The 44795-nt window shown below is 67.8% G+C and carries 37 protein-coding genes; 22 read left to right on the top strand and 15 right to left on the bottom strand.

Going from position 1 to position 44795, the window contains the following annotated elements; all coding sequences use genetic code 11:
- From ACE3TU_RS01630 to ACE3TU_RS01620, 3 genes are all read right to left on the bottom strand, one after another.
- Positions 1–2029 (bottom strand): EAL domain-containing protein (locus ACE3TU_RS01630; RefSeq protein WP_374619354.1); only part of this gene is annotated, 2029 nt, incomplete at its 3' end.
- 60 nt (positions 2030–2089) lie between these two features.
- A complete protein-coding gene (locus ACE3TU_RS01625) occupies positions 2090–3349 on the bottom strand; it encodes an Hsp70 family protein (RefSeq protein ID WP_374619351.1) in 1260 nt (419 codons plus the stop codon).
- A 104-nt stretch (positions 3350–3453) separates the two neighbouring features.
- Positions 3454–4470, bottom strand: coding sequence for a hypothetical protein (locus ACE3TU_RS01620; RefSeq protein ID WP_374619349.1), 1017 nt, complete (start codon positions 4468–4470; stop codon positions 3454–3456).
- A gap of 273 nt (positions 4471–4743) precedes the next feature.
- Here ACE3TU_RS01620 and ACE3TU_RS01615 point away from each other — a divergent pair, with 273 nt between their 5' ends.
- The 4 genes from ACE3TU_RS01615 to ACE3TU_RS01600 all read left to right on the top strand — a co-directional run bounded on the left by ACE3TU_RS01615 (position 4744) and on the right by ACE3TU_RS01600 (position 11544).
- Entirely contained in the window at positions 4744–5202 is a 459-nt protein-coding gene (locus ACE3TU_RS01615; protein ID WP_374619346.1) for a molybdenum cofactor biosynthesis protein MoaE, read from the top strand.
- 100 nt (positions 5203–5302) lie between these two features.
- Positions 5303–6940 (top strand): NAD(P)-binding protein, encoded by a 1638-nt coding sequence (locus ACE3TU_RS01610; RefSeq protein ID WP_374619343.1) that lies wholly within the window; start codon positions 5303–5305, stop codon positions 6938–6940.
- On the top strand, positions 6933–10535 hold the full coding sequence (gene nifJ / locus ACE3TU_RS01605; RefSeq protein ID WP_374619341.1) for a pyruvate:ferredoxin (flavodoxin) oxidoreductase: 3603 nt from the start codon (positions 6933–6935) through the stop codon (positions 10533–10535). The genes ACE3TU_RS01610 and nifJ overlap by 8 nt, the downstream gene beginning before the upstream one ends.
- Positions 10536–10548: 13 nt before the next feature.
- Positions 10549–11544 (top strand): dihydroorotate dehydrogenase-like protein, encoded by a 996-nt coding sequence (locus tag ACE3TU_RS01600; RefSeq protein ID WP_374619339.1) that lies wholly within the window; start codon positions 10549–10551, stop codon positions 11542–11544.
- Between the two features lie 28 nt (positions 11545–11572).
- Here the strand turns inward: ACE3TU_RS01600 and ACE3TU_RS01595 are convergent, their stop codons facing one another.
- Positions 11573–12058, bottom strand: a complete 486-nt coding sequence (locus ACE3TU_RS01595; RefSeq protein WP_374619336.1) for a DUF2306 domain-containing protein — start codon at positions 12056–12058, stop codon at positions 11573–11575.
- Between the two features lie 101 nt (positions 12059–12159).
- Here ACE3TU_RS01595 and ACE3TU_RS01590 point away from each other — a divergent pair, with 101 nt between their 5' ends.
- The gene (locus ACE3TU_RS01590; RefSeq protein WP_374619334.1) at positions 12160–12954 is read left to right on the top strand and encodes a LytTR family DNA-binding domain-containing protein; all 795 of its coding nucleotides are present in this window, start codon (positions 12160–12162) and stop codon (positions 12952–12954) included.
- 24 nt (positions 12955–12978) lie between these two features.
- On the opposite strand, the gene ACE3TU_RS01585 is transcribed toward ACE3TU_RS01590, so the two are convergent.
- The 4 genes from ACE3TU_RS01585 to ACE3TU_RS01570 form a co-directional block, all read right to left on the bottom strand.
- Positions 12979–14454 (bottom strand): M81 family metallopeptidase, encoded by a 1476-nt coding sequence (locus ACE3TU_RS01585; RefSeq protein ID WP_374619331.1) that lies wholly within the window; start codon positions 14452–14454, stop codon positions 12979–12981.
- A 23-nt stretch (positions 14455–14477) separates the two neighbouring features.
- The gene (locus tag ACE3TU_RS01580) at positions 14478–15308 is read right to left on the bottom strand and encodes a carbohydrate ABC transporter permease (protein WP_374619329.1); all 831 of its coding nucleotides are present in this window, start codon (positions 15306–15308) and stop codon (positions 14478–14480) included.
- Positions 15308–16180: a carbohydrate ABC transporter permease gene (locus ACE3TU_RS01575; RefSeq protein WP_374619327.1), complete on the bottom strand. Its 873-nt coding sequence runs from the start codon at positions 16178–16180 to the stop codon at positions 15308–15310. The genes ACE3TU_RS01580 and ACE3TU_RS01575 overlap by 1 nt, the downstream gene beginning before the upstream one ends.
- A gap of 76 nt (positions 16181–16256) precedes the next feature.
- Positions 16257–17498, bottom strand: a complete 1242-nt coding sequence (locus tag ACE3TU_RS01570) for a sugar ABC transporter substrate-binding protein (RefSeq protein WP_374619325.1) — start codon at positions 17496–17498, stop codon at positions 16257–16259.
- A 177-nt stretch (positions 17499–17675) separates the two neighbouring features.
- Between ACE3TU_RS01570 and ACE3TU_RS01565 the strand changes: the two genes are divergently transcribed.
- The 12 genes from ACE3TU_RS01565 (at position 17676) to ACE3TU_RS01510 (ending at position 32379) form a co-directional block, all read left to right on the top strand.
- On the top strand, positions 17676–18764 hold the full coding sequence (locus tag ACE3TU_RS01565; protein WP_374619323.1) for an ABC transporter ATP-binding protein: 1089 nt from the start codon (positions 17676–17678) through the stop codon (positions 18762–18764).
- On the top strand, positions 18761–19678 hold the full coding sequence (locus tag ACE3TU_RS01560; protein ID WP_374619320.1) for a MurR/RpiR family transcriptional regulator: 918 nt from the start codon (positions 18761–18763) through the stop codon (positions 19676–19678). Before ACE3TU_RS01565 ends, ACE3TU_RS01560 begins: the two co-directional genes overlap by 4 nt.
- 84 nt (positions 19679–19762) lie before the next feature.
- On the top strand, positions 19763–22117 hold the full coding sequence (locus ACE3TU_RS01555; protein WP_374619317.1) for a LuxR C-terminal-related transcriptional regulator: 2355 nt from the start codon (positions 19763–19765) through the stop codon (positions 22115–22117).
- Between the two features lie 231 nt (positions 22118–22348).
- A complete protein-coding gene (locus ACE3TU_RS01550; protein ID WP_374619314.1) occupies positions 22349–23905 on the top strand; it encodes an ABC transporter substrate-binding protein in 1557 nt (518 codons plus the stop codon).
- 59 nt (positions 23906–23964) lie between these two features.
- Positions 23965–24987: an ABC transporter permease gene (locus ACE3TU_RS01545; RefSeq protein ID WP_374619312.1), complete on the top strand. Its 1023-nt coding sequence runs from the start codon at positions 23965–23967 to the stop codon at positions 24985–24987.
- On the top strand, positions 24987–25865 hold the full coding sequence (locus tag ACE3TU_RS01540; RefSeq protein WP_374619310.1) for an ABC transporter permease: 879 nt from the start codon (positions 24987–24989) through the stop codon (positions 25863–25865). The genes ACE3TU_RS01545 and ACE3TU_RS01540 overlap by 1 nt, the downstream gene beginning before the upstream one ends.
- Entirely contained in the window at positions 25862–26707 is an 846-nt protein-coding gene (locus tag ACE3TU_RS01535) for an ABC transporter ATP-binding protein (RefSeq protein ID WP_374619308.1), read from the top strand. Before ACE3TU_RS01540 ends, ACE3TU_RS01535 begins: the two co-directional genes overlap by 4 nt.
- Entirely contained in the window at positions 26704–27588 is an 885-nt protein-coding gene (locus ACE3TU_RS01530) for an ATP-binding cassette domain-containing protein (RefSeq protein WP_374619305.1), read from the top strand. Before ACE3TU_RS01535 ends, ACE3TU_RS01530 begins: the two co-directional genes overlap by 4 nt.
- A gap of 25 nt (positions 27589–27613) precedes the next feature.
- Positions 27614–29161 carry a hydantoinase/oxoprolinase N-terminal domain-containing protein gene (locus ACE3TU_RS01525; protein ID WP_374619303.1) on the top strand — a complete coding sequence of 516 codons (1548 nt, stop codon included), beginning with the start codon at positions 27614–27616 and terminating at the stop codon, positions 29159–29161.
- Positions 29151–30245, top strand: coding sequence for a DUF917 domain-containing protein (locus ACE3TU_RS01520; RefSeq protein ID WP_374619300.1), 1095 nt, complete (start codon positions 29151–29153; stop codon positions 30243–30245). The genes ACE3TU_RS01525 and ACE3TU_RS01520 overlap by 11 nt, the downstream gene beginning before the upstream one ends.
- A gap of 11 nt (positions 30246–30256) precedes the next feature.
- Positions 30257–31339: a DUF917 domain-containing protein gene (locus tag ACE3TU_RS01515; protein ID WP_374619298.1), complete on the top strand. Its 1083-nt coding sequence runs from the start codon at positions 30257–30259 to the stop codon at positions 31337–31339.
- Positions 31340–31413: 74 nt separating this feature from the next.
- Positions 31414–32379 carry an acetylxylan esterase gene (locus tag ACE3TU_RS01510; protein WP_374619295.1) on the top strand — a complete coding sequence of 322 codons (966 nt, stop codon included), beginning with the start codon at positions 31414–31416 and terminating at the stop codon, positions 32377–32379.
- Between the two features lie 7 nt (positions 32380–32386).
- Here the strand turns inward: ACE3TU_RS01510 and rbsK are convergent, their stop codons facing one another.
- From rbsK to ACE3TU_RS01475, 7 genes are all read right to left on the bottom strand, one after another.
- Positions 32387–33316 (bottom strand): ribokinase, encoded by a 930-nt coding sequence (rbsK, locus tag ACE3TU_RS01505; RefSeq protein WP_374619292.1) that lies wholly within the window; start codon positions 33314–33316, stop codon positions 32387–32389.
- 22 nt (positions 33317–33338) lie between these two features.
- Positions 33339–33920 (bottom strand): AAA family ATPase, encoded by a 582-nt coding sequence (locus tag ACE3TU_RS01500; RefSeq protein WP_374619289.1) that lies wholly within the window; start codon positions 33918–33920, stop codon positions 33339–33341.
- On the bottom strand, positions 33917–34666 hold the full coding sequence (locus tag ACE3TU_RS01495; RefSeq protein WP_374619288.1) for a glutamine amidotransferase: 750 nt from the start codon (positions 34664–34666) through the stop codon (positions 33917–33919). The genes ACE3TU_RS01500 and ACE3TU_RS01495 overlap by 4 nt, the downstream gene beginning before the upstream one ends.
- Entirely contained in the window at positions 34663–35679 is a 1017-nt protein-coding gene (locus tag ACE3TU_RS01490; protein WP_374619286.1) for a LacI family DNA-binding transcriptional regulator, read from the bottom strand. Before ACE3TU_RS01490 ends, ACE3TU_RS01495 begins: the two co-directional genes overlap by 4 nt.
- A 91-nt stretch (positions 35680–35770) precedes the next feature.
- Positions 35771–37636 carry an adenine deaminase gene (locus tag ACE3TU_RS01485; protein WP_374619284.1) on the bottom strand — a complete coding sequence of 622 codons (1866 nt, stop codon included), beginning with the start codon at positions 37634–37636 and terminating at the stop codon, positions 35771–35773.
- 166 nt (positions 37637–37802) lie between these two features.
- Positions 37803–38534 (bottom strand): creatininase family protein, encoded by a 732-nt coding sequence (locus tag ACE3TU_RS01480; RefSeq protein ID WP_374619282.1) that lies wholly within the window; start codon positions 38532–38534, stop codon positions 37803–37805.
- Complete coding sequence (locus ACE3TU_RS01475) at positions 38534–39493, bottom strand: hypothetical protein (protein WP_374619280.1); 960 nt, start codon at positions 39491–39493, stop codon at positions 38534–38536. Before ACE3TU_RS01475 ends, ACE3TU_RS01480 begins: the two co-directional genes overlap by 1 nt.
- A gap of 84 nt (positions 39494–39577) precedes the next feature.
- Here ACE3TU_RS01475 and ACE3TU_RS01470 point away from each other — a divergent pair, with 84 nt between their 5' ends.
- From ACE3TU_RS01470 to ACE3TU_RS01450, 5 genes are all read left to right on the top strand, one after another.
- A complete protein-coding gene (locus tag ACE3TU_RS01470) occupies positions 39578–40936 on the top strand; it encodes an amidohydrolase family protein (RefSeq protein WP_374619278.1) in 1359 nt (452 codons plus the stop codon).
- Positions 40933–41880 carry a nucleoside hydrolase gene (locus ACE3TU_RS01465; protein WP_374619276.1) on the top strand — a complete coding sequence of 316 codons (948 nt, stop codon included), beginning with the start codon at positions 40933–40935 and terminating at the stop codon, positions 41878–41880. Before ACE3TU_RS01470 ends, ACE3TU_RS01465 begins: the two co-directional genes overlap by 4 nt.
- Before the next feature lie 28 nt (positions 41881–41908).
- On the top strand, positions 41909–42964 hold the full coding sequence (locus ACE3TU_RS01460) for a BMP family protein (protein ID WP_374619273.1): 1056 nt from the start codon (positions 41909–41911) through the stop codon (positions 42962–42964).
- 66 nt (positions 42965–43030) lie between these two features.
- Complete coding sequence (locus ACE3TU_RS01455; RefSeq protein WP_374619270.1) at positions 43031–44575, top strand: ABC transporter ATP-binding protein; 1545 nt, start codon at positions 43031–43033, stop codon at positions 44573–44575.
- On the top strand, positions 44572–44795 hold a 224-nt coding region (locus ACE3TU_RS01450; RefSeq protein ID WP_374619268.1), incomplete at its 3' end, for a hypothetical protein. The genes ACE3TU_RS01455 and ACE3TU_RS01450, both read left to right, overlap by 4 nt.

The raw sequence follows: 44795 nt of genomic DNA, 5'->3' as shown, positions 1-44795 counted from the left end.
CGAAATCGTCGATGGCGATGCCGATGCCGTGACGGCGCAGGTCCGAGATGGTCTCCAGCACACGACCGCCGCGATCAACGAGCACGCTTTCGGTGATCTCGATGTCGAGCCGCCCGGGCGGCAGGCCCGAGCTGCCGAGGGCTGCCGCAACGGCCCCCGATACATCCGAGACCTGCAACTGCACGGCCGAGATATTGACGGCCAGCTTGCCGGTCCAGTCCCACCCGGAGACGATGCGGCAGGCCTCCTGCAGGACAAAGACGCCGATCGGGACAATCAGGCCGGTCTCTTCGGCGAGAGGGATGAAATCGGCTGGAGACACGGAGCCGAGTTCCGGATCCTCCCAGCGGACCAGCGCCTCCACTCCGACCAGTTCCCCGTCGCTCAGGCGGACCTGCGGCTGGAACACCACCGACAGGTTGCCGTGGGCCAGCGCCTGCCGCAGACCGGCATCGATCTTGCGCCGGCGGCTGATCGCCTGCTCGAGGACATCGGTGTAGACGAGGACCCCGCGCAGATGGTCGCGCCGCGCCTCGTCGAGCGCCAGTTCGGCCCGCTGCAACAGCCGTTCGGCCGGCCCAACTCCGGTGACGGCGCCGATTGCCACGTCGACATGCACGGAGTGGCCCGCCAGACCCAAGGCCGGGCGCAGCGCATTGCGGATCAACGGTCCGAAGGCGGCGAGCGCCGGGCCATCCGTCGGCCGGGTCAGCGCTACCGCGAAGATGTCGCGCTCGATCAGGGCCAGTTCACCCAGCTGCAACTCGGCAAGCCGGCTGGCGATGATTCGCAGCGCCTCGTCGTGAACATCCTGTCCGAGGGCGCCGCGCACTTGCCCCAGACGCAGGATGCCGAGAGCGAGGAGCGTGGTTTCGCCCGTCTCGCTCTTGTCCAGAAGGGCCTCGAGCAGGCCACGCCGCGACTTGAGCCCGGTGACCTCGTCATGCCGGGCGAGATAGGCGAGACGCGCTTGGGCCCGCTGCCGGGCGGCGAACTCGACGAGGAACGCATCGAGCAGACGCAGCGCGAGCAGGAACAGAACGGCGACATGAAAGCTGGCCGTCGACAGCATCACGCCGGCTTCGGCCTTGAGCAGCAGCGCGGCCCCTTCCATTCCCGCCATCACCAGCGCGGCGGCGGGGACGGAAGGACCCAGCTTCAGCCTGCGGCCGAACGGCGCCAGCCCGATGGCGAGCAGGAGTGCCACCGCGAGCCCCGGCCATGGTCCCCATTGGCTGAGCGGCATGCCGGCCTTCAGCGTCTCGGTGGCCAGCGCCTGGATCAGCGGGCCGGCGAGAAATCCGAAGCGCGGCACGGCGAACTGGTCGCGCAGTTCGATCGCGCTGGCGCCGATGATCGCCTGCCGGCCGGCGATCTGCTGCGGCGGCACCCGACCATCGATCAGGTCGGCGACCGAGATCCTCGCGATGCTGTGCGGATCGATGCCGTAGTCGATCAGCACGTCGGCCGTGCGCAAGGGCTGGGCGGCCAGCGCGGCGGCGAGCGAGGGAAGAATGGCGCCGTCGACGGCAAGCCCGAGCGGCACGCGATCGACTAGGCCCTGGGGATCGGTCTCGACATTGACGAGGACCGGCACCGCCTCGGCGAGGAAGGGCGCAATCGGCTGATTGAGTACGATACGCCCGCTGGCGCCGTCCGGCTGCTCGAAGGCGGCAAGATAGGTGAAGCCGCCGGCCCGGCCGAGCGCGGCGGTGAAGGCGGCGTCCGCCGACTCGGTGGAGCGGGTGCTGAAGTCGATGTCGAAGGCGACATCCCGGGCTCCCAGGTCCATCAGCCGGTCGAGAATCTCGCCATGGAGATCCCGCGGCCATGGCCAGACGCCGATCCGCGCGAGGCTCGAACTGTCGATATCGACGAAGACCAGGTCATCACTGGCCATCCGGTTGGTGAGGCCAAAGCGAATGTCGTCGAGCACCCGGTCGATCGAGGCGAAGATGCCGGTGGCGCCAACAAAGAACACCACCGCGACCAGCGCCGCCGCAACAATTGATCGAAAGAGGGCCGCCACCGGGGATCCGCATGCAGAACCAGAGACGTCCACTCTAGCCCGGGCCGGCCTTCGCGAACGTTAACCGAAGCGGCGCGCCGCCTCGAGTGCCAGCCCTAGCCCGACGCTGCCGAAGGCATCGGTTTCAACCACACGTGACTCTGGCAACTGGCGGCGCAGCAGGTCGCCGACCGCCGGCACTCGGGTCGAGCCGCCGGTCAGGATGAGCGTCTCGATGCGGCTGGCTTGGATGCCGGCGGCGACCAGCGCAGACGCGATGGTCGCCGCGATCGCCGCTGTTGGCCCGGCCAGCGCGGCGTCGAGGTCCTCGATGCCGATCGGGGTGGCGAGCGCAACGTCCCGCGTCGAGAAGCGGAACTCGGTGCTGGGGGCGTCGCTGAGCGCAATCTTGGCTTCCTCCACCCGCCCGGCCAGCCGGTGCCCCAGCCGGCCCTCGACCAGCGCCACCAGCCGCGCCACGAGGTCGGGAAACCGCGCCTCCTTCTGCGTCGAGCGAAGCTCGGCGAGTGACCTCGTATTGTAGAGCCGGTTGATCCGGTGCCAGGTGGCCAGGTCATAGTATGGCGCGGACGGCAGCGGCCGCTTGCCGTCAGCGGTCTCGGTGCCGTAGCCGAGCAGCGGCATCACCCGCCTGAGCGACAGCAGCCGGTCGAAATCGGTACCGCCTACATGCACGCCGGCCGTCGCGAGGAGGTCGGGCCGCCGGTCGGCGGCGCGCGCCCGCTCCGGCGACAGGCGGATGATGGTGAAGTCCGAGGTTCCGCCGCCAATGTCGGCGACCAGTGCCAGTTCTTCCCCGGCCACCTGCTGCTCATAGTCAAGCGCCGCCGCGATCGGTTCGTACTGGAACTCGACGTGCCGATAGCCGAGGGCGCGGACGGCGCCCTCGAGTTGCCGCTGCGCCTCGGCGTCGGCGCGCGGGTCGTCGTCGACGAACTGCACCGGACGCCCGCAGACGATCTGCGTGAGTGGCCCGCCCTGTACGGCCTCGGCCCGCCGCTTCAGTTCGCCCAGGAACGTGCCGAGGATATCGGAAAAGGCAAGAGCCTGCCGCTTGACCCGCGTGGTGTCGCTGAACAGCGCCGTGCCGAGCACCGACTTGATCGAGCGCAGCAGCCGGCCGTCGCCGCCTCCGACATACTCGCCGATGGCCTGCCGGCCGAAATAGGTACGGTCGTCCTCGAACGAATAGAACACCGCCGAGGGGATGGTCGGCCTGCCGTCCTCGAGCGGTAACAGCACCGGGGGCCGGCCGCCGGCAGCGACCGCTATGGTGGAGTTGGAGGTGCCGAAATCCATGCCGCAGTGGGTTTGCGTCATCGTCAACCTCCCGACTCGACGAAAAGACAACGGCCGCCGGTGGGCGGCCGCTGCGCAGGGCCGGCCTCTCTAGGAGGCCGGCCGGGCATCGTCAATAGGCGAGATCAGGCGCCGAAGAAGGTCGAGGGGAGGACGCCGATCAGGGTCGCCAGCGAGCGCACCACCTCGAGCGGCACGTTGGTGCCGGTGAAGCTGCCGGACGCATCCACCTTCATCGGCGTGGTGATCTTCTCGCCGTCGACCTCGACGGTCACCATGGAGGAGTTCTTCATGATGATCTGGCCGGTGATGCCGTCCACCGCCGCGAAGAGGTCGGCGTTGAGGTCTGTCGAGGCGAACAGCGCATCGTCGCCGATCAGCTCGGTCGAGGGCAGCGTCAGGGTCAGGTCGTACTGGGTCTGGCCGGCGACGCCGGGGGTATCGGTGAAGGGCATGTTGCCCTTGAGTTCGTAGGTCTTGCCGTCGCAATCGGCGGTCAGCGCCATGAACCAAGAATAGGTCTGGTAGGCGAACACCATGTTGCCCGACCAGGTGCAGCCCTTGTCGGACGGCAGCCCGGCTCCCGGGATGAACACGCGGTTGAGGTCGACCGTGTCGACTGCGCTGTTGATCGGGCCGGTGGTATCGCCGGTGACCTTCTTGAGCACCGCCTGCGTGAGGCCGGCGGCACCGGTGGAGGTCAGTTCCGGCTTGAGGTTGAGGGAACCGGCGAACTTCTTGGTGTCCGAGGGGACCTTGCCGACGGCCAGGTAGTTGACGCTGAGCGCCGTGGCGTCGGTCAGGCCATCGGCGGCAACGGTATACTGGCCGAGGTACTGGGTGCGCGGCAGCTGCTGCTTGTTGGCCGGGTTGATGATGGCGCCGTTGCCGCCGACGGCGCAGGCCTTATCCTTGCGCACGATGAGCAGTTCGGTGCGTCCGGCAGTGCAGTCGATCTCGAGGGTAGTGGCCACCTGCGCGTCGGACAGCGTCACGACGAAATGGTCCTGCTTCTTGGGGTCACGCAGGGTCGGCATGTCGGCGATGGCGGCGAAGCTGACGACGCTGGGCGGCGGCGTCTGCGCCGTGGAATAGGCGGTGAGGCCGAGCAGCGCGATGCCGGCGAGCGCAAGTCGAATCATGGGATTCCTCCAGGAGGTGGGGCGTTGTCGTGCAGTACGCGTCACTCGCTGCGGCAAGGCAAACCTACTTGCCGGGCCCCGCCGCCAGCCGCGTCAGGAAATACTCTATGCCGGCGCAACTGAATAACCGCTGAACGGCAACGGCGTTCTTTGCCCGACCCGCTCATCATTTCGGTAATACTGGCAGTCGCGACGGCGCGGCACACGGACGGCTGGGGGTTGGTCCGATCGCGCCTGCCGGGTACAGTCCGGGCACGAACGTGGGTGAATGGGATGCATATCCGAGTGAGCGAGGCAGGCTTCGATCCGGGTGCGGAGACGAATGCCTTCATCACCGCGACGCTGGGCGCCGGAGCAGTCGTCACGTTCACCGGACTCGTACGCTCGTCGGCGAGTGACGCGGTGGAGACGCTGACGCTCGAGTGCTACCCCGAACTGGCCGTGGCGCAGATCGAGAAGGCTGTCGGCCAGGCCACGGCCCGCTTCGGCCTGCTGAGGGCAGCGGTCATTCACCGCTACGGCACGCTGCAGCCGGGCGAACCGATCGTCCAGGTAATGACGCTGGCCGCGCATCGCGCCGCCGCCTTCGAGGCGGCCGATTTCCTGATGGACTACCTCAAGACCGATGCCCCGTTCTGGAAAAAGGAGACCGTCGAGGGCGGCGAGCGCTGGGTAGAGGCGCGCGAGGCGGACGAGGCGGCACGGCGGCGATGGACGGGCGACGGCGACTGACGCCACCCGAGACGGCGCGCCCCTCGCGGCGCGCATGACACAGATCAAGTGCAATCGCCGGTGGTCGCCATAGTCTTCCGGAACTGTGGAGGACTGCCTCGTGAGCACGCGACTGAGCGACATGACACCCCGGGTCGACCTGGGCCACGACCTCGGCACCGGCCCGGTGCGGGCGCGTCGGCCGGTCTATGTCGACCTGATGCCCCCCTGCAACAACGCCTGCCCGGCCGGCGAGAACATCCAGGGCTGGCTGGCTCTGGCGCAGGCCGGCAGGTACCGCGAGGCCTGGGACATGCTGGTTGCCGACAATCCGCTGCCCGCGGTTCACGGCCGGGTCTGCTACCACCCGTGCGAAAGTGCCTGCAACCGGGGCGAGGTCGATGCCCCGGTCGGCATCCACGCCGTGGAGCGCTTTCTGGGCGATCTGGCCAACAGCGAGAACTGGGGATTCCGGATCGCGGCGCCGGCAAGCGGCCGCCGGGTGCTGGTCGTCGGAGGCGGGCCGTCGGGACTGTCGGCGGCCTACCACCTGGCGCGCCTCGGGCACACCGTCGAGATCCACGAAGCGGGGCCCGTCGCCGGCGGCATGATGCATTTCGGCATACCGGCGTACCGGCTGCCGCGCACCGACCTCAGTCGCGACGTCGCCCGCATCGAGGCGCTGGGCGTCACCATCCTGACCAACCGCAAGGTCACCGACCTCGCGGCAACAAAGGCCGAGGGCGGCTTTGACGCAGTCTTCCTCGCCATCGGCGCGGGGGTGGGCAAGCATGTCGACATTCCGGCCCGCGACGCCGCGAAGGTGCTCGATGCGGTCAGCCTTCTGCACGACACCAGCGCGGGCGCCCCACCGCTGCTCGGCCGGCGCGTGGTCGTCTATGGCGGCGGCAATACCGCGATGGATGCGGCGCGCACCGCGCGCCGGCTGGGCGCGACCGAGGCACTGATCGTCTACAGGCGCGACCGAGCCCACATGCCTGCGCAGGCCTTCGAGGCCGACGAGGCGCTGGAGGAAGGTGTCAAGATCCGCTGGCTGACGACCATCAAGCAGATCTCCGGGGCCGACCTTACCGTCGAGCGCATGGCTCTCGACGGTGACGGACGGCCGCAGCCGACGGGCGAGTTCGAAACGCTCAGCGCCGACGCATTGGTCCTGGCCCTCGGCCAGGCGACGGACGCGGGCTTCCTGCGCCGGCTGCCGGGAATCGGCTTCACCGCCGAGGGAGCGATCGAGGTCGGGCCGGACATGATGACCGGGGAGGCGGGGATTTTTGCCGGCGGCGACATGGTGCCGGGTCCGCAGTCGGTGACCCAGGCCGTCGGGCACGGCAAGCGCGCGGCGCGCCACATCGACGCCTTCCTGCGCCAGGCGAGCTACGTGCATCCGCCGCGGCCGGCACTGGCCGAGTTCGGCATGCTGCACCTGCCCGTCTACGCCGATGCCGACCCCAATCCGCAGCGTACCCTGGCTGCCGCCGAGCGACTCGCCGGCTTTGCAGAGATCGTCGGCGGGCTGAGCGAGGGCGAGATCCGCTACGAGGCACAGCGCTGCTACTCGTGCGGCAATTGCTACGAGTGCGACGGCTGCTACGCCGCCTGCCCGGAGCAGGCCATCGTCAAGCTCGGGCCGGGACGACGCTATGCGGTCGAGTACGACAAATGCACCGGCTGCGCCGCCTGCTTCGAGCAGTGCCCCTGCCACGCCATCGCCATGCTTCCGGAGGCGGCCGATGCCTGACACCCTCAATACGCGGGCGACGATGGATGGGAATGCCGCGGTGGCGCACGTCGCCTACCGGGTCAACGAGGTCTGCGCCATATACCCCATCACCCCGTCCTCGACCATGGCGGAACTGGCCGACGAATGGTCGTCGGCCGGCCTGACGAACATCTGGGGCAATGTCCCGGTGATCCAGGAGATGCAGAGCGAGGCCGGCGCCGCCGGCACGCTGCACGGGTCGCTGCAGGCCGGGGCCATGACCACGACCTTCACGGCTTCGCAGGGGCTGATGCTGATGCTGCCCAACATGTTCAAGATCGCCGGGGAACTGACCTCGACCGTCTTTCATGTCGCGGCTCGCTCGCTCGCCACGCAGGCACTGTCGATCTTCGGTGATCATTCCGACGTGATGGCGGTACGGTCAACGGGCTTTGCCCTGCTCGCCTCGGGCTCGGTGCAGGAAGCGCACGACATGGCGCTCGTCGCGCAGGCGGCGACGCTGCGCTCCCGTGTGCCGTTCCTCCACTTCTTCGACGGCTTCCGAACCTCGCACGAGGTCAATACGCTCGAGCTGCTGAGCGACCCGCAAATCCGCGCCATGATCGACGACGAGCTGGTGCACGCCCACCGAGCCCGTGCCCTCAATCCCGAGCGTCCGTTCATTCGGGGCACGGCGCAGAACCCCGACGTCTTCTTCCAGGGGCGGGAGGCCGCCAATTCCTTCCACGCACGTGTTCCGGAGACGGTGCAGGCGACGATGGACGATTTCGCGCGGTTGACCGGACGTGCCTACAGGCTGTTCGACTACGATGGTGCTCCCGATGCCGAGCGGGTTGTCGTCATCATGGGGTCGGGCGCCGAGGTTGTCGGCGAGGCGGCCGCCGACCTGCGCCGCCACGGCGCCAAGGTTGGGGTGCTGACAGTCCGTCTCTACCGCCCGTTCTCCGCGCAACACCTGCTCGCGGCCCTGCCGGCCAGCTGTCGCGCGCTGGCCGTCCTCGATCGCGCCAAGGAGCCGGGTGCTGCGGGAGAGCCGTTGTACCTCGATATCGTCGCGGCGCTCGCCGAGGCCGTTGCGCGCGGCCAGCGTCCGTCCCTGCCGCGGATGATCGGCGGCCGCTACGGGTTGTCGTCGAAGGATTTCGACCCGGCCCAGGCCAAGGCGGTGTTCGATGCCCTCGATGCCGCCGAGCCGAATCACGGCTTCACCGTCGGCATCAGCGACGACGTCACCCACCTGAGCCTCCCCGTCGATCGCAGCTATGCCACCGAGGCGGACGACGTGGTGCGCGCCGTGTTCTACGGCCTGGGTGCCGATGGCACGGTCGGGGCCAACAAGAACAGCGTCAAGATCATTGCCGAGGAGACGCCGCACTTCGCGCAGGGCTATTTCGTCTACGATTCCCACAAGTCGGGGGCGCAGACCGTGTCGCACCTGCGCTTCGGGCCGAGGCCGATCCGCTCGCCCTACCTCATCCGCTCGGCAGGCTTTGTTGCCTGCCATCAGTTCCAGTTCGTGAAGCGTTCCGACGTGCTGCGCCTCGCGGCACCCGGCGCGACCTTCCTGCTCAACAGTCCGTTCGGTCCGGACGAGGTGTGGGACGAACTGCCCCGCACCATGCAGCAGGATATCATCGACAAGCGGCTCCGCTTCTTCGTCATCGACGCGACGACGGCCGCCGCCGAGGTCGGCCTCAAGAACCGTACCAATACGATCCTCCAGACCTGCTTCTTCGCCATTTCCGGCGTGTTGCCGCGCGCCGATGCCATCGCGGCGATCAAGCACAGCATCGAAAAGACCTATGGCCGGAAGGGTCGCCGGGTGGTCGAACAGAACTTCGCGGCGGTCGACGGCGCGCTGGCGCGCCTCCACGAGGTTGCGGTGCCCGCTGTCGCGACCGGTACGTTGTATCGTTCGCCGGCCGTGCCCGATAGCGCCCCGGACTTCGTCCGCAGGGTGACCGCGAAGATGATGGAGGGACTGGGCGACGACATCCCGGTGAGCGCCATGCCGGTCGATGGGACGTTTCCCTCCGGTACCGCGGCATTCGAGAAGCGCAATATCGCCGACGAGGTCCCTGTCTGGCTCTCCGACCTCTGCATCCAGTGCGGTCAGTGCAGTTTCGTCTGCCCGCACAGCGTCATCCGCGCCAAGTACTACGACCACAGCAAGCTGGCCGGCGCACCGGACGGCTTCAGGCACGCGCCGGTCACGGCGCGCGGCTATCCGGGCACCTCGTTTTCGCTGCAGTTCTACCTCGAGGACTGCACCGGCTGCGGTTTGTGCGTCGAGGCGTGCCCGGCGCAGAGCCAGATCGAGCCGGGCGTCAAGGCCATCAACCTCGCACCCAAGGCGGATCTCGCAGAAAAGGAGCGGGACAGCATCGCCTTCTTCGAGACATTGCCGGTCAACGATCGGGCGCGGGTGGATTTCGCCAATGTCCGCGGCGTGCAGTTCCTCGAGCCGCTGTTCGAGTTCTCGGGCGCCTGCGCCGGCTGTGGCGAGACCCCCTATCTCAAGCTCCTGTCACAGCTCTTCGGCGACCGTCTGATGATCGCCAATGCCACCGGCTGCTCCTCGATCTATGGTGGCAACCTGCCGGTGACCCCCTGGACCACGAACACCGAGGGTCGCGGGCCGGCCTGGTCGAACTCGCTGTTCGAGGACAATGCCGAGTTCGGGCTCGGCTTCCGTATCGCCGCCGACACGCATCTGGAACTGGCCCGCTCGCTGCTGCGTGGTCTCGCGCCGGACCTCGGCGACGCGCTGGTCGAGGCCACCCTCGCCGCGCCTCAGATCCAGGAATCCGAGATCCGTGCGCAGCGCATCCGGGTGGCCGAACTGAAGACCCGGTTGCTCAAGCTCGAGGCGCAGAGCCAGGCGGCGCGCGATCTGCTCTCGGTGGTCGATCACCTGGTGCGGCGCAGCGTATGGATCGTCGGCGGCGACGGCTGGGCCTACGATATCGGCTATGGCGGGCTCGACCACGTGCTGGCCAGCGGCCGCAACGTCAACATCCTGGTGCTCGACACCGAGGTCTATTCCAATACCGGCGGCCAGGCCTCCAAGGCCACCCCGCTCGGCGCCATCGCCAAGTTCGCCGCGGCCGGCAAGCGCACGGCGCGCAAGGACCTCGCCCTGCAGGCCATGGCCTACGGCAACGTCTACGTGGCGCAGGTGGCGATGGGCGCCAACCCGCAGCAGACGCTGCAGGCCTTCCGCGAGGCCGAGGCCTATGACGGGCCATCGCTGATCCTCGCCTACAGCCACTGCATCGCGCACGGCTTTGAGCTGAGGAACGGCCTCGCTCAGCAGGACAAGGCGGTGGCCAGCGGCTACTGGCCGCTGCTGCGCTACGATCCGGCGATGCGCGACATCGGCGAAGCGCCGTTCCGGCTGGATTCGCCGCGCCCGACGCTGCCCTTCAAGGACTATGCGTATAACGAACTGCGCTACCGGGCGCTGGCGGCGACGCGTCCGGCAGAGGCGGAAGCCCTGCTCGGAGAGGCCCAGCGGGCCATTCTCGACAAGTACCGCACCTATGAGGATTTCGCCCGGATGGAAGCCGGCCCCGGCCCGTCGAGGTCGACCCTCGGCGCCGGCAAGGCCTGACGGAGACGCGCCCATGGACCTCTCGACCCGCTATCTCGGCCTGACGCTTCGGAGCCCGCTGGTCGCCAGCGCCAGCCCGCTCAACCGATCGCTCGATACCATTCGCCGGCTCGAAGACTGCGGCGCCGGCGCGGTCGTGCTGCCCTCGATCTTCGAAGAGCAGATCACCCACGAGCAGGAGGTGATGGATGCCCTGATGACTACCGGCATCGACAGCTTCGGGGAGGCGCTGAGCTACTTCCCGAGCCAGTCGAGCTATGCCTTCGATATCGAGCGGCATCTCGATCTGATCGAGCGGGCCAGCAGCGCCGTCGACATCCCGGTGATCGCTAGCCTCAACGGCGTTACCGATCACGGCTGGATCGAGCATGCCCGCGCCGTCGAGCGGGCCGGGGCCGGGGCAATCGAACTCAACATCTACTTCATACCGACCGACCTGGCGCTCTCCGGGGCCGAGGTCGAGACGCGCTACCTCGACGTGTTGAGGGCGGTGAAGGGCAGCGTCTCCATCCCGGTGGCGGTCAAGATCGGCCCATATTTCAGCGCCCCGGGCCACATGGCGCTGCGGCTCGCGGAGGCAGGCGCCGATGGCCTGGTGCTGTTCAACCGCTTCTACGAGCCCGACATCGACGTGGCGCGGCTCACGCTGGTTCCGAGCCTCGAGCTGTCGCGGCCCGATGAAATGCGTCTGCCGCTGCTGTGGATCGCCATTCTGGCGGGGCGCGTGAAGGCATCACTGGCCGCCACCTCCGGCGTCGAGACCGCCGACGATGTCGTCAAGTACCTCCTCGCCGGGGCTGACGTCGTTATGACCACCTCCGCGCTGCTGCGGCACGGCGTGGGGCATATGCGGACGCTCGTCACCGAACTCGGCCAGTGGCTCGCGGCGCGAGGCCTCGAGTCGGCCGATGCCGTAAGGGGCAGGATGAGCCACGGCGCCATGGCCAACCCGGAGGCCTTCGAGCGGGCCAACTACATCCGGGTGCTGCAGAGCTATCGGAACCGATAGACGCCCATCTGAGCGCTGTGCCCACGGATCACGTCGCGCGCAGCAGCCGCCGCCAGATCAGCACGCTTGCCCCGAGCGCCAGCGCGATGGCGGCGAGCGCCGGTGCCCAACCCGCCTCCGCGCCGAACAGCACGTCGTGCATCCGCCGGCCAGGAAGCAGCGTGAAGGCCCCGGTGAGGATCAGCGCGAAGAAATACAGCCCCTGCATTGTCGCGCGGTGGCGGCGCACGTCACCGCGGCGAATCTGGCGGATGCCTTCGACGATCCCGACGAAGGTGACGATGGAGAACAGGTGGATCGGACTGAACGGACCGATCATACGGATCTCGTTGATGAACAGGGCCGACCCGGCGGTGATCAGCATCAGGGCGGCCCAGACGCGCCCCAGCGTCCGGTGCAGCCGGGTCCCCTTGCGGTTGAACAGCACCAGGGCGCCGAGAAACAGCGCGCTGAGGGCGACGGCAGCGTGCAGCTGCACGGCGAGCGGGGCGTCGAGCAGTGGAGTGAGAGACATGATTTGTGTTCCGAGGGACGTGCGGTTGGACTTGCGCCGCAGTCCCTCCCCCACCTAGTTGTGAGAGGCAAACGCCCATTCGCTAAGCGACGGACAGATACGTGAACGGCAAGGCCCTGCAGATCACGCTTCGCGAAATGCAGCGGCATTTCTCCGATCCGCGAATCCTCGTCGGCCTCGTGGTCGTCGGCGCGCTGCTCGGCATCACCGGACCCTTCGGCACCTTTGCCTCGCTCGAAACCGTGCCCCGGCTCGCCTACTGGCTGGCCGTGGCAGTCGGCACCTACGGAACCGGCATGCTGGTCAGCCTGTTCATCATCAATGCCTTCGGCATGACCATCCGCGCGGCCTGGGCGCGGGTGCTGGTGTTCGGCACGATTACAGGCGTGCCGGTGACGCTGGTGGTGCTGCTGCTCAACATGGTGACCTTCGGCGCCGGCTGGCGGCACGCCATCGATCCCATGACTCTGTGGCTGGACAGCACGCTCGTCGGCTTCGGCGTGATGGCCATCTCCGAAATCCTCGGCGGCTCGCTGCGACGGCCCACCGAGACCGAGGCCGCCGCGAACGCTGCTGCTCCATCATCACCTGCCATTCTCGAGCGGGTGCCTCTGCCGCAGCGCGGCGCCCTCTGGGCGCTGATCGTGCAGGACCACTATGTCGAGGTGCTCACCGAACGCGGCCGGACGCTGGTCCTGATGCGGTTATCCGATGCGATCCGGGAAACCGCGGGCGTCCGCGGTCTGCAAATCCACCGGTCGCACTGGGTGGCGCTTGAGGCGGTGCGACGGGTCGTGCGTGAGGATGGCAAGCCCGCGGCAGAACTGCCGGACGGGCGCCGGCTCGGCATCAGCCGCAGCTATCTCGCCGCGGCGCGCGAGGCCGGCCTCGTCTGAGCCCGCGCGGGCAGTCCCGCTCTCTCAGGGACCGGAGGCCGCGAACACATCGACGCGCGGCCAGATCGGGCGGGTCAGCTTGCGGTAGTCGGTGACGCGCGGATCGTCGGGATAGGGCCCCGGCACCCGGGCGTAGAGGACCTCCCGCGCGATCGGCGCGAAGCCGGCGTAGAAGTGGTTGGTCGACTTGACCAACAGGAGCTGCTTGCCGGCGTAGTCGATGCCGAGATTGCTGAAGATGTCCGGCTCGAAGGTCTGCGTGCGATTGGTGTTGAGAATGATGTCGATCTCTGTGCCGACGATGCGCACCACGGCGGCCACGCCGAGCGGCACCTGCGACTTGCCGAAGCTCTGCCAGCCGGACCCGGTGGTCCGCAGCACCTCGACACGGGCATCTATTGGCAGCCCGGAGGCACTGCCGGCCTTGCCGCCGAAGCGCAGGTCGAGCACGGCGCCTTCGCCGGCAGCAAGCGCGAAGGCGGCAGCCTGCGGGTCCCAGATGGTCGCGACGCCGACGCGGTCGAGCCCCGAAGCGATGATGGCCCTGAGGGCCACCGTGTTGTCGCCGGCCACCCCGCCGCCGGGGTTGTCCCAGACGTCGGCGACCACAAATGGCTCCGTGCCCGGACCAGCGGCCGCGATATGGGCCAGCGTGTCCTCGACGCTGCGCATCGGCATGGTGGTGCGACCGCGATAGGACTGGATTTCCCGGCCAAGCCGCTCGGCCAGGGCGGCCCCCTTGAGCGGGGCATTGTCGGTCACCACCATGACGCGCGAGCCCAGTTCGGGCACGTCGGAGGCCATGAAGCCGTGGATGAAGCTCACCGAGAGGACATCGTCCTTGCCGTGGAGCGCGATCATCCGGTCGACGAACGAGCGCATCGGCTCGCGGCTGGTCGGGTAGACCTCGATCATCTGGCAGTCGAACGTCGAGATCACCGGCCGGATCTCGCCGCGTGCGGCGCGCAGCGCCAGATCCACCACATGCTCTGCGCGTTCGAAGAAGTCGGTGTGCGGGAACTCGAGGAAACTCGCGAGAATGTCGGAGTTGGCCACACGCCTGGGGGTCAGGTGGCTGTGCGGATCGAGTTCTGCCGCGACGATCACCCCTGGGCCGACGATCTGCCGGACCCTCTCGAGGAGATCGCCCTCGCAGTCGTCGTAGCCGCTCGCCACCATGGCGCCGTGCAGGCCGAGGACCACCGCATCGACCGGCAGGGCGTGCCGCAATTGGGAGAGGATCTCGTCGCGCAGCGTCTCGTAGACGTCGCGGCGGATCAGGCCGCCCGGCTCGGCCCAGGTCGCCGTCCCCTCGATGAGGGTGAACCCTTCCGCCGCGGCGCGCTGGCGCAGCACAACGATGCATGAAGAACACAGGGTGGGCGTCTCGGGATGTTCGCCGGGCGCCGCGTAGAAGGTGTTCTTGAACGACGCCATGTCGGTGGGGACGGGCGAGAACGTGTTGGTCTCGGTGGCGAGTGAGGCGGTGAAGACGCGCATGGGAAATTGCCGATGTAAGTGAGCTATTTGACGGCGCCGAGGGCAAGACCGCGGACAAGGTAGCGCTGCAGCCAGGCAAAGACGATGGCCACGGGGATGGTGGCGACGAAGGCAGCGGCCATCACGTGGTGCCACTCCACCGTGTAGCGGCCGGCGACCAGCGAGAAGACCTGGATCGGCAGCGTGTAGCCGGCCTGGTTGCGCAGCATGGTCAGGGCGATGACGAACTCGTTCCAGGCATTGATGAACGAGAAGATGGCGGTGACCACCATGGCCGGCAGGGCCAGCGGCAGGAACACCCGGCGCAGCGCCTGCCAGGGGGTCGCTCCCTCCATCCAGGCCGCCTCCTCGAGGTCCTTGGGGATGGTCGAGAAGTAGCTCTGCAGCATCCAGACCGAGAAGGCGATGTTGAAGGTGGCATAGACGAAGACCACGGCATTGAGATTGTCGAGCATCTTGAGCGCGACGAGCAGGCGGAACAGCCCGATGACCAGCACGATCGGCGACAGCATCTGGCTGACCAGCAGGAACTGCTGCACGAAGCCGCGCCCGGTGAAGCGGAAGCGGCTCAGGGCGTAGGCCGCAGGGATAGAGACGAGGAGCGACAACAGGGTCGAGAGCACGGAAACGTAGATCGAGTTCCACAGCGCCGCGCCGAATCGCGTCGCCTCCCACATGCTGACGAAGTTCTGCCACTGCGGCGCGCTCGGCCACCAGGTGGGCTTGAGCACCTCGGTAGCGGGTTTGATCGCGGTGACGAACATCACCGCGAACGGGAACAGCACCGCCACGATCAGCGGCGAGAGCAGCAACCAGGAGACGATGCTGCGGCGGGCCTTGCGAGACAGGGCCATCAGCGTTCTCCCCGCATGGCAAGGCGCACATAGAGGATGGTGAAGACCAGCAGGAGCGCGAACATCATCAACGAGAGCGCCGAAGCCTCGCCGAGCTTACCGAAGGAGAAACCGAGCTTGTAGAGGTAGGTGACGAGGATGTCGGTCGAGTTGGCGGGACCGCCCTGCGTCGTCGCCCAGATGATGGGAAAGGAGTTGAACACGTTGATGGTGTTCATCACCACGGCGATGTTGATGAACGGACGCAGCAATGGCAGCGTGATGGCGACGAAGATCTGCCAGTCGCTGGCCCCTTCGAGGCGAGCCGCCTCGTACAGATCGTCCGGGATCGAGGACAGGCCGCCGAGGAAGATCGTGGTGGTGAACGGGATCGAGACCAGGATGCCGATGGCGATCTGCACCGGGAAAGCCGTGCCGGCCTGCGCCAGCCACTGGATGTTCTCGTCGATCAGCCCGAGGCCCTTGAGGGCCGAGTTGAGCATGCCGCTCTCCCCGCTCAGCGCCCAGCGCCAGACGATGGCGGTCATGGTGAGCGAGACCGCCCAGGGCAGCATGATGATGATGCGGGCGAGGCCCCGGCCGTGAAAATCCTCATTGAGGATCATGGCGACGGGAATCGACACGAGGATGGTGCCGACGACGATGCCGACGGTCCAGATCACCGTGCGCCACGAGGCGCTGAGAAACTGCGGATCGGACAGCACCGCAGCGAAATTCTCGAGCCCGGAGAAGCCCTTCAGCTGGCCGAAGCGGTTGACGCTGTTGAGCGAGATTTCCCCTATCTGGAACAGCGGCCACAGGATGATGAATGCGGCTAGGAGGAACGCGGGCGCGATCAGCACGTAGGGGTTGGTGAAGATCGAGCGGTTCATGCAGCGTCCTTCGTGGCCGGGCCGGCGGGCGGGGTGCGGCCGGACCCGAAGGCCCGACCGCGGGAGGAACTGCGAGTTACTTGTTGGCGGCGATGATGCCGTCGATCTCGGCGGCGGCGGCGTCGAGCGTCGCCTTGATCTCACCCTCGCCGAGGTAGATCTTCTGCAGCGCGCTGGAGGTCACCGCGGCGATCTCTTCCCAGCCCGGGATCACCGGAGCGAAGCGGGCGTCGGGGAGCAGTGCCGTGAAAGCCTTGAGGTCGGCGTTGTCGGCAAAGGCCGGCGAGGCGGCGACTTCCTTGTTCACCGGCAGGAAGCCTTCACCGCCCGTGAACTCGGCGCGCAGCGGGGTGGTGAAGATGTAGTCGAGGAACTTCCAGGCGGTGTCCTTGTTCTGGCTGTTCTCGAACATGATGATCGAGTCGGTGACGCCATAGGTGCCGCGGGCGCCGTCGGGGCCGGCGGGAATGGCGGTAACGCCGTATTGCAGGTCCGGCGCCTCTTCCTTGATCTGGCTGGACAGGAAGGGCGCGGTAACCATCATGCCAACCCGGCCCTGCTTGAACAGGTTCTGCACATCCTCGCGGTTGAGCGAGGTGACGCCCGGTTCGGTCAGGCCCTCGTCGATCAGCGACTTGTACAGTTCAGCCGCCTTGTAGGCGGCGTCGGTGTCGAGACCAGAGGTGCCGTCGGCGTCGATCAGGTTGCCGCCATAGGACCAGAACGCGTAGTAGAAATACACGTCGGTCTCGATTTCCTTGCCCTGCATGCCATAGCCGTAGACATCGCCGCCGATGGCCTTGATCTTGGCCGCGGCGGCCTTCAGGTCCTCCCAGGTCGCCGGGGGTTCGGCGATGCCGGCCTGCTCGAACAGGGACTTGTTATAGTACATGGCGCGCGCCGAGGCCGCGATCGGCAGGCCGTAGGTCTTGCCGTCCATGACCGACGGGCTGAGGAAGGTGTCGATGAAGCGGCCCTTGAACTCGTCGGTGATGTAGCCATCGAGCGGCGCGGCGACGCCCTGGCTCACGTAGTCGATCAGCCAGCGCGTGCCGATGATGGCGAGGTCGGCGTTGGCGCCTCCCGAAATGTCGGTGGTCAGCTTCTGCTGCAGCACGTCCCACGGCACGACTTCGATCTGGATGTCGGTGCCCGGGTTCGCCGCCTCGAACGCGGTGGCCGCCTTCTCGAAATAGGGGCCGGTCTTCGAGCTGTACTCGGCGACGGTGACGCGCACCGTCTGCGCATAGGCGGCGCTGGCCAGCGCGATCGCGGCGACGCTGCCCACGGCAGCGACTTTCAACCAATGCAACGACATGATCTTCCCTTCCAGGTTCTTGTGGGCGTGAAGGTCCCGCGCCATGCGCCGGCAGCCTCACCCCTGGCGGTAGATTTTTTCATATCGGCGGCACTTTCAAGTGAAATGTGACATTCGTGTTGCTTTATTACATTTCAAGGCTAGCCTGCTGTCAGCCGTCACGATCGGAGGTCCGCCATGGCCGAACTCAGCCTGCGCAACATTGCCAAGCGCTATGGCAGTACGACGGTGCTGGAGAATGTCTCGCTCGACGTCGCCGATGGCGAGTTCATCGTCCTCGTCGGCCCCTCCGGCTGCGGCAAGTCTACCCTGCTGCGCATGATTGCGGGGCTCGAGGAAATCTCGGGCGGCGATCTCGACATCGGTGGCGTGCGCACCAACGACGTGCCGCCGCAGCGGCGCGACATCTCGATGGTCTTCCAGTCCTACGCGCTGTTCCCGCACATGAATATCAGGAACAACATCACCTTCGGCCCGCGGGTACGGCGAGAGGCGGCAGTCGATACCGACAGGGCGCTCGGACGCGCCGCCGACATCCTCAATCTCTCCAACTATCTCGACCGCACCCCAGGGCAATTGTCCGGCGGCCAGCGCCAGCGCGTCGCCATGGGGCGCTCGATCGTGCGCAATCCCAAGGTGTTCCTGTTCGACGAGCCGCTCAGCAACCTCGACGCCAAGCTCAGGGTGCAGATGCGCACGGAGATCAAGGCGCTGCACCAGAAGCTCGGCACCACCATTGTCTACGTGACGCACGACCAGATCGAGGCGATGACCATGGCCGACCGGATCGTGGTGATGAATGCCGGGCGCATCGAGCAGATCGGCGCGCCGCTGGAACTCTACGACCGGCCGGCCAATGTCTTCGTCGCGAGCTTCATCGGGTCACCGGCGATGAGCTTCGTTTCCGGCACCTATCGCAGCCGCGACATCGGTGCCGTGGTCGAACTGGCGGACGGCGCGCTGCTGCCCGTCCACCCCGTGCGGGCCACGGACGGTACCGCGGTCGAGGTCGGCATCCGGCCCGAGAACTATCAGTTCGCCGAAGGCGGCCCGCTCAAGCTCGAGGTCGAGGTCGTGGAACCCACCGGCCCCGAGACGCATGTCTTCGGGCGCATGGCCGGCAAGGAGGTGCGCTGTGTCTTCCGCATCCGGCTCGACCCGGCGCCGGGCAGCACGCTGCAACTCGGTGCGGCACCCGACAATATCCACCTGTTCGATGCGACGAGCGGCGAGCGACTGAGCGGCGCGGGCAGCGAACGGCCGTGAGGCGCAACGGTGCCACGATTGTCGACGATGGTCGGCGCATCGACATCATCGCGCGGCTGCGCTCGCGCCTGGGCGAGGGGCACCGGGCCGAGGCCCAGCTGATCGAGTGCATTCTCGCCGACCTGCACTTCGCCACAACCGCGCCGATCGGCGACATCGCAAGGCGAGCTCTGGTCAGCGAGCCGACCGTGACGCGCCTCGCGCGGTCACTGGGCTTTCACAACACCCGCGACATGAAGGTGCACCTGGCGCAGGCCCTCGCCACCGGTGGCGCCTATCTGCGGGCGCACGAGTCCAATTCGGAAGGCCAGCACAGCTCCAACCAGGTGGTGGCGACGATCTGTGGCCGTGCCCATGCCGCCCTCGACCTGATCAGCGTGGCGCTGGCCCGGGTCGACATGACGGCGCTCGGGAAGCTGATCGCCGGGGCCTCCCGGGTCACCTGCTACGGCACCGGCGGCAACTCGTCGATGGCGGCAGTCGAGCTGCAGAACCGGCTGTTCCGACTGGGCCTGAACTCGAACGCCTACGCCGATCCGCAGCTGCAGTCGATGAGCGCCTCGGTGGCCGACGGGCGCTCGGTCATCGTGGCATTCTCGACCTCGGGGCGCGCCCGATCCGTGCTCGAGGCGGTGGCCGTCGCCCGCCAGTACGACGCCGTCTGCATCGGCGTCACCGCTCCGGACTCCCCGTTGGCGAGAGCTGTGCAACACCTCGTGCCATTCGTCTTCGAGGAAGATCAGAACCTCTACAAACCCTCCTCGTCGCGCTTTGCCATGCTTGCGGTCGTCGATATCCTTGCCATGGCCGCGGCCGAGGCCATCGGGCCGGACGTGCTCGAACGGCTGCGCCGGGTGCGCCAGAGCCTCACGGCAATCCGGTCCGAGGGCCCGATGCAGCCGATCGGCGATTGAGCGCGACACCCGGTCCGCTTGCTGGGTCGGGGCGGATTCCGCTAGGGTTTCCGGTATCAGGGTCCCGACCGGGAGTATCGCCGGGTGCCGAGCGGCGAAGTCATCCAGTTCTCCGGCGAGGTCCGCCCGGCGGAGCTCGAAACCCAGATCATCCGACGTCGACTGCTCGATCGCATTCTGGGTGCGGCCGTACCGATCGTGGTTCTCGATGCTCCCGCAGGGCTCGGCAAGTCGGTGTTGCTGCGGCAACTGGGGCGACAGCTGGGGGTCGCTGTCTGTCGCGGCCCGCGTCCCGATGGCGAGGGAGACCCGTTGCTGTGGGACCTCGTCGACGCGGACGTCCGGCCGCTGCTGCCCGAGGCCTTCGTCGCCGGGGAGCGGCGGCTGGTGATCGCCAAACGCCCACGACAGGAGATTCCGGGCCTTGCGCGCGCCATGGCCTACGGGCAGGTTCTGGTCCTCACGGAGGCCGACCTGCGCCTCACGATCGAGGACCTTTCCCCGGCGATGTCACCGCGGGCGGCCAGGCGCGTGCTCGAGCAGACGGGCGGCTGGCCGCTGCTGCTGCGCGCCGCGGGCCTCGATGGCGCGGTGCTGCAGGCGTTCCTCAGCGAAGAGGTCCTGGCTTCGCTCGGCTCCCACGAGCTGTTCGACCTGCGCGACCGTGTCGGATCGGCAGAGGCGGGCCTCCTGCCCTTGCCGCCGGCGCTGAGCGATCCCGTCAGCAGAGCGGTGAATGCCATCTTGGTCGAGCGCGCCGGCGATCCGACCGAAGCCCGCCAGATCGCGGTGGCCCATGACCGGCGCGGCGAGGTCACCGAGGCGATCCTGTGCTATCAGCGCGCCGGGTGCCTAGCTGAGGCGCTCGAGGCCTTCGAGCGGGGCTGGGGCCGCTTCTACCTCTATCACTTCGGTCCCGATGCCTTTGCACGGGTACTCGCGGGCTTCCCCGAGTCCTTCGCGCAGAGCAATGACACCCTGGTCATGAGCCTCGCCATGCAGGCCCTCAAGAGTGGCGAGATCGCCCGGGCCCGGCGCCTGCTCGCCGATCGCTTCGGGCCGCAGGTCAACGACCTCGGTACCGTCTTCGTCGAGCGCCACCGCTACAGCACCGATTTCCTCGCCTTCCGCGTGATCATGATGATCTACGAGGACTATCAGCTCACCGACGAGCTGTTCGGGCTGGTCTTCGACATGTTCCAATACTTCCCGGTCGATGCCCACCTGGTGCGGGGCAGTTTCTACAACTCGGTCCTGGAGTTCTATATCCGTCGGCGGCGCTTTGCCGCCGCCGAGGATGTGGCCAACCATGCGCTGCATCACTACGAGCAGGCCGGCGCGCCGATGCTGGCTTTCTATATCAGCCTGCACCGCGCGATCATCCACCTGATGATGGGCGACGCCCTGAACGCGCGCCGGCATGCCGGCCAGGCCGAGACCTATCTCGCCAGTGTCCGGTTCGACAGTCCCGGCGACTGGCGGCTGCTCGGGCTGCTGCGCGCCTGCATCGACTACGAAGGGGGAAGGGCCGAACCGCTGGCCCGCTTCCTCAGCACGCAGCTCGACGACTTCGTGCATGGCGAGATCTGGCCGAGTCTCATCGAGTTCGCCCTGCAATATGGCAGCCAGGCGCTCAGCGAGCACTTCTCGACCATCGCCGCCCGCAGCTTCCTCGACCGCTGGCGGGTCTACCAGGTCCGCAACCGACAGTTCGGCATGATGATCGAGATGCGCGAGGCGGCAATCCTGCAGAATGCCAACCGATGGCAGGAGGCGGTCGAAAAGCTGTCCGCCGTCCCCTCGCGGATCACCCGCGCCTGGGTTGCCGCGGCGACCGACGAGCTGTCGCGGCTGCAGGATCGCGACGAGATCATGCTGTGCCTGTCCTGGCTGCGGCACCTCGTCAACGAGGCTCCCGCGCGGGCGGGGCTCGACCGCCAGCTCGTCGCCACGCTCGAAAACCTCAACCTGACCGGCCGGCAGCGACTGAGCGTCGAGATCTGGCTGGCCTTCGTCAGCAAGCGCCAGAGCAACCTTTCGAGGGCACGGGCCCTGCTGCAGAAGGTCTTCGAGCAGGCTGCGCGGCTCGACGCCATTGCGCCGCTGGCCGAGGAGCGGCACTTCCTCAGCGAACTCATCGAACATCAGCGCATCGGACAGTATCTCGACAGCTCCTCGCCAGTGCGACAGGTGTTGCGACGCCTGCGCGACGCCGGCCTGCCGAACTCGCCGCTCGGGGTGCAGAGCGGCCTGTCGCGGCGCGAAACCAAGGTGTTGCTGATGATCGCCGAAGGGGCGTCGAACAAGTTCATCGCCAACGCCCTGGGTCTGAGCGAGGCAACGATCAAGTTCCACCTCGGCAACGTCTATCGCAAGCTCGGCTGCGGCCGGCGTCGCGAGGCCATCACCGCGGCGCGTGCGTTGGGTTTGGTGCGGTGATCGGCTCGGGAAACCTAGCCATCTTGGGTAAAAACCTAGACGTCTGACGCCTTGAGCACGTCGTCTTGCTCGCGCCAAGCTGTCGTTTCATCGGTCGGCTGCAGGCTGGCGGGCATCCGTCGGTCGTGTCGCGGCCGACCGGTCGGCGTGCGGACCATCGAAGGCCAGATCGCTGCAGCATGGGGACGCGGCAGCGGACACCAGACACCCCGCGAAACGAAGGAAACGAGGATGAAGACCCAGAGGCTCTTGCTTGCTACCGCGCTGTCCGCGCTTGCGCTCGGCGCTGCGCCGACCCTGGCGGCGACCGTTGTCACCATGAACACCGTGCAGATCTTTGGCACGATCGATCCGGCCAAGATCTCCGACTATACCGACTACATGGCCGCCGTTAACCTCTATGACGGGCTGGTCTCGGTCGACTCGGGCGGCAACATCGTTCCGGAACTGGCGGAGAGCTGGACCGTCTCGGACGACGCCAAAGAGGTCACCTACAAGCTGCGCGACGATGCGAAGTTCTCCGACGGCTCGCCGGTCGAGGCCAGCGACGTGGTCTACTCGGTGGAGCGGCTGCTGCGCATCAACCAGGGCCCCGCAAACCTGTTCGCCGACGTCCTGGCGCCCGGCTCGGTCACCGCCGTGGATGCCAAGACGGTGAAGTTCACGCTGTCCAAGACCTTCGCGCCGTTCCTCACCACCGTGCCCGCCATCATGATCCTCAACGAGGAAGTGGTGAAGGCCAACGAGGGCAGCGATGACGGCCAGACCTGGCTGGCCACCAACGTGGCCGGAGCCGGCGCCTATTCGCTGAAGAGCTGGGATCGCGGCTCGCAGATGACCATCACGCGCAATGCGGACTACTACAAGGGCTTCGGCCCGGGCCCGATCGACGAGGTCCGCTGGATCGTCACCAATGACGAGGCGACCGTGAAGTCCCTCGCCGCCTCCGGCGAACTCACCATGACCAGCCAGTTCCAGTCGCCGGAAACCTACAAGGCGCTGGTCGACATGGGCAGATTCACCCTCGTCTCCGAGGACACCTCGACCGCGTTCTACCTCAAGTTCAACACCAAGGTGGCGCCGACCGACGACGTCCATATCCGCCGCGCCCTGGCGCTGGCGACCGACTATGCCACCATCCGCGAAGTGATCTTTCCGGGCGGCGTGCTGTCGACGCCGCTGCCGAAGGCCTTCGCCGCCTTCCATGCGGACGACATCCCGGAGCCCAAGTACGACCTCGAGGCGGCCAAGGCGGAAATCGCGCAGTCCAAGTATGCCGGTGCCCCGATCCCGATCACCCTCGGCTATGTCGCCGGCGCCAAGTTCGAGGAGGAGATCAGCCTGCTGCTGCAGGCCAATCTCGAGCAGCTCGGCTTCGTCGTCACGCAGCAGGCGGACCCCTGGAACGTGATCACCGAGAAGGCCGCCAAGGTGGAATCGTCGCCGGCGGTGAACCAGATCTTCTTCGGCCCGACCTACCCCTCGCCGGACTCGATGTTCTTCACCCAGTACCACTCCAAGGCGGCCGGCACCTGGGCCTCGATGGAGTGGATCGCCGACCCCGAGATCGACGCCCTGATCGACGAGGCGCGCGGCACTGGCGACACCGCCCGACAGGCCGAGATCTACAAGTCGCTGCAGCACAAGCTGGTCGACATGCAGGCCGATGCCTTCCTGCTGACCCAGACCGTGCAGCACGCCATGGACAAGTGCCTCACCGGCTTCAAGCCGGTGCCGATGCAGTCGTTCGACTACGACTTCGTGCGCTACAGCTGGACCTGCTCGTAAGGTCCCCGGCTCCCCGGCCCTAACCGGGGAGCCATTCCTCATTTCCCGGGTTCCCGCACTTGGAATTCCTGCTCTTCCTCGTTCGCCGCATCCTGTGGTCGCTGCTCGTGCTTGTCGGCCTGTCGATGGTCATCTTCGCCATCGCCCGCGTCGTCCCGGGCGATCCGGCCCGGATGGCACTGGGACCGACGGCGACGCAGGAGCAGGTGAGCGATCTGCGCGAGAAGCTCGGCCTCAACCGGCCGATCGTCGAGCAATACGGGCTGTTTGTCGCCGGGCTGGCGCAAGGCGACCTGGGGCGTTCGCTGCTCACCGAGCGGCCGGTCAACGATGACATCCGCAGCACCTTCGCGGCGACGTTCGAGCTGGTCCTCGTCACCATCACCCTGGCCTTCGCGCTCGGAGTGCCGCTGGGGGTGGCGGCGGCGCGGTGGAAGGACCGCTGGCCCGACAACCTGGTGCGCATCCTCGCCATCTTCTGCGCGGTGACGCCGAGCTTCTTCCTCGCGCTGCTGCTGCAGATCCTCGCGGGCTATGTGCTGCACATCCTGCCCACGACCGGGCGGATGCCCCACAACATCGACTTCATCGCCGACATCACCGGGCTTATGTCGATCGATTCCCTGCTGAAGGGCCGCCTGGACGTGTTCGGCGAGGCGTTCCGCTACCTGCTGCTGCCGTCCCTCGCGCTCGCCGCCGCGACTATGGGCCAGATCGCCCGCATCACCCGCTCCTCGATGATTGACGTCGCGAGCCAGGACTACATCGAGGCAAGCCGTGCCTTTGGCGTGCCCGAACCGGTGCGCGTCTTCAAGTACATGCTGCGCCCCAGCTTCGTGCCACCGCTCACCATCCTCGGGCTCGAATTCGCCTCGCTGATCGGCAATGCCTTCGTCGTCGAACTGGTCTTCGCCTGGCCCGGCATGGCGGCCTACGGCATCCGCACGATCCTGCAGAAGGACCTCAACGCCGTGATGGGCGTGGTGATGGTCTCGGGCGTGTTTTTCGTCCTCGTCAATCTCGTCATCGACGTGCTTGTCGGCTTCGTCGATCCGCGCATCCGCATTCGGGGAGCGCGCTGATGGCCGACGTCGCGGCGCCTGTGCGGCGCCTCTCCAACGCCTACCAGAACTGGTACCGCTTCTCGCGCAATCCGACGGCGGTGGTCGGCGCGCTGATCGTCACGCTCGTCGTCCTCGCCGCGATCCTCGCGCCCTGGATCACGCCCTATCCGGAGCATGTCGGCGCGGTGGTCAACTTCCGGGCGCGCCATCTGCCACCGTCGGCCGAATATTGGTTCGGCACCGACAATGTCGGCCGCGACATCTTCACCCGAGTCATCTTCGGGCTGCGCGTCTCGCTGCTCCTGGCCCTGGTCGTGCTCGGTACCGCCGTGCCGATCGGCACGATCCTGGGCCTGCTCGCCGGCTACTTCGGCGGTTGGGTCGAAATCGTCATCATGCGCATGACCGATATCGCCCTCGCCATCCCGCCGCTCGTCATGGCCCTCGCCGTCACCGCCGTGCTGTCGCCGGACCTCATCAACTCGATGCTGGCGATTGCGGCGCTGTGGTGGACCTGGCATACGCGCCTCGTCTACTCGATCACCCGACAGCTCAGGACGCAGGAGTTCGTCGAGGCGGCCGAGACGCTGGGCGCCAGCAAGGCCCACATCCTGTTCCGCGAAATCCTGCCCAACTGCGTCTCGGCCCTGTCGGTCAAGACCTCGCTCGATGCCGGCTTCGTCATCCTGGTGGGGGCGTCGCTGAGCTTTCTCGGCCTCGGCATCCAACCGCCGACCCCCGACCTCGGCACCATGGTCGCATCCGGCTCGGCGTTCCTGCCAGACTACTGGTGGGAATCGGTGCTGCCGGGCTCGGCCATCCTCGTCGTCGCGCTCGGCTTCAATCTGCTCGGCGACGGATTGCGCGACCTCTTCGACGTGGAGGACGTGCGGTGAGCGAGGCGCTGCTTTCGGTGCGCGACCTCAGCGTCGAGTTCACCACCTACGGCCAGACCAACCGGGTGTTGAAGGGCGTTTCGCTGGATGTTCCGGCGCGCAGCCAGGTGGCCCTGGTCGGCGAGAGCGGCTCGGGCAAATCGGTCACCATGAAGGCGATCATGGGGCTGTTGCGCACGCCACCGGCCCGCATCACCAGCGGGCAGATACTCTATGACGGACGCGACCTGCTCACCCTGCCGCATCGCGAGCGGCTGAAGCTGCGCGGCACCTCGATGTCGATGGTGTTCCAGGACCCGATGAGTTCGCTCAACCCGGTCTTCACCATCGCCGATCAGATGGGCACCATCCTCAAGTACGCCGACCGTCGCCTCGGTCGCGCGCGCTCCGCCAAGGAGCGCCGGGCGCGGGTGCACGAAGTGCTCGCCCAGGTGCGGATGCGCGATCCGGAGCGGGTGTCGCGCAGCTATCCGATCATGCTGTCGGGAGGCATGCGACAGCGCGTGCTGATCGCCATGGCCCTGCTCTCCGAGCCCCGGCTGCTGATCGCTGACGAGCCGGGGACGGCCCTCGACGTCACCACCCAGGCGCAGATCCTCAAGCTGCTCAAGGACCTGGTCGAGGCCCGTGGCCTCGCACTGATGCTGATCACCCACAATCTAGGCGTCGTCCGCGAGACCTCGGGCTATGTCTACGTCATGAACAAGGGGGTCGTGGTCGAGCACGGCCCGACGGCCCAGCTGTTCGCCGCGCCACAGGACGCCTACACCCAGGCCCTGATCGCCGCCGTGCCGCGGCTCACCGGCGGCACCCGCTTCGGCCAGCGCGAGGCGGCGTCATGACCGCCCGTCCCATGCTCGAACTCGTCGGACTCTCCAGGCACTTCCCGGTTCGCAGCCCGTTCGGCCGCATCACCGGAGTGGTGAAGGCGGTGGACAACGTCTCGCTCAGCATCCCGCGGGGTGGCGTCTACGGCCTTGCCGGCGAGAGCGGCTCGGGCAAGTCCACTATCGCCCGGATGATCATGGGGCTGACGCGACCGACGACCGGCGACATCCTGCTCGACGGCGAGAACATCACGGGCCAGACCGGCACTCGCGCCTACGGCCGCAAGGTGCAGATGGTGTTCCAGAATCCGGGCTCGTCTCTCAATCCGCGCCGCACCGTCGGCCAGTCGATCGCCGTGCCGCTCGCGGCGCATGCCTATCCGCGCGCTTCCTGGGCTGCGCGGATCGCCGAACTGCTGGACATGGTGCAACTGCCGTCCGACTTCGCCCAGCGCTACCCGCACGAGCTGTCGGGCGGCCAGAAGCAGCGCGTCGCCATCGCTCGGGCGCTCGCGGTGGCGCCCAAGCTGATCGTGCTCGACGAGCCGACCTCGGCCCTCGATGTCTCGGTACAGGCGCGGGTCATCGACCTCCTCGTCGATCTGGGACGCCAGCTCGAGTTGACCTACCTGTTCATTTCCCACGACCTGAGCCTGATGCGGAACTTCGCCGATACGGTCGGCGTGCTCTATCTGGGCCGGATCGTCGAGACCGGCCCGACCGCGTCGGTGTTCGAGCATCCGGCGCACGACTACACCCGCCTGCTGCTCGCCTCGGTCCCGGTGATCTCGGCCGAGGAGGAGGCGATGCGCCCCCGGATCGAGCTCATCGACGGCGAAATCCCGACGGCCGAAAAGCTCCTCGCGCTCCGCGCCGGCCAGAACCCGCACCCCTGAAGAACTCCAAGCAAGGATCCCTGCAATGATCAGAATCGGCATCGATGTCGGCGGCACCAATACGGACGCGGTCGTCATGGACGGGACCCAGGTGATCGCCGGCGTCAAGGCCGCGACCACCGCCGACGTGATGACCGGCGTCGTCAACGCCCTGCGCGACGTGCTTGCGGCCTCGGCGATGGAGGCCGGCAAGGTCGACGTGGTGATGATCGGCACCACCCACTTCACCAATGCCGTGGTGCAACGGCGTGATCTCGCCCAGACGGCGGCGGTGCGGCTGGGCCTGCCCGCCACCGCCTCGCTGCCCCCGATGGTGGACTGGCCCGAGGACCTCAAGCGGGCGATCGGCGGCCACACCTACCTGGCACACGGCGGCAACGAGTTCGACGGCCGGGTGATCTCGCCGCTCGATGAAGCCGAACTGCTCGGCATCGCCGCCGACATCGCCGCCAAGGGAATCAACACCGTCGCCATCAGCTCGGTGTTCTCCCCGGTGAGTTCCGATTTCGAAAAGCAGGCGGGCGAGGTCTTCGCCAGGGCCCTGCCCGGCGCCCACATCACGCTGTCGCACGAAATCGGCCGCATCGGGCTGCTCGAGCGCGAGAACGCGGCGATCATGAACGCCTGCCTTCGCGACCTCAGCGCCCATGTGATCGAGGCGTTCCGCAGGGCCATCGCCGCAACCGGCATTCGCGGCAAGTTCTTCCTGACCCAGAACGACGGCACGCTGATGGATGCGGCCTTCGCCGAGAAGTTTCCGGTCCTCACCTTCGCCTCCGGGCCAACCAATTCGATGCGCGGCGCGGCGTTCCTGTCGGGCGTCAAGGATGCCATCGTGGTCGATATTGGCGGCACCACCTCCGATGTGGGCTCGCTGCAGAAGGGCTTCCCCCGGCAGGCCACGGTGGCGGTTGAGGTGGGCGGCGTGCGCACCAATTTCCGCATGCCGGACGTGTTCTCGATCGGGCTGGGCGGCGGCTCGCACGTGGTCGAGACGGAAGGCGGCATCAAGGTCGGGCCGACCTCAGTCGGCTATCGCATCATCACCGAGGCGCTGATCTTCGGCGGGGCGACGCTGACCACCTCGGACGTCGTCGTGGCTGCGGGCCGCTACGAACTGGGCGACCGCTCGAGGGTCGGTCACATCACGCCCGACTTCATCGCTCGCACCCAGGCCCGTGTCATGGCCATGCTCGAGGACTGCGTCGAGCGCTCGCGGCTCTCGCCCGAGCCTTTGCCGGTGATCGTCGTCGGCGGCGGCTCCATCCTCGTCGACGGCCCGATCGGCGGCCTCGAGGTGATCAAGCCCAACCACTTCGCCGTCGCCAATGCAGTAGGTGCCGCCATCGCTCAGGTCTCGGGCGAGATCGACCGCGTCTACGCGCTGGCCGAGATCAGCCGCGACGCCGCCCTCGCCGATGCCAGGGAGCGGGCGACGGACGCGGCGGTGGCTGCGGGGGCGCGTCGCGACAGCATCGAGATCGTCGATGTCGAGGACGTGCCGCTCGCCTACCTGCCTGGCAACGCCACCCGCGTCAGGGTCAAGGCGGTGGGAGAGCTGCATGTCGCGTGAGATCTACCGGCTCACCGAGGCCGATCTCGAGCCGCTCGCCGTCGGCGCGGCGCTGCTCGGCACCGGTGGCGGCGGAAATCCCTATGTCGGGTTCCTCAGGGCGCGGGAAATCTTCCGGCAGGGCGCGGCGGTGCCGCTGCTCGACCCGGGTTCGCTGACCGAGGCGGACTGGATCGGCGAGATCGGTGGCATCGGCGCCCCGGTCGTCTCGATCGAAAAGTTCGAGCAGGGCGACGAGGGAACCCGGGCCTTGCGCGCCGTCGAGGAGGTTCTGGGGATCAAGGTCGTGGCGCTGATCTCCGGCGAGATCGGCGGCGCCAATGCCATGGAGCCGGTGATCACCGCGGCGCGGGCGGGACTCGCGGTGGTCGACGGCGACGGCATGGGCCGGGCCTTTCCCGAGGTGCAGATGTGCACCTTCTTCATCTACGGCGCGAAGCCCTCGCCGGCCGCCATTGCCGACGAAAAGGGCAATGTCGTGGTCTACCGCAACGTCATCGACATGTACTGGCTCGAGCGGCTCGCCCGCCACACCACGGTGGACATGGGGGCCACCGCCATGCTGGCCCTGCCGCCGATGCGCGGCGACTTCGTCCGTCGCACCGCAGTGCCCGGCACGGTCACGCAGGCCATCGCGATCGGCCGCACCATCCGGCAGGCTCGGGCGAAGCGGCAAAACGTCGTCGAGCGCGTCGTCGAGGCGACCGGCGGCAGGCTGTTCTTCACCGGCAAGATCACCGACATCCGTCGCCATCTGGTCGGAGGCTTCGCCCGAGGCGAGGCGATCCTCGGAGGAACCGGCGACTGGGCTGGCTCGGAGGCGCGCATCGCCATCCAGAACGAGAACCTCGTGCTCTGGGTGGATGGTGTGCCGGTGATCATGGTGCCCGACCTGATCGTCAACCTCGAACTGGACACCGGCGAGCCGCTGACCACCGAGGTGCTCCGCTACGGGCAGCGCCTCGCCGTGATCGGCCTGCCCGCCCACGACCTGCTGAAGACGCCGGAAGCGCTCAGGGTCATCGGACCGGCGGCCTTCGGTTACCCCGACCTCACCTTTTCGCCGCTCGGCGCCCCCGCCTGAAAGGACAGACCATGAAGATCCTGCGCACCATCAAGGCCGAGGACATGGAAGACATCGCAACCGGCGGCGCCATCCTGGGCACAGGCGGCGGCGGCGACCCGTATATCGGCAAACTCATGGCCCAGCAGGCCATCAGGCAGCACGGCCCGGTCAACCTCATCGACATCGACGAACTCGCCGACGACGCCCTGGTCGTTCCGGTGGCGATGATGGGGGCCCCGACGGTGATGACCGAGAAGCTGCCGCAGGGCGACGAGTTGATCAACGCCTTCCGTGCCCTCGAGCAACTGCTGGGCAGGAAGATCGACGCGGTGCTGTGCGGCGAGGCGGGCGGCGTCAATTCCACCACCCCGTTCGTCGTCGCCGCGATGACCGGGCTGCCGCTGGTCGATGGCGACGGCATGGGACGGGCCTATCCCGAACTCCAGATGGTGACCTTTACCATGCACGGCGTTTCGGCCACCCCGATGGTGCTGTGCGACGACAAGGGCAACTCGCTGGTTCTCAACACCGTCTCGAACGCCTGGACGGAGCGGCTTGCCCGTGCGGCGACGGTGGAAATGGGCGGTTCGGCGCTGCTGGCCTTCTACTCGATGACCGGCGCAGTAGCCAAGAAGGCCATTGTGCGCGGCACTCTGACGCTGTGCGCCCAGCTCGGCGAAACCCTGCGCCGGGCCAAGGCGGGCCATGTCGACCCGGTCAACGCCGTAGTCGACAGGCTCGGTGCGCGCGTGATCTTTCACGGCCGCATCAAGGATATCGAGCGGCGCACCGTCGGCGGCTTCGCACGCGGCACGGCCCGCTTCGAGGGTGTCGAGGACTGGAAGGGGCACAGCTTCAAGCTGGATTTTCAGAACGAGTTCCTGATGGCCGAGCGCGACGGCGAAATCCTCGTCACCACGCCGGACCTGATCACCGTGCTCGAGGCGGAGTCCGGTCGTCCGGTCACCGCCGATGCGCTGCGCTACGGCCTCAGGCTCATCGCGCTGGCCCTCCCCTCCAATCCGCAATGGCAGAACCCGGCCGGGATCGCGCTCGTCGGCCCGCGCTACTTCGGCTACGACGTGGACTACCGCAACTACTTCGAGACCTGAGGCGACCGACGCCGCTGGACAGCGCCGCCAGCGGCTGGCAGCCTGCCGGCCGTCGAGAGGGCTTGGAGGACCGTATGCCGCAGTATGACATGAGCCTGGCGCAGTTGCGGGAATACCGCAGCACCGCCGAGCTGCCGCGCAACTTCGACGATTTCTGGAACGTGACGCTGTCAGAGGCGCGGGCACTGGCCATGCCGGCGCGTTTCGAGCTGGTCGATGTGGGGCTCAGGCTGGTCGAGGTGTACGACGTCACCTTCTCCGGCTTCGGCGGACATCCGATCCGCGGCTGGTTCATCCTGCCCAGACGTCGCGATGCCGAACTGGCCTGCGTGGTGAAGTTCATCGGCTATGGCGGCGGCCGCGGCTTTCCGCACGAACACCTGATGTGGCCGACCGCCGGCTATGCGCTTCTGGTCATGGATACACGAGGCCAGGGCAGCAGCTGGTCGAAGGGCGATACGCCGGATCCCGTCGGCTCCGACCCGGCGCTTCCGGGCTTCATGACGCGCGGCATCCTCGACCCCGAGACCTACTACTACCGTCGCGTCTTCACCGATGCCGTCCGGGCGATCGAGACTGCGGCGCAGCATCCGGCGGTCGATCCCGGCCGCATCGCAGTGGTGGGCGGCAGCCAGGGCGGCGGCATTTCGCTCGCGGCAGCCGGCCTCGATCAGCGGGTACGGGCAGCAATGCCGGACGTCCCGTTCCTCTGCGACTTTCCGCGCGCCGTCACCTTCACCCCGCGCGATCCGTTTCCGGAGATCTCGCGCTTCCTCGCCGTACATCGCGACAAGGTGGAGCGGGTGTTCAGGACGCTCGGCTATTTCGACGGGGTGAACTTCGCCGCCCGCAGTTCCGCCGCGGCGCTGTTCTCGGTCGGCCTGATGGATACGATCTGCCCGCCCTCGACCGTCTTTGCCGCCTTCAACGCCTTTGCCGGCGCCGACAAGACCCTCAACGAGTACGGCTTCAACGACCACGAGGGCGGCGGCGCGTTCCAGGAGCGGGCACAGGTGGCCTGGCTGGGCGAGCGCTTCTGACGCAGCGTCAGCCCTGCGCCAGCAGGGCTTCGATCTCGGCCCGCGTCGGCATGGACGGCGCGGTCCCCGGCTTCTGCACCGACAATCCGGCCGTGGCGCAGCCGAAAAGGACCGCCGCCTCGGCCGACTTGCCTTCGGCGAGAGCCACAGCGAAACCGCCGTTGAACGCGTCCCCCGCGCCGGTGGTATCGACCACGCGGGGCACCTTGAATGCCGGCACCATGAAGGTCCCTGCCGCGCCATGCAGCAGGGCGCCCTTCTCGCCCAGCGTGATCAGGGCATTGCGTGCGCCGCGCCGAACCAGATCGCGCGCCGCGGCGAGCGCCTCGTCCTCCGTCTCCACCTTGAGCCCGGTGAGCGTCGCCGCCTCGGTTTCGTTGGGGGTGACATAGTCGCAGAGGCCGTAGATCGAATCGTCGACGGGCAGCGCCGGCGCCGGATTGAGGATGGTGATCACCCCGTGCCGGCGGGCCAGGCGCAGGCCGGCCAGCGCGGTCTCCACCGGCTGCTCGAACTGGGTCAGGAAAACCTTCGAGCCGGCGATCGCGACCTCGGCCGACGCGACATCCGCCGACGAGAGCATTGCCGCCGCACCGCTCTCGACGATGATGGCGTTGTTGCCGGTCTCGGTGGAGACGAAGATAAAGGCCGCGCCGGTCGGCAGGCTGTCATCGATCACCACCGCCGAGGTGTCGATACCATCGGCGGCCCAGGCCTTCCGGGCCATTTCGCCGAAGGTGTCGCGGCCAATCCGCGTGATCATGCGGGCGTCCGCCCCGGCCCGCGCTGCCGCGATGGCCTGGTTCGAACCCTTGCCGCCGGGGCCGTCCTTGAAGCCCTGCCCCAGGATGGTTTCGCCCATTACCGGCAGCCGCGGCGCCTTGAACGCCAGGTCCGCGACGAAAATCCCGAGCACCGCGACTGCCGCCCGCCCCATGACTGTTCTCCTCGTGGGCCGGTTAGCTCAGCTTGCCGGCCTTCAGTGCCGCCAGGATCCAGTTCCGGTAGGTCTGGTCCCGACCTTCGATTTCGGGGGACACCTTGCTGGCTTCCTCCATGAAGTAAAGATAGTCGCGCCCCATTTCCTCACCGCGCAGCGTGTGCATGTCGACCGCGAAGTCGGGAATCTCGGGCAGCCGTTCGCCAAAGGCCATGCTGTGCTTGGCCCAGTTGAGCATGTCGTCGGTGGTGCGGTCCTTCGGCCCCGCCGCCATCACCCGGATGGCGTGCGCAGCGAACAGGAACCGGTCGTGCTCGGGGCGCTGAAAGCGCTGATGCATGCGATAGAGCGTGTCGATGAGGATCGGTGCCTGCGGGTTGCCGAGCCCCACGTCCTCGACCGAGATGACCGAGAGCCGGGCCCAGAGCTTCTCCTCCAACTCCGGGCTGGTGAGGTACATCTCCCAGCCCAGCAGCAGGGCATTCTCGACGAGGCCGCGGCGGATCGACTTCTGCAGGGCCGAGATCACCTCGTCGGCGGCAAAGCCGTGTTCGGTCGTGGTGCGCTGCCACGGATCGGGCGCCTGTCGGACCCTGGTCATCGGCCGGAGACCCAGCCGGCGATCTGGTTCCACAGCGGCGCATAGCCGGCCCAGTCGCAGAAGGGTGGCGGGGCCCAGTGCGGCCCGCAATCGGAGGTGAAGGCGACGGAGCGCCCCTTGCCGAAGCTCCCGGCGACGACCAGCGGGTGGCCGGCCACCCGGACCAGCACCTCGGCATCAGGCCTCGCCTCGACTTCGTTGAAGCCCAGCAGCGCCGGCCACTCGGCGTCCAGCCCAGCCACGATGGGGTGACTCCGGTCGCCCACCCGCGGCACCACGCCCTGAGGGGATTCGACGCGGTCGTCGCGATGGTGCAGCCGCACCGGCAGGGCCTCCTCGACCGGCGAGCCGGCCCATTTGCCCTTGGCCTCGATGCCCTGGAAGGTGAGGTAGCCGCCGATCATCACCAGCCCGCCGCCGCCCTGCACATAATCGCGGATCGAGACCAGACGGTTCGGCAGGGGGATCGAGCGCACGAAGGTATCGGGGTGCAGCAGCAATGTGTTGGCGCCGATGTCGGAGAGCATCACCACATCGTAGGCGGCGAGTTCGGCGACGGTGAGGGGAAACTCCCGCGCGGCGAGGTGGTTGGGCAGGAAGGTCACGTCCCAGCCGCCGGATTCGAGCGCCGCCTTCAGCCAGCGCACGCCCTCGTTGTACTCGGTGGTGGTGAAGCTGTCGAAGCCCTTGGTGTGGATCGAATGGGTCACCCAGGATTCACCCGCGATCAGTACGCGCTTGCTCACGCCATCTTGTCCTTGTTTCTAGGGGCGCCGACCGACTGGCGCACCATGAGTTGCACCGGCAGTCGCGTCAGCATCGGCGGCGACTCCCCGTTGAGGAGGGCCAGCAGGGTCTGAAAGCCCAGCCGGCCCAGCGACTCGACAGGCTGGCGGATTGCACTGAGCGGCGGCGTCAGCAGTTCACCGAAGCTCATGTCGTCGAAACCGACCAGGGACATGTCGTCCGGGATGCGCACGCCCCTCGCCCTCAGGCCCTGCACCGCCCCGATCATCAGGTAGTCCGAGGAGGCGAACAGGGCCGTCGGGGGGTGGTCGAGGGCGAGGAAGTTCAGCGTCGCGGCCCGGGCAAGATCGGGTGCGAAGCTGCCGATCGCCACATATTCAGGGCGAGTACCGATGCCGGCTTCCCGCATGGCCCGGACGAACCCGGCGTAGCGCTCGCCTACGGTAAACAGCCCGTCGGGACCGCCCAGATAGGCAATCCGCGTGTGGCCGGCCTCGATCAGGTGCCGCGTCGCGGCGTGAGCGCCCGCCTCGTTCTCGACGAACAGGCGCGGGGCGCTGACGCCGGGGATGTCCTCGTCGACGATGACGACGTTGCGGCGACGGCCGATCAGGGCGGCGAGCGTGCCGTCGTCGGCGGTGTTGGTCATCATCAGCAGCCCGTCGACATGGCCGTCATGCAGCCGCTCGAGCGAGGCGATCTCGCGCTTGCGGTCGGAGCGGGTCGAACTGATGAAAACGGTATAGCCGTGCCGGTCCGCCTCGTCCTCGAAGGCGGAGGCCAGCTCGGCGAAAAAAGGTTCGCGAATCTCGGGGGTTACGAGGCCGACGGCCTCGGTCTTGCCGGTCGACAGGCGCTTGGCCAGCAGGTTCGGCCGGTAGTCGAGCTTGCGGATGGCGGCGTCGATCCGGGCGGCGGTGGTCGAGGGCAGCTCGATGCGGTTGTTCAGGTAACGCGACACCGTCGTCGGCGATACGCCGGCATCCTGCGCCACGTCATGGATCGTCGCCATCTCACCCCCACTCGCAACCGCAAGGCTAGTGCGCCGCAAGCGCTTTAGTAAAGCGGTTTCATGAACGCACATGAACGCTGTCTGAACGAGATCACCAGACGATCGGGTGCGTCCTACCCGTCGCGACATTGACGAGCCCCTCCGGCGCCAGAGGCGAGGGGGCCACCAGCACCCAGCGCCACGGCGCGCAGGTGAGCGTGGCGAAGGCCAGCCGCTCGGGAAAACCGGGCCACCAGCGCGGCGAGAAGGTCGGCTCGTACATCCAGTCCACCCGGGCGCCGGCGGCGTAGAGCGCCTGCATGTCGCGATCGAGCTCGGCGGCGGGGCGGCAGCTCATCAGCCCGCCGACCTCGTAGGTGACGGTGGCGGCGAGTTCACCCCCCCTGACCAGGGCCCAGCCGCCCTGGGTGTCGGTGAGCGCGTTGACGGCCCGGGCCATGGCGGCGTCGGACGAGCCGACGACCCAGATATTGTGCTTGTCGTGGCCGAGCGAGGCGGCGAGGGCGGTCTCGGCGTCGCGCGGACCGGTGCCGAGCCAGAACATCTTCGCCACCTTCCCCTCGCCCGAGAAGCGATCGACGATGGCGAACTTGGTGACGTTGCGGGCGCTGTCGCGCTGCACCTCGCCGTCGGCGACCGGCATCTCCATGGTGATGAAGTCGTCGGCCCAGTGGAACGGCCGCAGCACCGCCGCCTGCATGGTCGCGCGGCCCGGCGCCGCAGGGATGACGAAATCGGCCGCGGTCAGCCGGCGCTTGATGTTGACGGTGCGAGTCGCCCAGGCCGGCCAGTCGATGCTGGGCACCGGCGCGAGGTAGCGGCCGTCGCGGGCGACTTCGTTGCCATCGGCCCAGACCGAGGCGATGGAGAGCTTCTCGACATCGTCGAGCAGCACGAGGTCGGCATAGCGCCCCGGAGCCACCGCCCCGACCCAGGGGGTGAGGCGCATGTGCCGGGCGGGATTGATCGTGACCAGCTGGATGGCGATCTCGGGCGCCAGCCCGTTCTCGATGGCGAGGCGGACATTGTGGTCGGTGGCGCCGAGCTTCAGCGTATCGGTGGCCGAGCGGTCGTCGGTCGCGAGCGCGAACTGCGACCAGTCGGCCAGCCCGTCGGCCCGCATTGCCTTGACGATGTCGGGCAGCGAATGCGGACGCAATTGCATGAACAGGCCGCGGCGGAGCTTGTCGCGCACCTCGTCGGGCGTCCACGCCTCGTGGTCCGATGCCATGCCGGCGGCGGCGAAGGCGTTGATCTCGGGGAGGCCCCGGAGCCCGGCGGCATGGCCCTCGACCACGCCGCGCTGCTCGAAAGTGGCGCGGATCATGCCCCAGAGCCGCTGGTAGGAGGGGTTTTCCGGGTTCCACACCGCCGGCCAGTCCATCACCTCGTCGAGCCCGGCAACCTGCAGCGACTGGGCGAGGAACTGGCGCTGCTCGGCATAACCGAAATGCCCGCCGCCCCATTCGTAGGCGGTGGGCGGCACGGCCGAGCCGGGGAGCGGGAAGATCTTGGCCGGCGAGCCGGCGCGCCGGGCGGTGAGCCAGAACTCGAGGTTGTGCGGCCCGTCGACATTGGAGAATTCGTGGCTCGCCTCGCAGGTCCAGGTGCAGCCATGCGGCAAGACCAGCGCCGCTTCCCATTCCGGGGTGAGGTGCGAACTCTCGATGTGCTTGTGCACCTCGCCGAAGCCGGGAACAGCGGAGAGGGCGGGCTCGTGGACGCGTTCGCCGACTTCGCCCGGCCAGACGCCGGCCGGCCCGACCCAGGCGATGCGCCGGCCGCGGATGACGATCTCCTGGTCCTCGTGCCAGCGGCGCGCATGCACGTCGAGCAGCCGGCCGACGCGCAGAGACCGGTCGGCCGGACGCTTGCCGAGGGCCACGAGGGTGAGGTCCTGGCGGATCGCGACTTCGTCGGCGGCGTCGAGGAGGAGATCGGGGGGGAGATGGGTCATGGGGTGCCGTGGCGATGTCCGGGTCTCTGGCCTTCCCCCCTCCCAGCCTCCCCCGCAAGGGGGGAGGTGCCGGCCGGTGCGCTTGGCGAGCTCGAGCCACAGCCGCTCTTCACCTCCCCCCTTGCGGGGGAGGTCGGGAGGGGGGTCTCCGCGCACACCGGCATCCCTAGATCCCCCATTTCGCCCGCCAGATCGCGATCAGCCTGAGCGATTCCGCCGCGATGGCGGCGATCAGCTGTTCGCCCTTCTCGGCCGTGGCGGGGCGGGGGTCGCCGAAGATGCCGCTCTTGCTGAAGGCGCTCAGCTGCATGGGCTCGTGGCCGAAGAGTTCGGGGAACTCGGGGTATTCGGGCATCGCGCGATCGAGGCGAACGCTCTCTGGCGCCAGCGCCAGCAGCATCGAGGTCTCGACCTCGTCGGCATGATAGAAGCCGGGGCCGGCCGGCGGGCTCTCGACCACTTCGGCGGCGATGGCTTCGAGCCGGGGGTAGTCGAGATGCAGCACCGGAAAGCCGAGTTCGCTCAGGCTCCGCGCGGCGAGCGCGATCGGTTCGCGATTGCCGAAATGGCCATTGACGGTGACCAGCCCGCGTACGCCCATGCGATGCAGGCCGCGGCCGAGATCGACCACCGTGGCGCGCAGCGTGTCCGGCGACAGAGACAGCGTGCCGGCCCAGCCCTCGGCGGTCCACGCGTCGCCATAGGCGATGGCCGGCAGCAGCAGCCCGTCGCAGCCCGCGGCGATGCGGCGGGCGACGCCGGTGGCAAGGACGGTGTCGGTGAGGAGCGGCAGGTGCGGGCCGTGCTGCTCGACCGCCCCCACTGGCAGGATGGCGACGAGGCCGCCCTCGATCGCTGCCGAAACATCCTCCCAGCTGGCGGTGGCGGCGTCGAGCATCAGGCCCACCCGACGGTGGTGAGGGGCACGCCGGGGGCGAGCCTCCCCAGCAGTTCGCCGACACTGGCCGCATAGTCGACGGCGCCGCCGAGGCGCGTGCCGAGCGTCGCGGCGGCGATGTCGGAGGTGGCGCAGCCATGGGCGACGAGGTCGATCATGGCGGCCTGCAGCGGCCCCATTGTCGGATTGAAGGCGACGCTCTCGATCGAGAAGCCAGAAACGAGGCTGCCGTCCCTCAGTTCCAGCACCAATGCCCCGGGGCAGCGGCTGTAGGGCGCATGGGCCCGCCGCCCGGCCGCCCGCAACGCTGCGGCGGTGGCCGGCGGCAGCCCGTTCGGAACGAGGTCCAGTTCGGGCAGCGTTCCCTTGCCCGTCACCAGTCCCGCTTCGCCGAGATAGGCCGGATCGAACGGCCAGGGATAGAGCTCGGCCATGGTGAGGCGATGGCCGAGCGGGTCGATGAGGACGAGATCGCGGCTCGCCGCGAATTCCGACAGGTATTGCCGGCAGTGGGCACAGGGGTGCGCCTCGCCGATGGCGATGGCGGCGACCGAGGTGCCGCGCGAGGCGGCGCGGGTGAAGACGAACCCCTCGCCGTGAATGGTGAAGCCCAGGTGCGTGCCGGGGAACTCGACATTGCCACCGAGGATCAGGTTGCCGGTCTCGCGCTCGAGCCCGACCGCGCCGACGAAGAACTGCGAGATCGGCGGCAGCGCGATCCGCCGCGCCACCGGCAGCGCAAGCAGCATCAGCATTTCGATACTGCCGAGGGCAAAGCTATCGACCAGCCGCGCCACCTCTTGGCTGCCGACGATCCCGCCCAGGTTGTCTGCCGTCCGATAGGCGCGCGCGGCCACGAGGCCGGCCAGCTCCGCCTCGAGTTCCGGGCCGATCAACGTGCTCAGCTCCAGATGCCGGGCGGCGATCGCGGGATCGGCGAGGAAGGGGTTGGCGCTCACGGGCCCGGTCCGGAATGCATTTGACAAGCGCCTTTCAACTGTCGTTACATCGTCATGTAAACCGGTTTACCGGATGGGGGTCAAATGGGTTCGACGCTTATCCACGGAGCGACCATCCTCTCCGTGGACGCTGGAGATCGGGTGTTCGCAGGTGGCTTCGTAGCCATTCGCGACGGCCGGATCAGCGCGGTCGGACCAGCGGCCGAAAGGCCCGATCCAGCCGGCTTCGACGAGGTGCTCGACCTGACCGGGCACCTCGTCATGCCGGGCCTCGTCAACGCTCATACCCATTCGGCCATGGTGCTGTTCCGCGGCCGGTCCGAGGGGCAGAGCCTGCTGACCATGGACGGCTGGTACAACTCGATCCGCGAGCCGGAGCTGTCGCTCGTCGCCTCCGATATCGGCCCGGCGGTGGCGCTCTCCTGCGCCGAGATGGCGCTTTCGGGCACCACCACCTTCTGCGACCAGTACTTCTTCGCCGAGGAAATCGCCGAGGCCGTCAAGCAGTCGGGACTGCGCGCCGTGATCGCCTATGGCATCGTCCAGCTCGGCGATGCGGCGCGCGGCGAGGAGGAACTGGCCCGCGCCACGCACTTCCTCGAGAAGCAGCGCTCGGCCGATGGCCGGGTCATCCCCTGGTTCGGGCCGCACGCGCCCTATGTCGACAATACCGAGGACCTGCTCAGGGCCGAAGTCGAGATCGCGAGGACGCATGGCGCCGGGCTGCACATGCACATGGCGGCCGGCCCCGAGGACAACGAGGAGACGCTGCGACGCTACGGCAAGACCGCGGCAGTGGCGCTCGAGGCCACCGGCTTCTTCTCGGGGCGGGTGCACGTCGCCCACTGCCTCGACCTCAGCGCCGAGGACATCGCCGTCTTTGCCCGCGCCCCGGCCGCCTCGGTCGCCTACTGCGCCAGTGCCGGGCTCAGGTCGGGGCGCGATGGCATGTGCCCGGCGGTGGACCTCAGGGCGGCGGGGGTTACCGTTGCGATCGGCACCGACAATGTGGCGGCCAACAACTCCTACGACATGGTCAGCGAGATGCGCGTCGCCGGACTGGTCGCCAGCCACCGCGAAGGCCGGGCACAGCCGCTGTCCAGCCGCGAGCTGATCCGCATGGCCACCATCGAGGGCGCCCGGGCCCTCGGCCTCGACCACGAGATCGGCAGCCTCGAGGTCGGCAAGTCGGCAGACATCGCCGCTTTCGACCTCTGCGGACCCGGCTATTCCGAGACGCCGGACCCCGAGACCGCACTGATCTACTCCGGCAGCGGACGCGACCTGCGGCACCTGTGGGTAGCCGGAGAGCCCCTTGTGCGCGACCGCGTGCTTATGCGACGCCCCTATGCCAATATCCGGTCCGCCTACTCGGCCACCTATGCCGAGTTCTGGGAGCGCGTCGCCGACGCGCGGCAAAGCAAAGAAAAAGAAGTAGCTTGACCAAACGTACCTTCATCTTCGACAGCGACGGGGGTGTCGACGACGCCCAGGCGCTGATCCTGCTGGTGGCCAACGGCAGGGTGCCCGACCTGATCACCACGGTGTTCGGCAATGTCGGGCTCGACCAGGCGACCACCAACCTGCTGGCGGTCACCGCGACCCTCGGCGTGTCGATTCCCGTGCACAAGGGCGCGGACCGGCCGCTGACGCAGCCGATCATCGATGCCAAATACGTGCATGGCGACGACGGCCTGGGTGGCGCGCGCCGTCCGCCCCGGCAGGACCTGCCGGCTTCCGAGGATGGCGTGGGCGTGCTGCGCCAGGTGTTCCGCGATGCCGCGGCGAAGGGCGAGAAGGCCGACATCCTGATGATCGGGCCGCTCACCAACCTGGCGCTGGCGCTCCGGCTCGAGCCCAACATCCTCGACGGCATCGGCACGCTCACCATCATGGGCGGCAATGTCTACGGGCGCGGCAACACCACTCCGGCCGCCGAGTTCAACATCTATGCCGATCCCGAGGCCGCGCACGTGGTGCTGACGGCCGGCATAGAGACGATCGTGGTGCCGTGGGAGCCCTGCACCACGCACTACATGGAGGGCGCGCGGGTCGAGGCGCTGTTCGACGGCATCGCATCCTCGCCGCTGCGCGATTTCTCCAAGGCGCTGGCCAGCCACGCCCGCCACAATTCGGTGAGCCGGGGCAATCCGGACCGCCTGCTCTATGTCGATCCGCTGGCCGCCGCGGTCGTCCTCGATCCCACGATGGTCACGAGGTCGATCAAGGCGTCCTCGTCGGTCGCCCTGGCCCCCGGCATCACCCGCGGCATGACGCTGGTCGATCCCTCGGGGCGCCTCGGCACCCCCAAGATTACGTTCGTCGAGGAGGTCGACATCGCCAAGGTCGATGCCCTCTACGCCGTATCCGCCGCCTATTCCCCCTGAACCAGAACAACCGCAAACAGGAGTGCGCATGTCTCTGCTCTCGACTCTCGGAAAAGCTGCAACCGGAGCCCTGCTCGCGGCCAGCATGCTGGCCTCGACGGCGATCCCCGCCGCAGCCCAGACCTATACCAAGGACAACCCGCTCAAGGTCGCGCTGGTGCTGCACGGCACGCTCGGCGACAAGAGCTTCTTCGACAGCGCCAAGGCCGGCATGGACAAGGCCACGGCCGAGCTGCCGGTCGACGTCAAGATCATCGAGATGGGCTATGACCGCTCGAAGTGGCAGCCGGGCATCGCGGACGCGGTCGATTCCGGCTACGACGTGGTGATCGCCGGCACCTTCGACATGACCGGCTACATCACCGAGCTCGCCAACGAATATCCGGACGTCAAGTTCATCGACTTCGACGACTCGCCGGACTTCTCGGGCGGCGCCTTCCCGAACGTGCTGGCGGTGCAGTACGGCACCTCGACGGCGGGCTATCTCGCCGGCTACGCGGCGGCCAAGATCTCGAAGTCGGGGATCCTGGGCACCATCCTCGGCATGGAGTTCCCCACCGTCACCGACTTCAAGACCGGTTTCGACCAGGGTGCCAAGGATGCCAATCCGAACATCCAGATCCTGAATGCCACGGCCGGTACCTTCTCCGACCCCGCCAAGGGCAAGGAAATCGGCCTCGCCCAGCTCAACCAGGGCGCCGACATCATCTTCCCGATCGCCGGCGGCACGGGCCTGGGCGCCCTGCAGGCGGTCAAGGAAGCCGGTGGCGGCCAGCTGGCCGTCGGCGTCGACAGCGACCAGGCGACGATCTTCGCCGCGACCGACGCGGCGCAGGCCGACGTGATCTTCACCTCGGTCGAAAAGAAGGTCGGCGAGTCGCTGTTCCTGGCGCTCAAGGGCACCATTGACGGCACCCAGGCCTATGGCCAGCGCGTCGTGCTCGGCCTCAAGGACGGCGCCGTGGGCATCTCCAAGAATGCCCAGTACGAGAAGCTCGTCCCGGCCGATATCCGCGCCGAGATCGAGGCCAAGGAAGCGGCAATCATCGCCGGCGAGATCGTCGTCGCGGCCGACGTGAAGTGACCTGACCACCGAGGGGCGCCGCCGGTCGCGGCGCCCTTCTTCACACTGGGGGCAGCCGGGGGCAGCATGGCGCTTCTTGAAGCAATCGGGATCAGCAAGACCTATCCCGGCGGCGTGGTGGCCAATGACGGGGTGAACCTCGTCATCGAGCCGGGCGAGGTTCACGCCGTGGTCGGCGAGAACGGCGCGGGCAAATCCACGCTGATGAAGATCCTGTTCGGCATCGAACAGCCCAATTCCGGCACCCTGACGCTGGACGGCCGGCCGGTGCGCTTCGCCAATCCGCGCGAGGCGATCGAGGCCGGCATCGGCATGGTGTTCCAGCATTTCTCGCTGGTTCCGAGCTTTTCGGTCTACGAGAACGTGGTGCTCGGCTCCGAGCCGCGCAGCGGCATCCGCTTCGAGCGCCACAAGGCGATCGCCGAGGTGAAGGCGATCTCGGACAAGTTCCGCCTCTCCGTCGACCCGATGCCGCCGGTGATGACGCTGCCGGTCGGCCAGCAGCAGCGCGTCGAGATCCTCAAGGCGCTGTATCGCAATGCCCGTATCCTGATCCTCGACGAGCCGACGGCGGTGCTCGCCCCGCAGGAGGTGCAGGAACTGTTCGTCGCCATCCGCTCGCTGGTGGCGCAGGGCAAGACGGTGATCTTCATCGCCCACAAGCTGCCCGAGGTGCTGGAGATTTCCGACACCATCACGGTGATGCGGCAGGGCAAGACGGTGGGCCAGGTCAAGGCCAGGGAAGTGACCGAGAAGAGCCTCGCCGCCATGATGGTGGGACGCGAGGTGACGCTCAGGGTCGAGCGCCAGGCGACCGACCAGAGCCAGCGCGTCGCCGCCATCGCGGGCCTGCGCGTCGTCAATGCCCGCGGCACCGAGGTGGTGGCCGGGCTGGATCTCAACGTCCATGCCGGCGAAGTCGTCGGGCTGGTGGGCGTCGAGGGGAACGGCCAGGCCGAGACGCTCGAGGCGGTGGCGGGGCTGCGGGCCATTGCGGCCGGCACGATCCGCATCGCCGAGCAGAACGCCACGGCGATGAGCGTCCTCGAGCGGCGCGCGCTCGGGCTCGCCTCGATCCCCGAGGACCGCATCGCGCAGGGGCTGGCCACCGGCGCCACGGTCGCCGAGAACCTCGTCGCGACCCGCCTCAACGAGAGCCGCTACGTGCGCAACGGACTGCTCGACCTCAAGGCCATAAAGGCCAATGCGGTGCAGCTGATCGAGCGCTTTTCGATCCGCGTCGGCGGCCCGGCCTACACCGTGGACACGCTCTCGGGCGGCAACATGCAGAAGGTCGTGGTGGCGCGCGAACTCGCCGAGCAGCCCAAGCTGCTGCTGGTCAACCAGCCGACGCGCGGCGTCGACCTCGGTGCCACGCAGTTCATCTGGCGCACCATCACCGACGCGCGCGATGCCGGCGCGGCGGTGCTGCTCAGCTCGGCCGACCTCAGCGAGTTGCTGGCGCTGAGCGACCGGCTGCTGGTGCTGTATCGCGGCAAGATCGTCGCGGCCTTCGTCAATACGCCCGACCTCACCCCCGAAACGCTCGGCACCTACATGCTCGGGCTCTCGACCCAGACCGCAGACGAAATGAAGGCGGCATTGCGATGAGCAGCGGATCCGAAACCAAGACCTCGTCGCGCTGGGCGGCGTTCCGGCAGGAAATCGGCCGGGCCGGCGGGGCACTGCTGATCTCGCTGCTGGTCACCTTCGTCATCGTGCTGCTGACCTCCAAGGATCCCCTCGGCGCGTTCGAGCAACTGCTGACGCAGTTGCCGCAGAAGACTCGCACCTTCGGCTACTGGATCGACGATGTCGCCAAGCTGACCAT

The sequence above is a fragment of the Devosia sp. genome, assembly GCF_041917035.1.
GTDB lineage: Bacteria > Pseudomonadota > Alphaproteobacteria > Rhizobiales > Devosiaceae > Devosia_A.
This window is presented reverse-complemented; position numbering and strand designations above follow the sequence as displayed.

Bases quoted from the DNA above. Each gene is read 5' to 3' on its own strand.
- ACE3TU_RS01625 (WP_374619351.1), bottom strand. From the start codon at position 3,349: ATGACGCAAACCCACTGCGGCATGGATTTCGGCACCTCCAACTCCACC.
- ACE3TU_RS01620 (WP_374619349.1), bottom strand. From the start codon at position 4,470: ATGATTCGACTTGCGCTCGCCGGCATCGCGCTGCTCGGCCTCACCGCC.
- ACE3TU_RS01615 (WP_374619346.1), top strand. From the start codon at position 4,744: ATGCATATCCGAGTGAGCGAGGCAGGCTTCGATCCGGGTGCGGAGACG.
- nifJ (WP_374619341.1), top strand. From the start codon at position 6,933: ATGCCTGACACCCTCAATACGCGGGCGACGATGGATGGGAATGCCGCG.
- ACE3TU_RS01600 (WP_374619339.1), top strand. From the start codon at position 10,549: ATGGACCTCTCGACCCGCTATCTCGGCCTGACGCTTCGGAGCCCGCTG.
- ACE3TU_RS01595 (WP_374619336.1), bottom strand. From the start codon at position 12,058: ATGTCTCTCACTCCACTGCTCGACGCCCCGCTCGCCGTGCAGCTGCAC.
- ACE3TU_RS01585 (WP_374619331.1), bottom strand. From the start codon at position 14,454: ATGCGCGTCTTCACCGCCTCACTCGCCACCGAGACCAACACGTTCTCG.
- ACE3TU_RS01580 (WP_374619329.1), bottom strand. From the start codon at position 15,308: ATGGCCCTGTCTCGCAAGGCCCGCCGCAGCATCGTCTCCTGGTTGCTG.
- ACE3TU_RS01575 (WP_374619327.1), bottom strand. From the start codon at position 16,180: ATGAACCGCTCGATCTTCACCAACCCCTACGTGCTGATCGCGCCCGCG.
- ACE3TU_RS01570 (WP_374619325.1), bottom strand. From the start codon at position 17,498: ATGTCGTTGCATTGGTTGAAAGTCGCTGCCGTGGGCAGCGTCGCCGCG.
- ACE3TU_RS01565 (WP_374619323.1), top strand. From the start codon at position 17,676: ATGGCCGAACTCAGCCTGCGCAACATTGCCAAGCGCTATGGCAGTACG.
- ACE3TU_RS01550 (WP_374619314.1), top strand. From the start codon at position 22,349: ATGAAGACCCAGAGGCTCTTGCTTGCTACCGCGCTGTCCGCGCTTGCG.
- ACE3TU_RS01540 (WP_374619310.1), top strand. From the start codon at position 24,987: ATGGCCGACGTCGCGGCGCCTGTGCGGCGCCTCTCCAACGCCTACCAG.
- ACE3TU_RS01530 (WP_374619305.1), top strand. From the start codon at position 26,704: ATGACCGCCCGTCCCATGCTCGAACTCGTCGGACTCTCCAGGCACTTC.
- ACE3TU_RS01525 (WP_374619303.1), top strand. From the start codon at position 27,614: ATGATCAGAATCGGCATCGATGTCGGCGGCACCAATACGGACGCGGTC.
- ACE3TU_RS01520 (WP_374619300.1), top strand. From the start codon at position 29,151: ATGTCGCGTGAGATCTACCGGCTCACCGAGGCCGATCTCGAGCCGCTC.
- ACE3TU_RS01515 (WP_374619298.1), top strand. From the start codon at position 30,257: ATGAAGATCCTGCGCACCATCAAGGCCGAGGACATGGAAGACATCGCA.
- ACE3TU_RS01510 (WP_374619295.1), top strand. From the start codon at position 31,414: ATGCCGCAGTATGACATGAGCCTGGCGCAGTTGCGGGAATACCGCAGC.
- rbsK (WP_374619292.1), bottom strand. From the start codon at position 33,316: ATGGGGCGGGCGGCAGTCGCGGTGCTCGGGATTTTCGTCGCGGACCTG.
- ACE3TU_RS01500 (WP_374619289.1), bottom strand. From the start codon at position 33,920: ATGACCAGGGTCCGACAGGCGCCCGATCCGTGGCAGCGCACCACGACC.
- ACE3TU_RS01490 (WP_374619286.1), bottom strand. From the start codon at position 35,679: ATGGCGACGATCCATGACGTGGCGCAGGATGCCGGCGTATCGCCGACG.
- ACE3TU_RS01485 (WP_374619284.1), bottom strand. From the start codon at position 37,636: ATGACCCATCTCCCCCCCGATCTCCTCCTCGACGCCGCCGACGAAGTC.
- ACE3TU_RS01480 (WP_374619282.1), bottom strand. From the start codon at position 38,534: ATGCTCGACGCCGCCACCGCCAGCTGGGAGGATGTTTCGGCAGCGATC.
- ACE3TU_RS01470 (WP_374619278.1), top strand. From the start codon at position 39,578: ATGGGTTCGACGCTTATCCACGGAGCGACCATCCTCTCCGTGGACGCT.
- ACE3TU_RS01460 (WP_374619273.1), top strand. From the start codon at position 41,909: ATGTCTCTGCTCTCGACTCTCGGAAAAGCTGCAACCGGAGCCCTGCTC.
- ACE3TU_RS01455 (WP_374619270.1), top strand. From the start codon at position 43,031: ATGGCGCTTCTTGAAGCAATCGGGATCAGCAAGACCTATCCCGGCGGC.